The sequence below is a fragment of the Pseudomonas baetica genome, from assembly GCF_019733355.1.
Classification (GTDB): domain Bacteria; phylum Pseudomonadota; class Gammaproteobacteria; order Pseudomonadales; family Pseudomonadaceae; genus Aquipseudomonas; species Aquipseudomonas baetica_A.
On sequence record NZ_JAIHLQ010000040.1, the window covers coordinates 1 to 57,671 of the forward strand.

The 57,671-nt window shown below is 59.2% G+C and carries 51 protein-coding genes (1 of these 51 running past the window's edge); 33 read left to right on the forward strand and 18 right to left on the reverse strand.

Annotated elements, in window-relative coordinates:
• Positions 1-308: 308 nt before the first annotated feature.
• Positions 309-1,376: an ArsO family NAD(P)H-dependent flavin-containing monooxygenase gene (locus K5E40_RS27415; RefSeq protein ID WP_221733406.1), complete on the forward strand. Its 1,068-nt coding sequence runs from the start codon at positions 309-311 to the stop codon at positions 1,374-1,376.
• Between the two features lie 28 nt (positions 1,377-1,404).
• On the opposite strand, the gene K5E40_RS27420 is transcribed toward K5E40_RS27415, so the two are convergent.
• From K5E40_RS27420 to K5E40_RS27430, 3 genes are all read right to left on the reverse strand, one after another.
• On the reverse strand, positions 1,405-2,643 hold the full coding sequence (locus K5E40_RS27420; protein ID WP_221733407.1) for an MgtC/SapB family protein: 1,239 nt from the start codon (positions 2,641-2,643) through the stop codon (positions 1,405-1,407).
• A gap of 316 nt (positions 2,644-2,959) precedes the next feature.
• The gene (locus K5E40_RS27425) at positions 2,960-5,086 is read right to left on the reverse strand and encodes a TonB-dependent siderophore receptor (RefSeq protein WP_221733408.1); all 2,127 of its coding nucleotides are present in this window, start codon (positions 5,084-5,086) and stop codon (positions 2,960-2,962) included.
• Positions 5,087-5,266: 180 nt separating this feature from the next.
• A complete protein-coding gene (locus tag K5E40_RS27430; protein ID WP_221733409.1) occupies positions 5,267-5,851 on the reverse strand; it encodes a TetR/AcrR family transcriptional regulator in 585 nt (194 codons plus the stop codon).
• A gap of 209 nt (positions 5,852-6,060) precedes the next feature.
• On the opposite strand from K5E40_RS27430, the gene K5E40_RS27435 reads away from it, so the two are divergent.
• The 9 genes from K5E40_RS27435 (at position 6,061) to K5E40_RS27475 (ending at position 14,720) form a co-directional block, all read left to right on the forward strand.
• Positions 6,061-6,738, forward strand: coding sequence for a type 1 glutamine amidotransferase domain-containing protein (locus tag K5E40_RS27435; RefSeq protein ID WP_221733410.1), 678 nt, complete (start codon positions 6,061-6,063; stop codon positions 6,736-6,738).
• A gap of 115 nt (positions 6,739-6,853) precedes the next feature.
• A complete protein-coding gene (locus K5E40_RS27440; protein ID WP_221733411.1) occupies positions 6,854-7,978 on the forward strand; it encodes an alkene reductase in 1,125 nt (374 codons plus the stop codon).
• A gap of 186 nt (positions 7,979-8,164) precedes the next feature.
• A complete protein-coding gene (locus tag K5E40_RS27445; RefSeq protein WP_221733412.1) occupies positions 8,165-8,614 on the forward strand; it encodes a thiol-disulfide oxidoreductase DCC family protein in 450 nt (149 codons plus the stop codon).
• Complete coding sequence (gene folE / locus K5E40_RS27450; protein WP_221733413.1) at positions 8,611-9,165, forward strand: GTP cyclohydrolase I FolE; 555 nt, start codon at positions 8,611-8,613, stop codon at positions 9,163-9,165. Before K5E40_RS27445 ends, folE begins: the two co-directional genes overlap by 4 nt.
• A 124-nt stretch (positions 9,166-9,289) precedes the next feature.
• On the forward strand, positions 9,290-9,832 hold the full coding sequence (locus tag K5E40_RS27455; protein WP_221733414.1) for a DUF3833 domain-containing protein: 543 nt from the start codon (positions 9,290-9,292) through the stop codon (positions 9,830-9,832).
• Positions 9,829-10,539 carry an SDR family oxidoreductase gene (locus K5E40_RS27460; protein WP_221733415.1) on the forward strand — a complete coding sequence of 237 codons (711 nt, stop codon included), beginning with the start codon at positions 9,829-9,831 and terminating at the stop codon, positions 10,537-10,539. The genes K5E40_RS27455 and K5E40_RS27460 overlap by 4 nt, the downstream gene beginning before the upstream one ends.
• 14 nt (positions 10,540-10,553) lie before the next feature.
• Complete coding sequence (locus K5E40_RS27465) at positions 10,554-10,856, forward strand: DUF6482 family protein (RefSeq protein ID WP_221733416.1); 303 nt, start codon at positions 10,554-10,556, stop codon at positions 10,854-10,856.
• Between the two features lie 28 nt (positions 10,857-10,884).
• A complete protein-coding gene (locus K5E40_RS27470) occupies positions 10,885-12,423 on the forward strand; it encodes a cryptochrome/photolyase family protein (protein ID WP_221733417.1) in 1,539 nt (512 codons plus the stop codon).
• A gap of 173 nt (positions 12,424-12,596) precedes the next feature.
• Positions 12,597-14,720 (forward strand): hybrid sensor histidine kinase/response regulator, encoded by a 2,124-nt coding sequence (locus tag K5E40_RS27475; protein WP_260456086.1) that lies wholly within the window; start codon positions 12,597-12,599, stop codon positions 14,718-14,720.
• A gap of 95 nt (positions 14,721-14,815) precedes the next feature.
• On the opposite strand, the gene ycaC is transcribed toward K5E40_RS27475, so the two are convergent.
• Positions 14,816-15,448 carry an isochorismate family cysteine hydrolase YcaC gene (ycaC, locus tag K5E40_RS27480; RefSeq protein WP_221733418.1) on the reverse strand — a complete coding sequence of 211 codons (633 nt, stop codon included), beginning with the start codon at positions 15,446-15,448 and terminating at the stop codon, positions 14,816-14,818.
• Between the two features lie 393 nt (positions 15,449-15,841).
• On the opposite strand from ycaC, the gene K5E40_RS27485 reads away from it, so the two are divergent.
• The 6 genes from K5E40_RS27485 (at position 15,842) to katG (ending at position 22,588) form a co-directional block, all read left to right on the forward strand.
• Positions 15,842-16,447, forward strand: coding sequence for an SCO family protein (locus K5E40_RS27485; RefSeq protein ID WP_221733419.1), 606 nt, complete (start codon positions 15,842-15,844; stop codon positions 16,445-16,447).
• A complete protein-coding gene (locus K5E40_RS27490; RefSeq protein WP_221733420.1) occupies positions 16,447-16,926 on the forward strand; it encodes a copper chaperone PCu(A)C in 480 nt (159 codons plus the stop codon). The genes K5E40_RS27485 and K5E40_RS27490 overlap by 1 nt, the downstream gene beginning before the upstream one ends.
• Positions 16,927-17,073: 147 nt before the next feature.
• A complete protein-coding gene (locus K5E40_RS27495; RefSeq protein ID WP_221733421.1) occupies positions 17,074-17,448 on the forward strand; it encodes a hypothetical protein in 375 nt (124 codons plus the stop codon).
• Complete coding sequence (locus K5E40_RS27500; RefSeq protein ID WP_221733422.1) at positions 17,445-17,639, forward strand: helix-turn-helix transcriptional regulator; 195 nt, start codon at positions 17,445-17,447, stop codon at positions 17,637-17,639. Before K5E40_RS27495 ends, K5E40_RS27500 begins: the two co-directional genes overlap by 4 nt.
• 336 nt (positions 17,640-17,975) lie before the next feature.
• Complete coding sequence (locus K5E40_RS27505; RefSeq protein WP_221733423.1) at positions 17,976-20,186, forward strand: LTA synthase family protein; 2,211 nt, start codon at positions 17,976-17,978, stop codon at positions 20,184-20,186.
• Positions 20,187-20,317: 131 nt separating this feature from the next.
• A complete protein-coding gene (gene katG, locus K5E40_RS27510; protein ID WP_221733424.1) occupies positions 20,318-22,588 on the forward strand; it encodes a catalase/peroxidase HPI in 2,271 nt (756 codons plus the stop codon).
• An 820-nt stretch (positions 22,589-23,408) separates the two neighbouring features.
• Here the strand turns inward: katG and pepN are convergent.
• The 6 genes from pepN to K5E40_RS27540 are packed head-to-tail and all read right to left on the reverse strand — an operon-like array spanning position 23,409 to position 29,925.
• Positions 23,409-26,066 carry an aminopeptidase N gene (pepN, locus tag K5E40_RS27515; RefSeq protein ID WP_221733425.1) on the reverse strand — a complete coding sequence of 886 codons (2,658 nt, stop codon included), beginning with the start codon at positions 26,064-26,066 and terminating at the stop codon, positions 23,409-23,411.
• A 10-nt stretch (positions 26,067-26,076) separates the two neighbouring features.
• Positions 26,077-26,907: a DUF2797 domain-containing protein gene (locus K5E40_RS27520; protein WP_221733426.1), complete on the reverse strand. Its 831-nt coding sequence runs from the start codon at positions 26,905-26,907 to the stop codon at positions 26,077-26,079.
• The gene (locus tag K5E40_RS27525; RefSeq protein ID WP_093221961.1) at positions 26,904-27,164 is read right to left on the reverse strand and encodes a YeaC family protein; all 261 of its coding nucleotides are present in this window, start codon (positions 27,162-27,164) and stop codon (positions 26,904-26,906) included. Before K5E40_RS27525 ends, K5E40_RS27520 begins: the two co-directional genes overlap by 4 nt.
• Positions 27,165-27,185: 21 nt before the next feature.
• Positions 27,186-28,067 (reverse strand): rhomboid family intramembrane serine protease, encoded by an 882-nt coding sequence (locus K5E40_RS27530; RefSeq protein ID WP_221733427.1) that lies wholly within the window; start codon positions 28,065-28,067, stop codon positions 27,186-27,188.
• Positions 28,064-29,038, reverse strand: coding sequence for a metallophosphoesterase (locus K5E40_RS27535; protein WP_409339152.1), 975 nt, complete (start codon positions 29,036-29,038; stop codon positions 28,064-28,066). The genes K5E40_RS27530 and K5E40_RS27535 overlap by 4 nt, the downstream gene beginning before the upstream one ends.
• A complete protein-coding gene (locus tag K5E40_RS27540) occupies positions 29,035-29,925 on the reverse strand; it encodes an NAD(+) kinase (RefSeq protein ID WP_221733429.1) in 891 nt (296 codons plus the stop codon). Before K5E40_RS27540 ends, K5E40_RS27535 begins: the two co-directional genes overlap by 4 nt.
• A 115-nt stretch (positions 29,926-30,040) precedes the next feature.
• Here K5E40_RS27540 and K5E40_RS27545 point away from each other — a divergent pair, with 115 nt between their 5' ends.
• Positions 30,041-30,991, forward strand: a complete 951-nt coding sequence (locus K5E40_RS27545; protein WP_221733430.1) for a DUF1853 family protein — start codon at positions 30,041-30,043, stop codon at positions 30,989-30,991.
• 61 nt (positions 30,992-31,052) lie between these two features.
• Here K5E40_RS27545 and K5E40_RS27550 read toward each other — a convergent pair whose 3' ends face one another.
• On the reverse strand, positions 31,053-32,336 hold the full coding sequence (locus K5E40_RS27550) for an arsenic transporter (protein ID WP_221733431.1): 1,284 nt from the start codon (positions 32,334-32,336) through the stop codon (positions 31,053-31,055).
• 161 nt (positions 32,337-32,497) lie between these two features.
• Positions 32,498-33,055 carry an NADPH-dependent FMN reductase gene (locus K5E40_RS27555; protein ID WP_221733432.1) on the reverse strand — a complete coding sequence of 186 codons (558 nt, stop codon included), beginning with the start codon at positions 33,053-33,055 and terminating at the stop codon, positions 32,498-32,500.
• Positions 33,056-33,238: 183 nt separating this feature from the next.
• Here K5E40_RS27555 and K5E40_RS27560 point away from each other — a divergent pair, with 183 nt between their 5' ends.
• Together K5E40_RS27560 and K5E40_RS27565 are read left to right on the forward strand one after the other, a co-directional pair.
• Positions 33,239-33,475 carry a hypothetical protein gene (locus K5E40_RS27560; protein ID WP_221733433.1) on the forward strand — a complete coding sequence of 79 codons (237 nt, stop codon included), beginning with the start codon at positions 33,239-33,241 and terminating at the stop codon, positions 33,473-33,475.
• A gap of 85 nt (positions 33,476-33,560) precedes the next feature.
• The gene (locus K5E40_RS27565) at positions 33,561-34,454 is read left to right on the forward strand and encodes a LysR family transcriptional regulator (protein WP_221733434.1); all 894 of its coding nucleotides are present in this window, start codon (positions 33,561-33,563) and stop codon (positions 34,452-34,454) included.
• Here the strand turns inward: K5E40_RS27565 and K5E40_RS27570 are convergent.
• The 5 genes from K5E40_RS27570 to K5E40_RS27590 all read right to left on the reverse strand — a co-directional run bounded on the left by K5E40_RS27570 (position 34,420) and on the right by K5E40_RS27590 (position 39,584).
• Positions 34,420-35,034 (reverse strand): GNAT family N-acetyltransferase, encoded by a 615-nt coding sequence (locus tag K5E40_RS27570; RefSeq protein WP_221733435.1) that lies wholly within the window; start codon positions 35,032-35,034, stop codon positions 34,420-34,422. The genes K5E40_RS27565 and K5E40_RS27570 overlap by 35 nt on opposite strands.
• A gap of 14 nt (positions 35,035-35,048) precedes the next feature.
• Complete coding sequence (locus K5E40_RS27575) at positions 35,049-37,304, reverse strand: Orn/Lys/Arg decarboxylase N-terminal domain-containing protein (RefSeq protein WP_221733436.1); 2,256 nt, start codon at positions 37,302-37,304, stop codon at positions 35,049-35,051.
• A gap of 116 nt (positions 37,305-37,420) precedes the next feature.
• Entirely contained in the window at positions 37,421-38,179 is a 759-nt protein-coding gene (dnaQ, locus tag K5E40_RS27580; protein ID WP_108226069.1) for a DNA polymerase III subunit epsilon, read from the reverse strand.
• A gap of 90 nt (positions 38,180-38,269) precedes the next feature.
• Positions 38,270-38,731: a ribonuclease HI gene (gene rnhA, locus K5E40_RS27585; protein WP_123532078.1), complete on the reverse strand. Its 462-nt coding sequence runs from the start codon at positions 38,729-38,731 to the stop codon at positions 38,270-38,272.
• Between the two features lie 94 nt (positions 38,732-38,825).
• Positions 38,826-39,584 carry a class I SAM-dependent methyltransferase gene (locus K5E40_RS27590; protein ID WP_221733437.1) on the reverse strand — a complete coding sequence of 253 codons (759 nt, stop codon included), beginning with the start codon at positions 39,582-39,584 and terminating at the stop codon, positions 38,826-38,828.
• A 66-nt stretch (positions 39,585-39,650) separates the two neighbouring features.
• On the opposite strand from K5E40_RS27590, the gene gloB reads away from it, so the two are divergent.
• The 14 genes from gloB to K5E40_RS27660 all read left to right on the forward strand — a co-directional run bounded on the left by gloB (position 39,651) and on the right by K5E40_RS27660 (position 57,001).
• The gene (gloB, locus tag K5E40_RS27595) at positions 39,651-40,418 is read left to right on the forward strand and encodes a hydroxyacylglutathione hydrolase (RefSeq protein ID WP_221733438.1); all 768 of its coding nucleotides are present in this window, start codon (positions 39,651-39,653) and stop codon (positions 40,416-40,418) included.
• Between the two features lie 99 nt (positions 40,419-40,517).
• Positions 40,518-41,981 (forward strand): transglycosylase SLT domain-containing protein, encoded by a 1,464-nt coding sequence (locus K5E40_RS27600; RefSeq protein WP_221733439.1) that lies wholly within the window; start codon positions 40,518-40,520, stop codon positions 41,979-41,981.
• 176 nt (positions 41,982-42,157) lie between these two features.
• On the forward strand, positions 42,158-43,990 hold the full coding sequence (locus K5E40_RS27605; protein ID WP_221733440.1) for an extracellular solute-binding protein: 1,833 nt from the start codon (positions 42,158-42,160) through the stop codon (positions 43,988-43,990).
• The gene (locus tag K5E40_RS27610; protein ID WP_221733441.1) at positions 43,987-45,828 is read left to right on the forward strand and encodes an extracellular solute-binding protein; all 1,842 of its coding nucleotides are present in this window, start codon (positions 43,987-43,989) and stop codon (positions 45,826-45,828) included. The genes K5E40_RS27605 and K5E40_RS27610 overlap by 4 nt, the downstream gene beginning before the upstream one ends.
• 4 nt (positions 45,829-45,832) lie before the next feature.
• Positions 45,833-46,906 carry a microcin C ABC transporter permease YejB gene (locus tag K5E40_RS27615; protein ID WP_221733442.1) on the forward strand — a complete coding sequence of 358 codons (1,074 nt, stop codon included), beginning with the start codon at positions 45,833-45,835 and terminating at the stop codon, positions 46,904-46,906.
• A 1-nt stretch (position 46,907) separates the two neighbouring features.
• Entirely contained in the window at positions 46,908-47,927 is a 1,020-nt protein-coding gene (locus K5E40_RS27620; protein WP_221733443.1) for an ABC transporter permease, read from the forward strand.
• A gap of 1 nt (position 47,928) precedes the next feature.
• Complete coding sequence (locus K5E40_RS27625) at positions 47,929-49,539, forward strand: ABC transporter ATP-binding protein (protein ID WP_221733444.1); 1,611 nt, start codon at positions 47,929-47,931, stop codon at positions 49,537-49,539.
• Positions 49,540-49,558: 19 nt separating this feature from the next.
• Positions 49,559-50,353, forward strand: a complete 795-nt coding sequence (gene fabI / locus K5E40_RS27630) for an enoyl-ACP reductase FabI (protein WP_221733445.1) — start codon at positions 49,559-49,561, stop codon at positions 50,351-50,353.
• Positions 50,354-50,595: 242 nt separating this feature from the next.
• Positions 50,596-51,972: a pyridoxal-phosphate dependent enzyme gene (locus K5E40_RS27635; protein ID WP_221733446.1), complete on the forward strand. Its 1,377-nt coding sequence runs from the start codon at positions 50,596-50,598 to the stop codon at positions 51,970-51,972.
• Entirely contained in the window at positions 51,969-53,141 is a 1,173-nt protein-coding gene (locus tag K5E40_RS27640) for a cystathionine gamma-synthase (RefSeq protein ID WP_221733447.1), read from the forward strand. The genes K5E40_RS27635 and K5E40_RS27640 overlap by 4 nt, the downstream gene beginning before the upstream one ends.
• 528 nt (positions 53,142-53,669) lie before the next feature.
• Positions 53,670-54,434, forward strand: coding sequence for a hypothetical protein (locus tag K5E40_RS27645; protein WP_221733448.1), 765 nt, complete (start codon positions 53,670-53,672; stop codon positions 54,432-54,434).
• Positions 54,435-54,462: 28 nt separating this feature from the next.
• Positions 54,463-54,900, forward strand: a complete 438-nt coding sequence (locus tag K5E40_RS27650; RefSeq protein WP_221733449.1) for a hypothetical protein — start codon at positions 54,463-54,465, stop codon at positions 54,898-54,900.
• Positions 54,901-55,007: 107 nt separating this feature from the next.
• Positions 55,008-55,673, forward strand: a complete 666-nt coding sequence (locus K5E40_RS27655) for a response regulator transcription factor (protein ID WP_221733450.1) — start codon at positions 55,008-55,010, stop codon at positions 55,671-55,673.
• Complete coding sequence (locus K5E40_RS27660; protein ID WP_221733451.1) at positions 55,649-57,001, forward strand: ATP-binding protein; 1,353 nt, start codon at positions 55,649-55,651, stop codon at positions 56,999-57,001. Before K5E40_RS27655 ends, K5E40_RS27660 begins: the two co-directional genes overlap by 25 nt.
• 7 nt (positions 57,002-57,008) lie before the next feature.
• Here K5E40_RS27660 and K5E40_RS27665 read toward each other — a convergent pair whose 3' ends face one another.
• Positions 57,009-57,671, reverse strand: the 3' portion of a protein-coding gene (locus K5E40_RS27665) for a bile acid:sodium symporter family protein (RefSeq protein ID WP_221733452.1). The gene runs 336 nt beyond the window's last position; only the last 663 of its 999 coding nucleotides appear in the window; its start codon lies beyond the right edge, outside the window; it ends in the stop codon at positions 57,009-57,011.

Here is a 57,671-nt window from a genome sequence, read left to right on the forward strand (position 1 = left end):
GCGCAGTACTGCGCAAGAACTTGCGCAGTACTGCGCAAGAAGTTGCGCACTCGTCTGTACAGAACGGATTACGTGGGCTGTAGGGATGTGTCCACACGGTTATCCACATTTTAGTGCGCAAAAAGTTGCGCACTTCAATAATTCTGGATTTTCCGCTGAGTAGTCTCCCCCGCAGGAGTCAACACCTCCTACTTACGACCATGGGCCTCGTTCTTGTCTCCGATGTGCGCATCCCTTGAGAAACGTCAACAACACCTCGATTCGGATGGGTTAACGTAGCCAGACTCTCGCCGACTTGAGGATTGCACATGCTTGCCAACCGCCCTGAAGTGGATGTCGCGATTATCGGCGGAGGCCAGTCCGCACTTGCCGTCGCTTACTTTCTGCGCCGAACCGGACGTTCCTTTGTCATCATCGACGCTGAAGACGCGCCGGGCGGCGCCTGGCGGCATGGCTGGGACTCGTTACGACTGTTTTCACCCTCGACCTGGAGTTCCATCGCTGGCTGGATGATGCCGCCGGTCACGGACGGTTATCCGAGCCGCGGCCACGTACTGGATTATCTGCGCCAGTATGAGCAACGCTACCAATTCCCTACCGAACGCCCCTTTTGGGTAAACGCCGTTGAACGCTGGGGCGATCGCCTCCACGTAAAGGCCCAGGGCCGCACCTGGCTGGCGCGCGCGGTCGTCAGCGCAACGGGCACCTGGCGTCATCCCTACGTGCCACATTACCCCGGCAGTGAGACCTTTACCGGCCAACAACTGCATTCGGCTCACTACGTTGATGCCAAGCCATTCGCCGGAAAAAAAGTTCTGGTGGTGGGTGGTGGCAACTCCGGCGCACAGATCCTCGCGGAAGTGTCACTGGTGGCCGACGCCACATGGATCACCCCTCAGCCCCCGCAATTTCTCGCCGACGACGTCGATGGACGGGTGCTGTTCGAGCGCGCCACAGCACGCTGGAAAGCCCAACTCGCGGGCATCGTCGTGGAGCAACCGGTGGGTGGCTTGGGTGACATTGTGATGGTGCCGCCAGTCGTCGAAGCCCGGGAGCGCGGCGTACTGCAAGCAGTTCGGCCTTTCCTGGCCTTCACCGAAACCGGCGTGACGTGGGCTGATGGCTCGCAAACACCGGTCGATGCGGTGATCTGGTGCACCGGTTTCCGCCCGGCCCTCGGCTATCTGGAGTCATTGGGCGTCTGTACCGCCGACGGGCGTGTGGCCGTCGAAGGCACGCGTTCGATCCAGGAGCCGCGCTTGTGGTTGGTGGGTTACGGAGACTGGACAGGCGCCGCATCCGCGACACTGATCGGTGTAACCCGTACAGCGCGCAGTACCGTTGAGGAGATTGAGGGATTTTTAATGGAGCAGTGAATCGCCCCGCTTACGGCGCGAGGCGTTGTCATTGCAGCCAGACACCCGCCCACATCGCCAGCGTCAACCCTGCCTGGCCGGGAATCACATACGCGGCGAACCGTCGGCCGCCACTGACCCACGCCACCACACATTTGCTCACCGAGTTGCTACTGACAGCGATCAGCGCAGGGCCGGCAATGGCCTCAAGCGGCAACTGGCCGGATTCGGCCAACGCGGCGATTGATGCCGTTGAAGAGTGTGCGTCAGCGAAACCGGTAAACGTGGCCGTCAACATCACACCCACCTCACCAAAGAGGTTGAGCATGACCGACGACAACAAGGTGATGCCCGTCAGGGTCAACGTCACGACCAAGGCCAACTTGAGGTTAAACGCACCTCCTACCTTGATCGGTTGGTTGGCGCGGGCTTCAGGCCTGGGAAACATCAGGCACACGCCGTACAACGCTGTGGCGGCGAAACCGCCTAACAGCGGCGCCCACATGTGACGTAACAGAGCGGTGTCGACCGCCGCCAGGATCAAGCCAACCTGAACGACAGTGGCCAGATTGGACAAAATCGCGGCCGCCGCCAGGACTTTGATGTTTTGCGGCTCCTTGGCGACCAGGTGTCCCATGGAGGCGATGGTCACGGTGCTGGAAGCAAATCCGGAGGCGATGGCACTGACCGCGTAGCCGTAATGGGTGCCCAGGTTACGCACTGCAATATGACCCAAGGCCCCGACCGCCATCAGCATCACAGTCAAGGTGCAAATAGTGCGCAGATTGATCGCGCCGTAGGGGCCGATGAAACGGTCCGGAGCCAAAGGCAGAACCACCAGTGCGACGACCAAAAGCACCAGACCATCGCGCATTTCTGCTTCGGTCAACTGGCTGTTGGCGAAGTAATGCAGTTTCTGGCGGTACGCCAGCAGCCCCGCGATCACCACGCCTATGGCAATGGCCAGTTCCGGCGCGGTGCCACACAAGGCCCCTAAAACCAACACCGTGAGCAACGCCACTTCACTGGTCACGCCCGGGTCGTCGCTCAGGCTGCGCCAGTAAGCCACGGTGATCAGCAAGGCTAAGCAGATCGCCACGATCCCCAACAGCAGAGCACCACCGACCTGCATCGCCACATAGCCCAGCAACGCCGTAATGGCGAACGTGCGCAAGCCGGCGAAGGCTCGGCTGACCCCTTCTCCCTTGTGCCGTTCGCGCTCCAGACCGACGAGCATGCCGATCCCCAGCGCTGCCGCCGCACCGGTCATGCCAAGGGTTTCATTCATAGCGTCCCCGTCCGAGTGAGTATTGAGCCCTTTCAATCCGGTAGCACACCCCCGCGCGTCGTTTCGTTGCAGGGTGCAGCCTTTCGCAGCGAACTATCGAGGGAATATGCCCATGTGCATTCGCCTGAGTTCAGCATGGACCCAAGACTGCGCCAGTACGAAGGACGAAAGGTTGATGACGGTCAACCGTTGGAGGATGAAGGCGCAGTGGCTCACCGCGCAGTACCGCACACAGTTGTCGAGCAACTCACGTCGATCTCTGACTATCGCTGGCGACATTGCCGATCTTCAAACCGCCGGCGCCCAACAAGACGTTCTACAAGGTATAGGCGATCCCGACTTGTACCGTTCGTGGCGCCCCCGGATAGGCGTAGACGTTGCCGAACGCGCCCTCTTCGTAATCCCGGTCAAACAGGTTTTTCACGTCGAGGTTGAGCCGCACCTTGTCATTGACTTTGTAGTAGCCGAGCAAATCGACAACGGTGTAACTGTCCATCGAGAAAGCGGTGTTGGCGGTTTGTCCGGCGCGCTCATCGACGTACTTGAGCCCCGTTCCCAGCCCCAACCCTTTGAGGGCGCCGTCCTGGAATTCATAAACGTTGAGCAGGCTGAAGCTGTTTTTCGGGATGTTCACCAGCCGTGTACCGGAGCGCATCACGTTGTCCTTGGTCACCTCGGCATCAACGTAGGCATACCCACCGATCACACGCCATTCGGGGGTCAGGTTGCCGGCAACGTTCACGTCCAGGCCACGGCTACGCACTTCCCCGGCGGCCACGCTGAACGTCGAGTCCACAGGGTCAGTGGTCAACACGTTGCGTTTCTCGATCTGATAGATCGCCGCATCGACGCTCAACTGTTGCTCCAGTGCCTCCCACTTCAACCCGATCTCATAGGACTTGCCTTCCTCCGGCTCAAAGCCACCGCCCTGTCGACTGGCGCCGGTGTTGGGTTTGAACGAGCGCGCGGTGTCCGCGTAGACCGCAACGGTGTCGGTCAGGTCGTAGGTCAAGCCGATGCGCGGCGTCACCGCGTGATCACTGGCCTGCCAGCTTTTAGCGCCCGGCACGTAGGTTTCGTAGTCGTGTTCGAAACGCTCGAAACGCGCCCCGGCCAGTACTTTGAGTCGTTCGGTCAGTGCCACTTGGTCCTGCACAAACGCGGCGTAGGTCTTGAGGTTTTCTTTGTCGTGGGTCGGGGTCCGGGTCAACGCCGGGCGTGGCTGGCCGTAGACCGGATTGAAGATGTCGATCGCATAGGCACCCACCGCGCCACTGGAACGCTGGATGATCGAATTGTAGTCGTAGTCTTCGTATTCGATGCCGGTCAGCAACGTGTGCTGCAAACCACCGGTGGTGAAGTGGCCGGTCAGGTTGAGTTGGGTGTCCTTGTCCGTCCACTCCAGCTTGCGGTAGTTGAAATTTCGCCCCAGGGTTCGGCCGTCGGCGGCAATGCCATTGGCCTCGATTGCGTTGCCCTGCAACGTACCCTCGAGCCACTGGAAGCCACCGCCCAGCGTCCAGTCGTCATTGAGAATGTGTTCGAAACGCAGTTGCGCCATGTTGTTGTCGTTGTGCAACTTGCCGGCGTCTTTTTCGCCAAAGAACGTGTCGCGCGACGCTGTGCCGATTTGTTTGGCGTAGCGCGTTACGCCACGATCCAGCGGATGATTGTTGCGCATGAAATCGCCTTCGAAAATCACTCGCGTCGCATCGCTCGCCTGCCAGGTTAGAACCGGCGTCACACCATAGCGCTCCGTTTCAACGTGATCACGGAACGTATCACCACCCTCGCCCACCACATTGAGCCGATAGGCCAGACGCCCCTCTTCATCCAACGGGCCGGAAGCGTCCAGCGTGCCGCGCTTCATGCCTTGATCGTTCAACTGGCTACCCAATGTAACCGTGGGCTCGGCAAGTGGCTGCTTGGAAACGACATTGAATGTACCGCCAGGATCGCCTCGGCCATACAACATGGTTGCGGGCCCGCGAAGAACCTCCAGACGCTCGATAGTGTTGGCATCGGGCATGTTCGGATAACCGCGATTGATCGGGAAACCATTGCGATAGAACTCGCCGGTGGTAAAACCGCGCACCGTAAACGTGGTCAGCCCCTGCCCCCCAAAATTGTTCGCCCGCCCTACGCCGCCGGCGTAATCCAATGCGTCTTGCAGACGGGTGGCGCCGATGTCTTCAACGGCGTCCTTCGATACCACGCTGATGGATTGCGGTGTGTCATGAATCGAGGTGTCGGTGCGCGTGGCACTGGCAGAACGCGTTGCGCGATAACCCTGTACCGGGCCGTCCGCCCGTTCGTAATCTGCCGTGCCAACCACGTCGGTTGCCTCCAGCTCAAGAGCTGAAGCGCCGGAGTTGGCTTGCTCAGCCCAGGAAGAAGGGGACAACGCCTGCAGCACACAGATGGAAAGCAGAGTTCGACGCATGAGGGAAACCTTACGAATAGGCAAAAACGAAGGGCAAAACTGCCAGCAAACCGCGGCGCATGGTATACCGGATATTTTGCAATTGAAACGTATTCCCATTCGCTTGTGCGCTTGATTTCACCTCGCTAATGGCACTCAGCGTTCTACGGATTCGCGACAGCATCCATCAGGTTGTCGATATCAAATACTGAGCAGTTGCTTTGTGGTCGCCATCGAGGTGTTCAACGATTGCCCCGTCCGTTGCAATTTGTTCAGCAAACTGGCGCCCAACCACTGTTGATACAGCCTTTCCGCCAACTGACGCGCATCGCCCTCAGGCAGGCTCTGTTCAGCCTGGCCCTGTTCAATACAAAGGGTGATACGCGCCACCACTTGCTCGGCGCCATCACGCAACGTGAGGCGCATCGACTCGGACAGATCAGCAACCTCCGCACTGAGTTTCACCACCAGACACTCGTCGCCGTGCCCTTCCAGGGTGCAGCGATTCTGCCAGCCCTGCCAGTAATCCATCAGCCGTTCATAGGCACTCAGGCCCGGCAGTGTCAGGCGCCGCTCCATGTCGGCGAGGTAGCCGACGAAGTAGTCCTCAAGCAGCGCCTGGCCGTAGAGTTCCTTGGATTTGAAGTAGTGATAGAACGAGCCCTTGGGCACGCCTGCGGTTTGCAGGATTTCGTTGAGGCCAACGCTGGTGAAGCCCTTCTCGGCCATCATGCGGTGGCCGGTATCGAGCAAATGTTGGCGGGTGTCGTCGTAGGTCGGTTTCATGGGGCGCAAATTACCAAACAATAGACCAGTCGTATATTTCACGGAGGCGAGAGTTTGCCATACCCGAGCGATAAAAACCCATGGCAAAAAAAACACTAGACGACTGGTCTAATTGGAAACTATGCTGTGCCCCGACAAACATCAACGGGTGTCCACAACGTGCGAATCCGTCGCGCTTCGATAACACCTGATCAACGCAAGGGTGCTTTATGAAAATCCTGATGGTTCTGACTTCCCACGATCAACTCGGCAGTACTGGTAAGAAGACCGGCTTCTGGCTCGAAGAGTTCGCCGCGCCCTACTACGCCTTCAAAGATGCCGGCGCACAGATCACCGTGGTTTCACCCGCTGGCGGCCAGCCGCCACTCGATCCGAAAAGTGATGCGCCTGATGCGCAAACGGCCGAAACCGAGCGTTTTCGCAATGACCCGGCCACTCAACAGGTTCTGGCCAACACCGGGCGCCTGGCCGATGTCAGCGCTGATGATTTCGATGCCGTGTTCTACCCCGGTGGCCACGGCCCACTCTGGGATCTGGCCGAAGACAAACACTCGATCGCGTTGATCGAAGCCTTCGACCGCAGCAACAAACCCCATGGTTTTGTCTGCCACGCACCTGGCGTGCTGCGTCACGTCGTTGCAGCGGATGGCAAACCGCTGATCCAGAATCGCGAAGCGACCGGTTTCACCAATTCCGAAGAAGCCGCGGTCGGCCTGACGGATGTGGTGCCGTTTCTGATCGAAGACGAGTTTCAGCGTCTCGGCGGGCGCTACGCCAAAGCCGCCGACTGGCAGGTGCATGTGGTGGCTGATGGGCAACTGGTCACCGGGCAGAATCCGGCCAGCTCCGCCGCCGTGGCCGAGAAACTGCTGAAGATGCTCGGCTGATTCTTTTACAGATCCGAACACCGTGTGCGTGTTGCACGGTGTTTTTTTTCATCCATCCAATAGTCGACTGGTCTAATAAACGGTCGGATTGCACTCCTTTATCAAGGGCACCTCCATGCACCACAGCAGTTTCTTCAAACCCGCCACACTGGGCCTTCACACCCTGAAAAACCGCATCGTCCTGCCACCGCTCACCCGCCAGCGCAGTACCCAACCGGGCAACGTCGCCAATGAATTGATGGCCGAGTATTACCAACAGCGTGCCGGTGCTGGTTTGCTCGTCACCGAAGGCACCCAGATCGAACCCCGTGGTCAGGGTTACGCCTGGACACCGGGTATCCATACCGCCGAGCAGATCGCCGGATGGCGCAAAGTCACCGAAGCCGTGCATGCCCGCGATGGCGTGATTTTCGCCCAGCTCTGGCACGTCGGTCGCGTATCCCACACCGCGTTGCAGCCCAACGGTGACGCTCCGGTATCGGCCTCCGCCGTGGCCACTGACCGGGTCAGCGTGTTCATTGAAACCACGCCTGGCGCCGGCGAACTGGTGGCGCCGTCTACCCCGCGAGCCCTGACCACCGACGAAGTCCAGGACCTCGTGCAGCTCTACATCCAGGCGGCGCGTAATGCGATGGAGGCAGGATTCGACGGTATCGAACTGCACTGCGCCAATGGTTATCTGGTCAACCAGTTCATCTCCGCCCATAGCAACCTGCGCACCGACCAGTACGGTGGTTCGCTGCACAACCGCCTGCGTTTTCTGCGTGAGGTGGTGTCCGGCGTCGCCGAGTGCATCGGCAAGGAAAAGGTTGGCGTACGTTTCGCGCCATTGTTCACCACCACCGATGAAGCGCGGACTTACCTGGGCATGGTCGAGGAAGATCCACACACCACTTACATCGAGGCCATCAAGGTGCTGCAAGACGTGGGTATCGCTTATCTGTCCATCGCCGAAGCGGATTGGGACAATGCGCCAGCCATGCCAGAGACCTTTCGCCAGGCGGTGCGCGATACCTTCAGCGGCGCAATCATTTATGCCGGGCGTTACAACGCTGAGTCGGGTGCGAAATTGCTCGATTGCGGCCTGGCGGATTTTGTCGCCTTCGGCCGACCGTTCATGGCCAACCCGGACCTCCCTGCGCGAATCGCTAACGACTGGCCGTTGAATGCACTGAACCCGGCCACGGTGTATGGCGGCAATGCCGAAGGGTATGTGGATTACCCGGCTTACCTCGCCTGACGCACAGTTCTCGACAAAGTGCTCCCGCCCCTGCGGGAGTGCTGCTTTACGCCGCCCAATCCGTCTCCCGTTACGAGAGGCGACTGGATGTAACGTCTTCCCATCTTCACAAAAAGAACGACGCTCCATTGTCAGCTCGATTTTTTCGGCCTATCTTTGTAAAAAACCTATACAAGGCACGCCGCAATGTACAACTCAGAGCCGTGGCCATTAACGCTTTACTTTGACGGTGAATGCCCACTCTGTGCGCGAGAAATCAAGCTGTTGCGCCAACATGCGGTCGAAACACGACTGCGCTTCGTTGACCTTAGCCATGAGGACTTCGATCCAGCCGTTCTGGGCTTCACGCTTACGCAAATGCAATCCTCACTGCATGCAAGATTCGACGATGGATGCTGGGTAAAAGGCCTCGACGCCACGCTGTGGAGCTGGCGAGCCGCAGGGCTTGGTATCTGGGTTGCACCCCTGAACTGGCGTTTGACCCGTCCTTTGTTTGCCATTGCATATCGCTTGTTCTGCCACTTGCGCCCTCACTTGGCGTGGCTGCCTCACCCTGACGGCAGCCGGCGTTGTCATGACGGCCACAGCAGTTGTCGCACTCTTATCCAGCCGCAACGCCGCGAGAAATCCGAATGACTCAATCATTAGCCAATCACTACCGTGGAATTCTTCTCGGCGTCGGTGAAAACCCCGACCGCGAAGGACTTCGAGACACGCCCAAGCGCGCAGCCAAAGCCATGCAGTTCCTGTGCGACGGCTACACGATGAACCTGGAAGAAATCATCAATGGCGCGTTGTTCGAGTCACAGAACGATGAAATGGTCATCGTTCGCGACATCGAGCTTTACTCGTTGTGCGAACACCACATGCTGCCCTTCATCGGCAAGGCCCATGTGGCCTACATACCGACTGGCCGGGTGTTGGGGCTGTCGAAAGTGGCCCGAGTGGTCGACATGTTCGCGCGCCGCTTGCAGATCCAGGAAAACCTGACCAGACAGATCGCCGACGCGATCCAGCAAATTACCGGTGCTGCGGGTGTGGCCGTGGTCATTGAAGCCAGGCACATGTGCATGATGATGCGCGGTGTGGAAAAGCAGAGCTCGGTCATGACCTCATCGGTCATGCTCGGTGCGTTTCGAGAGTCCTCCAGCACACGTCAGGAGTTCCTCCAACTGATCAGCCGATGACAGTGACTTAATTGTTGGTTTGTCGATTCAAATGCGCCGACAAACCTGTACACGCATAAGTATCTGTACAAGCCTTTCAAAGGGATGTTCTCCACGTTCACCCGTGTATTCAGGGAGTAAAGCAATGGCCCGTTTTTTGGTTTTACTGGCATTGGTGCTAAGCGTCACGAGCTGCGGCAGCGTCGATGTCGGTCGCTATGCCGACCAGCAACCGGCCCTAAACCTTGAGCATTTCTTCAGCAAACCCGTCAAAGCCTGGGGGATGTTTCAAAAGCGCTCAGGCGAGGTTGTCAAACGTTTTGAGGTCAATATCCAGAGCCATCGCGAGGGTCATGACCTGATTCTCGACGAGCGCTTCCTCTACAGCGATGGCACTCGCGAGCGTCGTGTCTGGACCCTGACGCCAGAAGGTGCAGGCCATTGGCGCGGTCGCGCTGGCGATGTCGTGGGCGAGGCCAAAGGTGAAGTGGCCGGCAACGCATTACGTTGGCGCTATGTCCTGAGCCTCCCGGTCGATGGCTCCGTTTATGAAGTGAACATGGATGATTGGATGTACCAGATGGACGAGGACACGCTGATCAATCGCACCAGCATGTCCAAGTTCGGTGTCGAGATCGGCCAGGTGACATTGTTCTTCCGCCGCCAGTCCGGGGGAGAAAATCAATGAGTGATTCGCTCACCATGACCTCCCTGGGCGACGGCTACCGCGCCCTGGTGATCGGCGCCAGCGGCGCACTCGGCACAGCCTTCTGTGAGTGGCTCAAACACGACCCACGGTGTGCAAGCGTGCGGGAACTGGGGCGCAAGACCGATCCCGCACTTGACCTGGAACAGCCCGAGACAATCGCCAACGCCGCCGCCGAACTGGCCACAGAAGCGCCGTACCAGTTGATCGTGCACGCTGCGGGCCTGCTGCATCGCGACACCCTCAAACCGGAAAAAAGTTACAGCACCATGGAAGACGCCGCGCTGCAGGCCGTTTTTCAAGTGAACACGCTGGGACCTGCGATGGTCTTGCGGCACTTTCTGCCACTGCTCGATCCCCAAGGGGCGATGGCAATGCTCTCGGCCAAGGTCGGCAGCATCGGCGATAACCGTTTGGGTGGCTGGTACGCCTATCGCGCCTCCAAGGCTGCGCTGAACATGCTGATCAAAACCGCTGCCATCGAACTGGCCCGCACCCGCCCGCACAGCCGCTTGCTGAGCCTGCATCCAGGCACGGTGGTTTCGGCGCTGTCGCAACCTTTTCGCGGTGCATCGGCGGCCCGACCGGCCAGCGTCGCAACCCATGAACTATTGACCCTGATCGACCGCCTGACGCCGGCAGACAGCGGCCATTTTTTTGCCTACGACGGAGAACGCCTACCCTGGTAGGCAAGGAGTGATTCATGAATCTGCAAACCCTCACCGAGCACGCCGCCAATAGCGAAATACGGGAACTGGAACTACTGTCGCTCGAAGGTGGTTTTTATCTGGCACGCATCCGCATGGATCACGGCCAATTCACCTTGCTGGACGATGCCGCCAAACCCATGCGTCTGCGTTCAATCACTCATCTGCGTGACTTGTTGCAAACCGTTCCGGCCTTTCCCTGCGTGTTGGTGCAGCAATGTGTGCACGACGAAATGTGCGGCCGGGACACAGGCCCTGTCGAAGAACTGCGCCTGCCTTTTTCGCTGACACCTCCTTGATGAACCGCACGCTGCCGGACCGCACCGAATGAGCAAGGTCAATCGCCTGTGCCTGATCCTCGGCGATCAACTGTCGTTTGACCTGGCCTCATTGCAAGGTCTCGATCCCGAACGTGATGCGGTACTGATGGTCGAGGTGATGGAGGAAGCCAGCCATGTGCCTCATCATCCGCAGAAGATCGCGCTGATCTTCAGCGCCATGCGGCATTTCGCCCAGGCGCTGCAGGCCAGAGGCGTACGTGTCGAGTACGTCCCCCTTGATGACCCGCACAACAGCGGATCGGTGCCGGGGGAATTACGCCGCTGGCAGGACCTGCTGCAAGCGGACGAACTGCACGTCACCGAATGCGGCGACTGGCGCCTCGAACAATCTCTCAAGGAATGCGGCTCAGCCATTGACTGGCATGCCGACACGCGTTTTCTGTGCAGTCGTGCCGAATTCAGCGCGTGGGCGGCCGGCAAAAAACAGCTGCGCATGGAGTTTTTCTACCGCGAGATGCGCCGCAAGAGCGGATTACTGCTCAATGGCGACGGCACGCCGGTCGGCGGCGCGTGGAACTTTGACGCCGAAAACCGCAAAGCCTTGCCCAAAGGAGTGAAAGCGCCCTACCCGGCGCGGTTTTCCGACGACGCCATCACTCGCGACGTGCTTGCACTGGTCAAAGAGCGCTTCAGCAGCCACTACGGCTCTCTGGACAATTTCAACTATCCGGTCACACATGCCGACGCCCAAGCGTTATGGGATTACTTTCTGGACTATGGTCTGGCCGGGTTCGGCGATTACCAGGATGCCATGGCCAGCGACGAGCCCTTTGTGTTCCATGCGCGGATCAGCGCAGCGCTCAATATCGGTCTGTTGGATTTACGTCAACTGTGCAGCGACGTTGAGTCGGCTTACAGGTCTGGCCGCATCCCATTGAATGCAGCCGAGGGGTTCATTCGGCAATTGATCGGCTGGCGGGAATATGTGCGAGGGGTTTACTGGCTGAAGATGCCTGACTATGCCCAAGGTAATTCATTTGGTAACCACCGGGCCTTGCCGGCGTTCTACTGGACGGGCGAAACGCAGATGAACTGCATGCGCCATGCGATCGGTCAAAGCCTCAAACATGCCTATGCCCACCACATCCAGAGGCTCATGGTCACGGGCAATTTTGCCTTGCTCACCGGCATCGCACCGAGCCAGATCTGCGATTGGTACCTGGCGATCTACATGGACGCGTTCGACTGGGTGGAACTGCCCAATACCCTGGGCATGGTCATGCACGCTGACGGTGGTTATCTCGGCTCCAAGCCTTATTGCGCGAGCGGCCAGTACATCAATCGAATGTCTGACTACTGTCGCGGCTGTGCCTACAAAGTCAGCGAAAGCACGGCTGACAACGCCTGCCCTTTCAATGCGCTGTACTGGCATTTCCTGATGCGCCACGGCGATCTTCTACGCGGTAATCAGCGCATGAGCATGATGTACAAAAACCTCGACCGCATGCCGCAAGCCAAGCAACAAGCGCTTTGGCAGCGGGGGCAGAAACTGCTCGACACACTGGACCGTGGCGAGCCGCTATAAAACGCGGCGTCCTTCCCCGTACGGGTGCAACTTAAACACCAGGTGACGTGTCAATGTGAGAATTCCCGGTGTACGTTTGAGCCGCGTTGAATGAACTCACCCAAAAATCAAGAAGGCCCCCCGTGGTGGAAATTCTGAAGCACTTTACTCGCGAGGAGCTTGAGGCAGAGGTCATGCGTCTGCGCCTGCTTCTGGAGAGCAGCGCAGCAGCATCACCGGATATGGCCGCCCAGCTTGCCGCCAGCCGAGCGGCGCTTGCCAGTAGCGAGGCGCGTTTCAGCACCATCCTGGAAACCATTGAGGCCGCGTTCGCGATCGTCAAAGTCAAATTCGACGCTGACGATCGCCCCGTCGATTACTACTTCGTCGAGGCCAACCCTGCGTTCGAACGTCAATGCGGCGTCAACCTGCGAGGTAAGTGGGTCACCGAGTTCGCCCCCAACCTGGAGAGTTTCTGGTTCGAGACTTACGGGCACGTGGCCAAGACCGGCGAGCCGGCCAACTTCGAAAACTACGCCAATACCTTTGAACGCTGGTTCGATGTTCGCGCCGTGCGTGTCGGCGATCCTGCCGATCGACAAATCGCGATTTTCTTCAGCGACGTCACCCAACGCCGAGACGCCGAGGAGCGCCTGCGAGTCAGCGAGGCGGTAGCGCGTGAAAACGTCGAGCGCGTGCAACTGGCCCTCGCCGCCGGGGCCATTATCGGGACTTGGCATTGGGACTTGCCCACAGATTGCTTCACCATGGATGAGTCCTTTGCCAGGATTTTTGACCTTGATCCCGCGTTGGGCCGCATCGGTCTGAGCCTGGAACAAGTCGTGATGACCGTACACCCCGATGACCGGGACGGGCTTACGGCCGCGATCAACGAAGCGATTGCCCGCGGCGGCGCCTACTCCCATCAGTATCGTGTGCGCCGCGCTGACGGAACATACAACTGGATCGAGGCCAACGGACGCGTCGAGTGCGCCGATGACGGCACCCCGTTGCGTTTTCCCGGCGTACTCATCGATGTTGAGGATCGACGCAATGTCGAGGCCGAGCGCGACCGGGCCAACGCCGCGTTGCGCGCGCTCAACGACACACTGGAACAACGCGTATCGACGCGCACAGCCGAACTCATGCAAACCGAGGAAAAACTGCGCCAGTCGCAGAAGATGGAAGCGGTCGGGCAACTGACCGGGGGCTTGGCCCATGATTTCAACAACCTGCTGGCCGGCATCTCGGCGGCGTTGGAATTAATGGGAAAGCGCATCGCCCAAGGCCGTCTGAAAGACGTCGATAAGTACATGGTCACCGCCCAAGGCGCCACCAAACGTGCGGCGGCCCTGACCCATCGACTGCTGGCTTTCTCGCGACGCCAGACACTCGATCCGCGGCCGACGGATGTCAATTCCCTGATCCTCGGAATGACCGAGTTGATCCAGCGCACCGTCGGCCCCGCCATCCGCTTGAAGACCGTCGCGGCGCCCGAACTGTGGCCGACACTGGTTGATGCCAGTCAACTGGAAAACGCACTGCTGAATCTGTGCATCAACGCCCGCGACGCCATGCCTGACGGCGGGCGTATCACGGTCGAGACGGCCAATCGCACAATGGACTCTGCGTCGGCCCGCGCGCTGGACATGCCCGAAGGCGAGTACTTGTCCCTGTGTGTCACTGATACCGGCACAGGCATGACGCCCGAGGTCATTGCCAAAGCCTTCGACCCATTTTTTACCACCAAGCCTCTGGGCCAGGGCACCGGCCTGGGGCTGTCGATGATCTACGGATTCACCAAGCAATCCGGCGGTCAGGTAAGGGTGCATTCGCAAGAGGGCCAAGGCACCACGATGAGTCTCTACCTGCCAAGGTACTGCGGCGAAACGCGGGCAAATCAGGATGCCACGCACAACGCGACAACGCCGCTTGCCAAGTCAGGCGGGACAATTCTGATTGTCGACGACGAACCCTCCGTGCGCATGTTGATTTGCGACGTGCTGGGCGAACTCGGTTATAACCTGCTGGAAGCCGCCGACAGCGTCGAAGGACTCGAAGCATTACGCTCCAGCGCACACATCGATCTGCTCATCACCGATGTCGGTTTGCCCGGCGGTATGAATGGGCGACAGATGGCCGATGCAGGCAGAGAAATCCGCCCGAGACTAAAAACGCTATTCATTACCGGCTACGCAGAAAACGCCGTCATTGGCAGCGCGCAACTTGGGCCGGGGATGCAAGTGCTGACCAAGCCGTTTGCGGTTGACGCATTGATTTCGCGCGTCATTACCCTGATGTCGACTAACGTTGAGTGAAGCCGCCGTGAACATTCTTCTAGAGCGCGGCAAAAAACTGTTGCAACGTAAAAAGCCTGCTTTTCAGGGCAGGCTTTTCGTGTGACGCGGCTCGCTTACTTCTGTTGAGACGTCAGCGCCGCATAGCCATTCATCAAATTGCGGTAGTTCGGAATCCGCTGCGACAGCAAATGACCCAAACCTTCAATGTCGTTACGCCAGTCGCGGTGCAGTTCACAGGCCACCGAGAACCAGTTCATCATCTGCGCGCCGGCCTGGGTCATGCGACTCCACGCAGCTTGTTGCACGGTGGTGTTGAAAGTGCCGGACGCATCAGTCACCACGAACACATCAAACCCCTCCGCCAGCGCCGACAGGGTCGGAAACGCTACGCACACATCCGTCACCACACCGGCGATGATGATCTGTTTGCGACCGGTGGCTTTGATTGCTTTGACGAAGTCTTCGTTGTCCCAGGCGTTGATCTGCCCTGGGCGAGCGATGTAAGGCGCATCGGGGAACATCTCTTTCAATTCCGACACCAGCGGACCGTTCGGGCCTTGCTCGAAACTGGTGGTGAGGATGGTCGGCAACTGGAAGAACTTCGCCAGATCGGCCAGCGCCAGCACGTTGTTCTTGAACTCGTTCGGCGAGAAGTCCTGCACCAGAGAAATCAAACCGGTCTGGTGATCAACCAGCAGCACTACGGCGTCGTCTTTGTTGAGGCGGTTATAGGTTGGAGTGTTCATCTGTGCATTCCTTTTTAGTTGTAGGGGTTCTTGTTGCGTTCAAGATGGGCACAGATTACTGACGCACCGGGGCGAGATAAATCGGCTGAAAAGCGTTTAACTGTCAACTCAGAAAGGACAATTGGTATTGGATAAAGGGCGGTGACTTCAGAGCCAATCTATTCGAACTCCTGGCACGGACCCGTCCTCAGCGACGACCTCGGAACGTCAAATCTGCAGGAGGCTATCGCGCTATCTCTCGTCACTTTTTCTTACACCTTTTGTCACCCTGCGACACCCTGTCCGCCGATCCGCAGCCGGCGTCTGCCTTCAGTTTGGTATGATGCGCCGCTTTTACGGTTAACCCCCCCCCGCCAGTCCTGCCGACTGACGGGCTGCAAAAGGCGGTATTAGATGACGGCTTTGTTGACTCGCCGCAAGGTGCTTGCGGGAATGGGCGTGCTCGGGCTTGGCCTGCTCGCCGGCTGCGACACCCGCGGCCAACTGTCTTACAAGTACGGCAAGGATCTGAGTAACAAGATCATGGGACGCACCTTCAAGCTTAAGAACACCGAAGGCGAGACCATGACGCTGTCGAGCTTTCGCGGCATGATGCCAATGGTGTTCTTCGGCTTCACCCAGTGCCCGGCGGTCTGCCCGACGACCCTGGCCCGCGCGGCGAAAATCAAAAAACTCATGGGCAGAGACGGCGACCGCTTGCAGGTGATCTTCATCACTCTGGATCCCGAGCGCGACACGCCAGAAATTCTCGACGCCTACATGAAGGCCTTCGACCCGACCTTCGTCGCGCTGTACGGCACACTTGAGGAAACCAAGGCCACGGCCAAGGAATTCGATGTGTTCTTCGAGAAGGTGCCGGCCGGCGACACCTACACCATCTCGCACACCGCCACCAGTTACGTCTATGACTCGCGCGGCGAACTGCGCGTAGGTCTATCCACATCGCTTTCGGCAGAAGAATGCACGGAAGATTTGCTTACCGTTATGGAGGTTTGCTGATGCACCCCGTTCTGAACAACATCAAACGCACCGTTTTCGCCCTTTCGTTGATGGGCCTGGCGTTTCAGGTCTCGGCGCAGACCCAGGTCGACGACGCCTGGGTACGTGCGACCGTGCCAACCCAGTCCGCCAGCGGCGCGTTCATGACCCTCACTGCCGACAGCGACAGCAAGCTGCTCAGCGTCGCTTCGCCAGCGGCCAAAGATGTGCAAATCCATGAAATGAGCATGAAAAACGACGTCATGAGCATGGGCCCGGTGAAATCGGTCGACCTGCCGGCCGGCAAAGCCGTCCACTTTGACCCGAACGGCTACCACGTCATGCTGATGGGCCTGACGGCTCAGTTGAAAGAAGGCGAAAGCGTGCCGCTGACCTTGACCGTGGAAAACGCTAAGGGCGAGAAAGAAACCGTTGAAGTGAAAGCTCCGGTGCGCCCGCTGACCAACATGCAAGGTCATGATCACAGCAAGATGCATTGATCTGACCTTCAGCAACACCCACGGGGCGGCATGATAGACGATCATGCCGCCCCTTTTTTTGCGGATGTAAAGTTTATGGAAAGCGTGCTTTACACCAAAAAATTCATCAGCGAGGATGTAAAGGGTCTTTTACACAGGAAGTGAAGCATGAAGAGTTTCAATCGCGAAATGGCCGCTGCGATGGCGCTGTACATATTGGTATTGCTGACATCGCAATTTGCCTTGCTGTATCTCGCCGACGCCAGCTTTGGGCTGCGTACCGTCATCGCCCTGTTGCCCATTATTCCGGTCGGTCTGTTCTGCTGGACTATCGTGCGTGACATGCGCCGTCTCGACGAAATGTACCTGCGCATCCAGTTCGAAGCCCTGGGCTTTGCTTTCGCCGCCTCAGCCCTGCTGACCTTTACCTACGGCTTTCTGGAGACCGTCGGTGCACCGCACTTCCCTTGGTTGTGGGTCTGGCCGGTGATGGGCCTGATGTGGATGATCGGTTTGCGCTTCGCCAAGCGTCGCTACCAATGAAAAACCGCCTCAAGCAATTACGCGCCCAGCGCAAATGGTCCCAAGTCGATCTGGCAGAGCGCCTGAACGTATCGCGTCAGACGATCAACGCCATCGAGAATGAACGCTACGACCCGAGCCTGCCGCTGGCGTTTCAGATTGCCCGGGCGTTCGAGATGACCATTGAAAGCATCTTTGATGATGGAGCTTGAGCCGATAACTCGCAGAAAAGACAGGCACTCTGCAGGACGGCGTGGCAACCACCACGCCGAAGTGGTCGTGTGAATCGCAGCGTTTAACACATGCTGTCATGCCGGTTCTAAGGCGCACTAAATAAGATGAAACAATAAATCTGCTGCCGAGATACTGCATCAACATCGCCGATTGCCAGTCAACACCAACGTCAGCTAGAGCTTACGGCGTTTCGTCTAACCCCAAACGGCTCCGCAAACCAATCACCTGCGCGTTTAAAACAACGATCAGACCGCCCACCCTTGCTATCATCACCCACACTTTTTTTACGATTTGATGACTGGAAGGTCTTTTTTGTGAGCGCTCTTTTGAACGGGTTGCGACACCCGCATGCCCGACTCTCTTCCCTGATCTTTCTGGTGCTGATCGTGCCGGTGTGCCTACGCGCGGCACTCGGCTGGTCGACTCCGCTGGGTTATTTGTCGGATCTGGCGATCGGCAGTTCGTTGGTGATTTTGTTGCATCGCCGCGCGTGGTGGCTGGCATTGCCGCTGCTGCTGTTCTGGGGCTTGCTCGCGGTGGCGACTGCGGAACTGGTCAGTGCCGTCGGTCGCCTGCCCACCCCTTCCGATCTGCATTACCTGTTCGATCCGCAATTTGTCGAGAACTCCAGTGGCGGAGGACTCGCGCATCCGGCGGTGGGCATTACGTTGCTGCTGGCACTGTTGCTTTGGCTGCTGGCGCAGTTTGCCGCACGCGGCATTGTCCGTCCTGCCCTGCCCCGTGCGTTCTGGGGTGTGCCACTGGTGCTGTTCGCTGTGCACTGGGGCGCACAGAACCTGTGGCCGAGCGAGGCCGATCCTTGGCGTTTGTACAGCCTTTCGCACCATTTGCTAGCCACTGAGGTCGCCGATGTGCAGATCCGGGCCGAGGAATGGCTGGACGGCGATGTTGAGGAAACCACACCGGTCATGACCGGACTCACCGACGTCGATCTCAACGGGCAGAAACTGCTGAATGCACCGGGTCGGGCACGTAACGTGCTGATCATCACCCTGGAAGGCATTCCCGGCGCTTACATCCGCGCCAACCGCGAGGCCATTGGCAGCCATTATCAGGAAGACCTGATGCCCAATCTCAGTCGCTGGGCCGAGCGCGGCATGAACACACCTGACTACGTTGTGCACACACACCAGACCATTCGCGGTCTGTACGCCATGCTCTGCGGCGATTACGACAAGCTCAACAACGGCACGCCCAAAGGCGTGGAAATGCTCACCCTGAACGAGCGCAATCAGGCTTGTCTGCCGGCGCAACTGCGCGCGCACGGTTTCAGCACCCACTATCTGCAAGGCGCCGGCCTGCGCTTCATGGCCAAAGACAAGATCATGCCGCACATCGGTTTCGATGCGACCCATGGCCTGGAGTGGTTCACCAACGCCAACTATGTGGAATTTCCGTGGGGCAAGGATGACAAGGCATTCTTCGAGGGCGCGCTGAGTTATGTCGGCCAACTGGAAAAGCAAAAAAAGCCGTGGATGCTGACATTGCTGACCGTAGGCACGCACCAGCCCTACTCCGCACCGGAAGAATATCGGGAGCGCTACGAAACGCCGAAGCAGGCGGCGGTCGGCTACCTGGACGATGCACTGGACCAGTTCCTTGGCAGTCTCGAACGCCAGGGCGTGTTGAAAGACACGCTGGTGGTGATCACCTCCGATGAGTCCCACGGCATTGATGGCGTGCGTCTGGCTTCGTCATGGGGTTTCAATCTGACGTTGGCGCCCGAGCAGGAGCAACTTCCGCGCCTCAAGGCCGGGGTGTATGGCCATGTCGATTTGAGCACCTCGGTCCTCGACTACTTCGACCTGCCAGTACCTCTCTCATTGAGCGGCCGCTCGCTGTTTCGCGATTACGATTCCGGTCGTGAAATGATGTCGTTCACCAACGGCAAACTGCGCTATCACGATGGCCACGGTATGTTCTCCGAATGTGACATGCCGCGCCGCTGCCGCTACTACGAAAGCGCCGGTTTCATAGCCGACAGTGCCACGTTCAAGGGCACCTACAGTGGCCATCGCGCCCGACAGATCGCGGCCCGCGCCGATGCGCTGGACCTGTCCCTACTGCGCACTCCGCTCAATCACCGCTATCAATTCGGCAGCACCAACGTCATCCCGCTGCAGGCACAGATCAATAATGACTGGGCCGACAATCTGATCGGCGCGCAATACCTGGAAATGCCCAAGGGCTCGTACACCCGCGTACGCATGACCGTGCGTTCGCTTGATCCGCACCAGGTCGCGCACATTCAGCTCAAAGCCAAGGAATTCGAAAAAGAGGTGCAGATCGGGTTGCCGCCGGAAATGGTCGCCACGGCGGATCAGCCGCTGGAGATGGATTTCAGCTTCGATAATCCGCAAGACCGCAAGGCCTTCTCCTTCCATTTGCTGGGTTATGGATCGGGTGCTGTTGAAGTCACGGATTTCAGTGTGATCACTGAGTTGCCAGGACAAGAGGATCTGCTGGATGAAGTGCCGGAGGATCAGGCCGGGCAGTCGAGTTGACACCGCGTTAAGAGGTTCTGCCTATCAGCGTCCAATAGTCGGGCTATTAGCCGACTCGTCAAGTCGGGTCTAGCCTTACAAGTCCGAAGTCGGCACGAGCCGGCCGTAGACGACCTGATAAGGACCCGAACATGGCAACTGAATCGAAATGCCCGTTCAACCACGCCGCTGGTGGTGGTACGACGAACCGTGACTGGTGGCCGAATCAACTCAACCTGAAGATCCTGAGTCAGCACTCGCCCAAGTCCGACCCGCTGGGCAAGGACTTCGACTACGCCAAAGCCTTCAAGAGCCTGGACTTCCAGGCGCTGAAACAAGACCTCAATGCGTTGATGACCGACTCCCAGGACTGGTGGCCGGCGGACTTCGGCCACTATGGCCCGCTCTTCATCCGCATGGCCTGGCACAGCGCCGGCACCTATCGCACCGCGGATGGCCGCGGTGGTGCCGGATCGGGCCAGCAGCGTTTCGCCCCGCTCAACAGTTGGCCGGATAACGTCAGCCTCGACAAGGCCCGCCGCCTGCTGTGGCCGATCAAACAGAAATATGGCCGCAACATTTCCTGGGCCGACCTGATTGTCCTCACCGGTAACGTCGCGCTGGAATCCATGGGCTTCAAGACTTTCGGTTTCTCCGGTGGCCGCCCTGATGTGTGGGAACCGGACGAAGACGTGTACTGGGGTTCGGAAAATGAATGGCTGGGCGGTGATAGCCGTTACGGCAAGGACAAGGCCGCCATGCAGGAACCCGGTGACGGCACGCTGGTAGCAGAACCGGATCTGCACGGCAAAGAAGAGAGCCGCACCGATCAGGGCGAGCGCACTCTGGAAAACCCGCTTGCAGCGGTGCAGATGGGCCTGATCTACGTCAACCCGGAAGGTCCTGAAGGCAACCCTGACCCCGTGGCCTCGGCCCACGACATTCGCGAAACCTTCGCCCGCATGGCCATGAACGATGAAGAAACCGTGGCCCTGATTGCCGGCGGTCACGCCTTTGGCAAAACCCACGGTGCCGGCCCTGCCGATAATGTCGGCCCGGAACCGGAAGCCGCCGGACTGGAAGAACAAGGCCTCGGTTGGCGCAACGCGTTCGGCACCGGCAAGGGCGGCGACACCATCACCAGCGGCCTCGAAGTGACATGGACCACCACGCCGACCCGGTGGAGTAACAACTACCTGGAAAACCTGTTCGGTTTCGAGTGGGAACTGACCAAGAGCCCGGCCGGGGCACATCAGTGGATTCCGAAAAACGGCGCGGGTGCAGGCACCGTTCCCCATGCCCATGACCCGAGCAAAAAACTCTCGCCGACCATGCTCACCTCTGATCTGGCGTTGCGCTTCGACCCGGCTTACGAGCAGATCTCCCGGCGTTTTCTGGCCAATCCCGATCAATTGGCCGACGCCTTCGCCCGCGCCTGGTACAAACTGATTCACCGCGACATGGGTCCACTCTCACGCTATCTCGGCCCGGAACTGCCCAACGAAGAACTGCTGTGGCAAGACCCGATTCCCGATGCCACTCACCCACTGATCGATGAAAACGACGCTGCCGCATTGAAGAGTAAAGTGCTGGCATCAGGTCTGTCGGTTTCGCAACTGGTCTCGACGGCCTGGGCTGCAGCTTCGACGTTCCGTGGCTCGGACAAGCGCGGCGGCGCCAACGGTGGCCGTCTGCGCCTGGAGCCGCAGAAATCCTGGCAAGCCAACCAGCCGGAACAACTGGCCAGCGTGCTGAAAACCCTTGAGGGCATTCAGAACGAGTTCAATGGTGGCGCATCGGGCAAGAAAGTCTCGCTGGCAGACCTGATCGTGCTGGCCGGCAATGCCGGAGTCGAGCAAGCAGCGAAAAATGCCGGGCATTCGGTAACCGTGCCGTTCACGGCGGGTCGTACGGATGCCTCGCAGGAGCAAACCGATGTGGATTCGTTCGGTTTCCTCGAACCGATTGCCGATGGGTTCCGCAACTACAGCAAAGGCAAATACACGGTGTCGGCCGAGGCGCTGCTGATCGACAAGGCTCAACTGCTCACCCTCACCGCGCCGGAAATGACCGTGCTGCTGGGTGGCTTGCGGGTGTTGAACACTAACGTCGGGGGAAGCCGTCATGGCGTGTTCACCCACCAGACCGAAGCGCTGACCAACGACTTCTTCACCCACCTGCTGGATATGGGGGTGGAGTGGAAACCAACGTCAAAAGCGGCGGACGCGTTCGAGGGCCGCGACCGTAAAACCGGCAGCGTGAAATGGACCGCGACGCGGGTTGATCTGGTGTTCGGTTCCAACGCGATATTGCGGGCGCTAGCGGAGGTGTATGCCAGTTCGGATGCGAAGGAGCAGTTCGTCAAAGACTTTGTCGCCGCCTGGACAAAGGTGATGAACCTGGACCGTTTTGATCTGAAGTAACGCAAGAAAACTGTGGGAGCGGGCTTGCTCGCGAAAGCGGTGTGTCAGGCGACAGCTCTATGTCTGACATACCCTCTTCGCGAGCAAGCCCGCTCCCACATTTAGATCCGCGTTCCTACCAGGTTTCATATTCAGGCTTCGGCACAGGATCGGTCGGCCCCAGATAACTGACGGAACGCAAAAAAAACTGTGGGAGTGGGCTTGCTCGCGAAAGCGGTGTGTCGGGCGACAGCTCTGTGTCTGACATACCCTCTTCGCGAGCAAGCCCGCTCCCACATTTAGATCCGCTTTCCTACCAGGTTTCATCTGCAAGCTTCAGCATCGGATCGGTCGCCCCCGAATAACTGAAGTAACGCAAAAAAAACTGTGGGAGCGGGCTTGCTCGCGAAGGCGGTGTATCAGGTAACAACTCTGTGTCTGACATACCCTCTTCGCGAGCAAGCCCGCTCCCACAGTTAGATCCGCGTTTCTATCAGGTTTCATATTCAGGCTTCGGCACAGGATCGGCCTGCCTCGATAAAACGGACGCAACGCAAAACAACTGTGGGAGCGGGCTTGCTCGCGAAGGCGGTGTATCAGGTAACAGCTCGGTGTCTGACATAACCTCTTCGCGAGCAAGCCCGCTGCCACATTTAGATCCGCGTTTCTATCAGGTTTCATATTCAGGCTTCGGCACAGGATCGGCCTGCCTCGATAAAACGGACGCAACGCAAAACAACTGTGGGAGCGGGCTTGCTCGCGAAGGCGGTGTGTCAGGTAACAGCTCTGTGTCTGACATACCCTCTTCGCGAGCAAGCCCGCTGCCACATTTAGATCCGCGTTAAGCCAGGCTTTTGCTGACCACCTCATAGACGTCGCTGGACAACTGACCTGAAGCCAGAATCCGCTCCAGTTCGGCCTTCATCAGCGCCTGCCGCGCGCTGTCGTATTTGCGCCAGCGCGTCAGCGGCGCCAATTGCCGCGAGGCGATCTGCGGGTTGAAGCCGTTCAGTTCGATCACCAGATCCGCGAGGAAGCGATAACCCGAGCCATCCGCCGCGTGGAAGTTGATCAGGTTCTGCCCGGCAAACGCGCCGACCAGCGCACGCACCTTGTTCGGGTTTTTGATGTTGAACGCCGGGTGCTGCATCAACGCCTTCACACGCTCCAGACCGCCCGGCAAAGTGCTGCCGGCCTGTACGCTGAACCACTGATCCATGACCAACGGATTGTCCTTGAAGTGTTCGGCGAAACTCGCCAGCGCCACGGCTTTCTGCTCGTCGAACGGCGAGTTGACCAACACTGCCAGCGCCGTCAGGCGCTCGGTCATGTTGTCGCTGGTGTCGAACTGTTCCAGCGCCGCCGCCAACACTTCTGGCTTGCCGCTGAGCATCAGGTACGACAGCGCGATGTTCTGCAACGCACGACGAGCGAAGTGCTCGGCCTCGGCCATATACGGGGTTTGTTTCGACAGGTCACGGTTGGCCTGGTAACGCAGCCATAGTGCTTCGAACAGGTTGTCCGCCAGTTGCTTGCGGGCAAACTCGCGCGCGATATGGATCGCGTCGACGTCAGCCACTTCGCTGATTTCGGCAAGGTACGCCTCACCCGGCAGTGAGAGCATTTCCGCGACCATCGCCTGATCCAGCGATTCGTCCGACAGCACTGTGCGCAACGCAGTAATCAGGCGTGGGTCGAGCACCAGGCTTTCGCCCTTCTGCTGTTGAGTGATCAGCTCTTGCAGCACCTGCACCGACAGTTGCTGACCGGCATCCCAGCGGTTGAAGCCGTCGCTGTCATGCTGCATCAGGAACATCAGTTGATCGCGGTTGTACGGGAAGCTCAGTTTCACCGGCGCCGAGAAGCCACGCAGCAGTGACGGCAACGGCTGTGCGCTGATGTCGACGAAGGTGAAGGTCTGTTCGGCTTCGGTCACGGAAATGACGCGAGTGGTGCCTTGGGAAGCGGCTTCACCAGCCAGCCGCAGGGCAATCCCGTTGCCCTTGCTGTCGAGCAGGCCCAGCTCTACGGGAATCACGAACGGCAGTTTTTCCACCTTGTCCGGGGTTTCCGGGCAGCTCTGGCGGAACGTCAGGCTGTAGGTTTTCGCGGCGGCGTCGTAAGACTCGCTCACCGCCAGACGCGGTGTGCCGGCCTGGCTGTACCAGCGTTTGAATTGGGTCAGGTCGACGCCGTTGGCATCTTCCATGGCTTTGATGAAGTCGTCGCAAGTCACGGCCTGGCCGTCGTGGCGTTCGAAGTACAGATCGCTGCCCTTACGGAAGCCTTCGGCGCCGAGCAAGGTGTGGATCATGCCGACCACTTCCGAGCCCTTTTCGTACACGGTCAAGGTGTAGAAGTTGGAAATTTCGATGAAGCTGTCCGGACGAACGGCGTGAGCCATCGGGCCGGCATCTTCGGCGAACTGGTGGGTACGCAGGTAAGCCACGTCCTGAATGCGCTTGACCGTGGCGGAGTTCATGTCGGCGGAGAAACCGGAATCACGGAACACGGTGAAGCCTTCCTTGAGCGACAGTTGGAACCAGTCGCGGCAGGTCACGCGGTTGCCCGACCAGTTGTGGAAGTATTCGTGCGCGACAATCGCCTCGACCCGCTGGTGCGCGGCGTCGGTGGCGGTTTCGGCGCGGGCCAGTACGGCGCTGGAGTTGAAGATGTTGAGGCCCTTGTTCTCCATGGCGCCCATGTTGAAGTCGTTCACCGCGACGATCATGAAGATGTCCAGATCGTACTCGCGACCGTAGACCTCTTCGTCCCAGCGCATCGACTTCTTCAGGCTGTTCATCGCGTGCTGGCACTTGTCGATGTTTTCCGGCTCGACGTAAATGCGCAGCGCCACGGTGCGTTCGGTCATGGTGGTGAAGGTGTCTTCAACGCACCACAAATCACCGGCCACCAGCGCGAACAGGTACGCCGGTTTCATGAACGGGTCTTCCCAGGTCGCCCAGTGCCGGCCGTCTTCGCCGGGGCCGGAAGCGATCGGGTTGCCGTTGGACAGCAGCACCGGATAGCTGTGCTGTTCGGCCACCACGGTAGTGGTGAACTTGCTCATCACGTCCGGACGATCGAGGTAATAGGTGATCTTGCGGAAACCTTCGGCCTCGCACTGGGTGCAGAACATGGTGCCGGACTTGTACAGGCCTTCCAGCGCGGTGTTGGTTTCCGGATGGATCTTGACGCTGGTGTCGAGTGTGAAGGTTTCGCTGGTCGGTTGCAGGGTCAGTTCGTTTTCACTGAGCTGATAGTCCGCAGCGCTCAGTTCCTGATCGGCCAATGTCACCGACAGCAATTCCAGTTGCTGGCCATCGAGCACCAGCGGCGGCAGGCCCGGGCCACGCGCCGGGTTGCGGCGCATCACCAATTGCGCGTGGACCAGGCTGTGATCCTCGAACAACTCGAAGGTCAGGTGTGTTTCGTCGATCAGGTACTCGGGCGCCTGATAGTCCTTCAGGTAAATCATCTTCGGTTGTTCGGTGCGCATGCTGGAGTCCTTACTGATGCACGGCGAGCTGATAAGCCGTGTACTTACGAATGTTGATCACGCCGGTGTCGAAGATCAGGTACTGGCCCTTGATCCCCAGCAGCGTGCCTTCGGCAATCGGGTTTTTGTCCAGGTTGAAGCTGACGATTTTGGCCGGGTATTGCTCGACCGGATAGCGAATTTCCAGCGGTTCGACATCGGTAATCGTCTGAATGGCCTGTAGGCCGAATCGCTCCTGCAAGCCTTGCAGGCCCTCGGCGCAACTGTCGAACAACTGATCACGCACCTGTGCCAGATCCACGGCGACAGCATCGCCCTTGAGCAGTGCACGCCAATTGGTCTTGTCAGCCACTTGGCTACGGAACAGATCTTCGACGAAGCCCGATTGCTGCCGCGTGGCGACGCGCATGATCGGCAACGCCTGACTGGCACCCTGGTCGAGCCAGCGGGTCGGCAATTGGGTAGCACGCGTGATGCCAACCTTGATCCCCGACGAATTGGCCAGGTAAACCACATGGTCCGTCATGCAGAACTGCTCGCCCCACGCCGGATCCCGGCAGGTGCCGGCGTCATAGTGGCAGCGCTCCGGGCTCATGATGCAGATATCGCACTGCGCCAGCTTGGTCATGCACGGATAGCAGTAACCCTGACTGAAACTGGTTTTGGTCTTGCGCCCGCAATGGGTGCAGTGGATCGCTCCCAGGTATTCAAGACGCACTGTGGTGCCAATCAATGGATTGACCGGCACCTCGACGTCATCCAGACGAAACGCGTATTGCACATTCGACCCGTCCAGGCGCGCCGACATTTTGCTGATTGCACCGCGGCCAATCTCGATCAATGGATGGCATCCGACTTGAACAGAATATTCGGCACTTCGATCGACTTCGACGCACATTCCTGCGGGCCCATGTAACCGGTGCGCTGTTCTTCAGGCAGGTTCTGGATTTCCCAGGCGATCATGGCCTGCAAGGATAATTCACGCTGTTCGGCGGTGAGTTTGCCACCGTCGGACCACTTACCGATTTCCACGGCCAGTTTCAGGCTCTCGTAGATGTCCGGGGTGATGTTTTTGATCATTTCGTTAAAAGAGGACATCAGGGTCTCCGTGCTCTTTATTCACTGAAAATTTGAGGCGGCCAGTTTACGGCGGTTATACAAACCGCCCAACAAACCGGTGAAGCATCCGATGAGTAACCCGCCGACATGGGCGGCATTGGCGATTTCGCCGAAACCGATCATCGAGATCAGCCCGGACATGCACACCAGCAACCACACCAGCATCATCACCAGCACGCCACGCGGCAGGCGATAGGCCGGGTTCGGCGCTAGTAACTGGAAGATCCAGCAATGGCCAAGCAAACCGTAAAGCACACCGGACAGACCACCGAACAGGCTCGGGCCGCTCCAGGCAAACTGCGCGTAGTTCGACACCAGGCTGAACAACAGCGTCAGGCCGAGCAGATTGATGCTGCCCTGGCGCGACTCGATGCGCCGCCCCAGCTCCCAATACCACATGCCGTTCATGGCCAGGTGGAGAATGCCGAAATGAATCAGCATTGGCGTAAACAAGCGCCACCACTGCCCCGCCGCCAAGCTATCAGCCAGCGGCGTGAAATGGATGTACTCGCCGACCACCCGAAAATCGAGAAAAGTGAGCCAGCGTAAGGTCTGCAGGTTTTCGCCAAGGTAAGTCAGGCCGCCCACGATCAGACACAGCAGCAGGATAAACCCCGTGGCTTTGGCATATTTCAACTGTTCGACGAAGCTTGGGCGCTTGAGTGTCTGGGCCACGGGAATGTCCAGTTGCTGATCAGGGTCGCCGGCCGGAAAGCGTTCGTAAAGCGAGCGCACGTCTTCGCTGATTTCCGCAGGCGCCCACAGCACTTGCTCGCCCGCCTCTTCACTGACTCGATGTGGCACTTGCATCCGTTGCAACAACTGGACAAAGCCACTCAAATCCACCGCCAGTGGCAGACGCAATACCGCTATCGCACTCATTGCAGCACCTCCGGCCGCTCGACATCGACCCAGACAAATTTATGCGGATCGAGGCGGGTTTCCTGATCCAGACGATAGGCGACGAGTTTGCCGTAGAGCACCGCGCTGTAATCCAGACACGCGAGGTTGGGGCGTATCGGCGCCGGTTTGCCGCTGCGCCAGTAGTGGCCGACGAACAGCAACGGCTCGTCGACGCCATAGCGCAGCAGGGAGTTCTTTTCGGTAGAGGTCAGTGGCGTCCGTGCCACCGGTTCCGGCAGGGCATCAGGCTGGAACACGATATCGCCGTAGGTTTTCGGATCGTCTTCCCAGAACTTGGTGCGGAAGAACGAGCGCACCAGACCGTCGCCGCTGGTCATGGTCTGGCCTCCGGGCAGGCGCATGTCGGTGCCACGCAACAGGCGGTCGAACACCGTGCAGGCAAAGCTGCCGGGCACCGCCGAAGCCTGGAGGAAATGCTCATCGATACGCGCATCGGGAAACAGGCCGCGCAGCGGTTCGATCAGGCCGGCGTCCCAGCAGGCATGCACGACACGGAAACGCCCGGCATCCACCACCAGCGGCAGTTCATAGAACCACTGCTGAAAGTCATGCCAGTCGCCGGGATGATCTTCGAACTGAGTCAGGGTTTCATGAAGCAAACGCGCATGACGCGGCGTGTGCTCACGCACGAACTGCTTGCCGCTGCCCGGAGGCGCCGGGGTGCTCCAGCCCAGCGCGTTGAATTCGTGGTTGCCCATGATGCACAACGCCTGACCGGCCTCGACCATGTCATGAACGATGTGCAGCGCCTCGCGAATCCGCGGGCCACGGTCGATGATGTCGCCGACGAACACGGCCATGCGCGATGGATGCCGCCAGACCCCGCCCTGCTTGTGATAACCGAGTCGGTCAAGCAAGTGTTCCAGGGTCAGGGCGCATCCGTGCACGTCACCAATCAGGTCATAACTGCGCGCGGGATCGAGCATCAGTCGCCTCCACCACCCAGCTTGCTGCCCCAGCCGAGCTTGGTGCGGCAGACTTCGTAGTAGTTGTGGTCGAGCGGGTGGATCAGTCGCAGCTTCTGCGCTTTCTTGCTGACGGTGATGGTGTCGCCCGGCGCGCAGGTGAAGTGGTTCTGCCCATCGCAGGAGACCTGCGGGTAGATCTGCATGTTTTTCGACACGACGATTTTCAGCTCACTGTTGCCATCGACCACAATTGGCCTGCTCGACAACATATGGGGGTACATCGGCACGATCACAATGGCATCGAGCTTGGGATGCATGATCGGTCCGCCGGCAGACAGCGCATAGGCGGTAGAACCGGTGGGCGTGGCGACGATCAGGCCGTCAGCCTTCTGGCTGCAGACGAACTGGCCGTCAATGTACAGCTCGAACTCGATCATCCGCGTCGATTTGCCGGGGTGCAGCACCACATCGTTGAGCGCATCGCCCTGACCGATGGCCTCGGCATGCCGGCGGACTTCGGCTTGCAGCAAAAAGCGGTTTTCCACCAGGTAATGGCCGTCGAGCACCTTGGCGACTTCGACTTCCAGCTCATCGGGGCGAATGTCGGTGAGGAACCCGAGGCTGCCACGGTTGATCCCGAGTACCGGAATATTGTGCCGCGCCAGCGCCCGGGCAGCGCCGAGCAGGCTGCCGTCGCCGCCGACGACGATGACCATGTCGCAGACTTCGCCGAGCATCTTGCGCGACGAAGTTTGCAGGCCGTGGCCGGGCAGAACTTCAGCAATGGTGTCTTCGAGGATCACATGCAGGTGACGATCGAGCAGAAACCGTTTCAGTCGGCGGACGGTATCCAGCACCTGGGAACTGCCCAGGCGACCGATGATGCCGATATTACGAAATTGCTCCATGGGACCTCTGCGGACAATCGAAAACGCGAAAAGCACGATTATGGGCGAAAGCCTGCGATAGACAAAATCCTTTCAGCCTCAAGGGTGTGCCCGTGTTTAAGGCTATGCTCGCAAGATGATCCTATTTCCTGACTTGCTCCAGTTGCCCCACCAGTTACGCCATCCCGAAGTGCGCGATCTGGCGTGGGTGATCCTCGCCCCGCCGATGCTGGCCACAACGCCATGGCCGCAGCGTCATCCGCTGGCCGGCAGCGATTGGGTCGCCGATCCCGAGCGCCTGGAACACTGGCTGCGTCAGCTCGACCGTGACAGTTACGGATTGCTGCACTGGCTGTCCCAGGCACGCACGCGGCGGTTGGGCCTTTATTACGAGCGGTTGTGGCAGTTTGCTGTGCAACATGCACCGGGTATCGAACTGATCGCCGCCAACCTGCCGATTCGCCGGGGTGGCCATACCCTCGGCGAACTGGACATGTTGCTGCGTGACCGCGACGGCGTGCATCACCTGGAGCTGGCAATCAAGCTCTACCTCGGCCCGCAAAACGGCGACGGTCATGATCCGGCGCAATGGCTGGGGCCCGGTTGCCATGATCGACTGGATCGCAAGCTGGCGCATCTGGCCGAGCATCAACTGCCGATTTCCGCACGCCCGGAAAGTCGCGAAGTCCTGGCAGCGCTGGGTATCGAAGTGTTCAGTGCGCAACTTTGGCTCGGTGGTTATCTGTTGTATCCGTGGCCGGGGCAAGCGCAATCGCCGCGGGGTGCCCACCCACAACATTTGCGCGGCAGTTGGTTGCATCAGAAGGATTGGCCGGCGTTCGTCGCGCAACGCCCGGACGGACGCTGGCAACCCCTGCCCCGCCATGCCTGGCTGGCGCCGGCGCACTACCCGGTGGAACAGACCTGGAAGGAAGAACACTTGCAAATGTGGCTTGAGGGTTTGGAACCGCTAGCCCCGGCGCAGTTAATGGTGCGCCTGATTGAGAATGCGCGCGGGGAATGGGAGGAGGCGGAGCGGTTGTTTCTGGTGTCGGATCTTTGGCCGAATGCGCCTGGCCAAGCCTGAAAATTTGCAGTGCCTGTTCGCCACCCATCGCTGGCAAGCCAGCGATGGGTGCCGACTCGGTCTAAAGGGATAATCGCAAAGCCAAAGCCGCCAACGTCACCAACAAAACCGGCACCGTCAGCACAATTCCGACTTTGAAGTAATACCCCCAGCCAATCCTGATCCCCTTGCGTTCCAGCACATGCAGCCACAGCAACGTCGCCAGACTGCCAATCGGCGTGATCTTCGGCCCTAGGTCACTGCCGATCACGTTGGCATAGATCATCGCCTCCTTGACCATCCCGCTCGCCTGACTGGCGTCAATCGAGAGCAGCCCGATCAAAACGGTCGGCAGATTGTTCATGATCGAGGACAACAACGCCGTCAGCACACCAGTGCCCATTGCCGCACCCCATACGCCATGACCGCCAAAGACATCCAGCCAACCCGCCAGATAGCCGGTCAACCCGGCATTGCGCAGGCCGTAGACAACCAGATACATGCCTAGCGAGAAAATCACGATCTGCCACGGTGCTTCTTTCAGCACCTTGCGCGTGGAAATCTTGTGACCACGGGCGGCGATACCCAGCAACAGCGCAGCGCAGACCGCCGATATCGCGCTGATCGGGATGCCCAGTTGCTCGAGGAAGAAGCAGCCGATCAACAGGATCACCAACACCCCCCAACCGGCGTAGAACGTCGCTTTGTCGTGAATCGCAGTGTGCGGCAGTTCAAGCTGTTCGGGGGCGTACGCCTTGGGAATGTCACGACGGAAAAACCACAGCAACATCGCCAGCGTCGCGGCGACGCTGACAACGTTCACCGGCACCATGACCGCCGCATAGCGGTTGAAGCCGATATGGAAAAAGTCTGCCGAAACGATGTTGACCAGATTCGACACCACCAGCGGCAGGCTCGCGGTATCGGCAATGAACCCGGCCCCCATGACGAACGCAAGGGTGGCCGCCGGAGAAAAGCGCAGCGCCAGCAACATCGAAATCACAATCGGCGTGAGGATCAGTGCTGCACCGTCATTGGCAAACAGTGCCGACACCAGCGCACCGAGCAGCACCATAAAGGCAAACAGCTTGCGCCCGCTGCCCCGCCCCCATCGCGCCACATGCAGCGCGGCCCAGGCAAAAAAACCGGCTTCATCGAGCAACAGACTGATGATGATCAGCGCGACGAAGGTGCCGGTGGCGTTCCAGATAATTTGCCATACCAGGGGGATGTCGCTCAGATGCACCACACCGAAGATCAGCGCCAGCACGGCGCCCAACGTCGCGCTCCAGCCAACGCCAAGACCTTTGGGTTGCCAGATGACAAGGGTGATGGTCAGCAGGAAAATCAGTGACGCAGCGAACATTCGCAACAGCCTTCAACAATCAAATGGGTGGATATCCAAATGCGGGAGCGGGCTTGCTCGCGAAGGCCGCAGGTCAGACAAAAAGTTGCTATCTGGCACAACGCTTTCGCGAGCAAGCCCGCTCCCACAGTTTCCGGTGTACATCCGGAGAAACGATTAACTCATTTCTTGTGTTGTTCCACAAAGAGCCCGTACGCATCGATGAATTTCTGCAGAAACGGTTTCACCGTTTCGCTCAGTTTGCCCGCCTCGTCAAAAGCCGACCCCGCACCGCCCAGATAGGCCTCTGGCTGCTGCATGCAGGGCACATCGAGAAACACAAACGACTGACGCAGATGCTGGTTCGCCCCGAACCCGCCGATCGCACCTGGCGAAACACTGATCACCGCGCCCGGCTTGCCGCCCCAGACGCTCTTGCCGTAAGGCCGCGAGCCAACGTCGATCGCATTCTTCAACGGCGCCGGCACCGAACGGTTGTACTCCGGCGTCACAAACAGCACCGCGTCGGATGAACCCACCTTTTGTCGAAAAGTGCTGTAGGCTGCCGGCGGTGAATCTCCGTCAATGTCTTCGTTATAGAGTGGCAGATCGCCGATTTCGACAATCTCGAGCTTGAGGTTAGCCGGGGCCAGTTCCGCCAGTGCAAGGGCGACTTTACGATTGATCGACGCTTTTCTAAGGCTACCGACCACTACGGCGACGTTGTAGACATTGCTCATGGAAGACTCTCGATTGTCAGTGGAAGAAGGCAGTAGTTATAGATGATTCGGTGACAGTTTCACCAGCGGACTCGGGAAATACCCCCGTGCTGATTATTTTTTTCCTGTAGGAAAACTTACAGGCCTTGATGACGGTCTACCAAGCCGCAAATCAAGCGTTTTATCTCCAGAGGTTCTAAGCAGATGGCAGCAGTACTGGTCGGTCAGTTCCATGCAAGAGATGCGGAAGGCCGCGTTTATTCGGTGCATGAGTTCCAGGAATCCACTCCGTCGGCAGACGGTTTTACCGGCTCGGAGCCTGTCACCACATACAAACTTGCCATTGGCGATCGCGTCAACAAGGTCAGTGACAACGAGTTTTTGCTGGTTCAATCGGGTGTCACCCTGACTCGCGAACCTGAGCCAACCGTCGCTTCATAACTGACTGTTATGAGCAGAAGTCATATGCGCAGACTTGGGGTAGGATTCAGCCACTGACCCCACCTGCTGAACATGGACTTCACGCATGCGTTTACGTCATATCGAAGTGATTCAGGCGCTTTTGCAGGCCGGTCATATGGGCACTGCCGCCGAATGGTTGCAGTTGCCGCTGGCCGAGGTCGAAGAGCGTTTGCGCGAGGCCGAGAGTCATTTGGGGTTCATGCTGTTCGCCAGCGTTCGCGGGCGTCTGCAACCGACGCCCGAGGCTCGAGCCTTGCAGGTGGAAATCACTCGCGTCTATGAAGCGCTCGAACCTGTGCAACGCCTGGCCAGTAGCCTCAAACAATACCTTGCCCCGCCGGTGCGCATCATCGGCACCCCTGCGCTGGCCCAGCAATTATTGCCACAAAGCCTCGCCTCACTGCGCCGGCGCCTGCCCGATGCACCTTGCAGCCTGTTGAGTGCCCCGACCCGCGACATCGTCCGCAGCCTGTTGCTGCGTGAAAGCGATCTGGGTTTGAGCCTGCACGATCCCGACCATCCCGACATCCATTGCCAGCCACTGGCTCAAGGCAAGCTGCAATTACTCGCGCCCCATGGCTGGCTGCAACCGAAGCAGAAGTACATTTCCCTACAGGACCTGGCGGGACAGGCGATGATCGGCCTCGAATGTCAGGATCCGCTGAGCCCGGCGCTGGAAAACAAACTCCAGACCCTACGCCCGGCACCAAGCATCCAGACCCGCGTGCAAACCCATCAAATGATGCGCAGCATGGTCGAGGCCGGCGAAGGTCTGGCCATTGTCGATCCGTTCACCGCATTGGGGGCACGTCCCGCCGGGCTTGATACGTGCCCGCTATCGCCCGCCATAACGATCAGCCTCTACGCCTTGACCTTCAAACACACAGCGCCGTCATCGGCGATCCAGACCTTACTGGCCATCATCACGGAACAAGCCGAGGCGATGCTGACGAGCTAACTGAATTTTCCAGCGGATTATCGAACAGTCGATACCAGAACAGCGCCACTTCGGCGGTGTTCGGGTCGATGCCGCGATAGCGTAACTGGTCAACACCACCGATCACATACCCACAGCGCTCATAGAGCCGACAAGCACCAAGGTTGTTGTTCTGGGTTTCCAGCATGATCCCCGGCAGCTTCTTTTTACGACTCCAGAATTGCGCCACATCCAGCAACGCCTTCGCCACGCCATGGCGGCGGGCCGGCGCGTGCACCGCCAACTCATCGATATGGGCAAAGCCATTCCAGTTGGTGCTGATGACCAGATGGCCGACCGGTTCATCGTCGAGGTATGCCATGAAAATTGCGCTGTCCGCCGCATCGCGGTAACTGCTGAACTCCTCCGGATCAATGCCGTAACACTTGCGGTAAGGCACAATCGTCGTCATCGACCACTGTTCCACGGGCTTGCCGATCACCGCGGCGCCATACGCTGTGACCTCAAAGCTGAAGTCGCTGCCCCAGATATAAGCCGCAAAACCTTCATCGGCGACACGCACCGACAGCCCTGGGTATTTCGGATTCATGACCGGTTGCATACTGGGAAAAGTCCTCATTCCTTGACGCAATCGACGGTGTAGTGCCGTCCATTGCCTTGATCTTCATGTTGCAGTCCATGCACATCGGCGACAAAACCGGGAAAGCTGCTATCGAACGTGCGGGCGAATTTCAGGTAATCGATGATCGAGCGGGTCGACTCGCTAAAACGCTCGCCGGGCATGATCAAAGGAATTCCCGGTGGATACGGTACCAGCATCACCGCAGCAATCCGCCCTTCCAGCTCATCGATCGGTACGGCCTCGACTTCACCGCGTACCAGATGATCATAGGCATGGGCAGGTTTCATGGCGATTTGCGGCATTACGGTGTACATGCGTTTGAGGTGTTTGGCAGTGGCGTTGCTGCGATAGCAGGCATGCAATTGATCGCATAAATCACGCAAGCCCATGCCGCGGTAGCGTACGGTGTCCTCCTGTGCAACGCACGGCAGGCACGTTGCCAGACTGACATTAGCGTCGTAACTGCGCTTGAACTCCAGCAACTCGGTGATCAGCGTGCTCCATTTACCTTTGGTGATGCCCATGGAGAACAGCACCAGAAACGAGTACAGACCGGTCTTCTCCACCACCAGCCCGCGCTCCCAGAGGAACTTGCTGACCACGGCGGCCGGAATCCCCCTCTCGCTCAACGCGCCACCGGCATTCAACCCCGGCATCACCAACGTGACCTTGATCGGGTCGAGCAGCACATAGTCGTCGCTGACCTCGCCGAAACCGTGCCAGTCAGCCTCCGGTTGCAGCAACCAGTCTTCGGTTTGCACACGGTCGATGCCCTCGACACCCGGCGGCTGCCAGATCGAGAACCACCAGTCATCAGCAGCGATGTGCTGACGCAGATTGGCCAGCGCCCGACGGAAACTCAGCGCTTCGTCGAAGGTTTCCTGCAACAGCGAGCGCCCGGCCGGGCCTTCCATCATGGCCGACGCCACGTCGAGCGAGGCAATGATGCTGTACTGCGGCGAAGTGGAGATGTGCATCATGAACGCTTCGTTGAAGCGGTCGCGATCCAGTTGCCGCGCACCGCCGTCCTGCACATGAATCATCGAAGCCTGACTGAACGCAGCGAGCAGCTTATGGGTGGAGTGAGTGGTGAACACCAATGGGCTGTCGGCGCTACGCGAGGTGGCCATGCCGTAACGTCCGGCGAAGAATTCGTGAAACGCTGCATAGGCGTACCACGCCTCGTCGAAATGCAGCACTTCGACGCTATTGCCGAGGCTTTGCTTGATCAATTCGGCGTTATAGCAGAGGCCGTCGTAGGTCGAATTGGTCACCACCGCCAGTTTGACTTTCGGCGCACGGCCCTTGGTCAGAGGGCTGGCGTCGATCTTCGCCTGAATCGATTCGCGACTGAACTCGCTCAGCGGAATCGGACCGATAATCCCCAGTTCGTTGCGCTCCGGACACAGGTACAACGGGATCGCGCCGGTCATGATGATCGCGTGTAGCACCGACTTGTGGCAGTTGCGATCGACCAGCACCAGATCGTCGCGAGCCACCATCGAGTGCCAGACAATTTTGTTCGCCGTCGAGGTGCCATTGATCACGAAAAAGGTGTGATCAGCGCCGAAATTGCGTGCTGCACGCTCTTCCGCTTCAGCGAGCGGCCCCGTGTGATCTAGCAACGAACCGAGCTCCGGCACCGAAACCGACAAATCCGAACGCAGGGTATTTTCGCCAAAGAACTGGTGAAACGCCTGCCCTACCGGACTCTTGTGATACGCCACGCCCCCGCCATGACCGGGGGTGTGCCAGGAATAATTGGAATCGGCGGTGTGTTGCACCAGCGCCTTGAAAAACGGCGGTAGCAAACCGTCCAGATACTTGCGCGCCGCCCGTGCGACTTGTCGGGCCAGGAACGGCACCGTGTCTTCAAACAGGTAAAGGATGCCGCGCAGTTGATTGAGTTCAGCCATGGCATCGGCCGGGGCGTTTTCCAGCGTGACCTGTTCGCCCAAGGCAAAGATCGGCAGATCCGGCGCGCGCACCCGGGCCAGGCCGATCAGTTCGGCCATGTTCTGCAACAGATGTGAGTTGGTGCTGGCGTCTTCGGCGGCGATCAGCATGCATGCGAGACCATGATGGGTCGACGCCACCAGGCGCCCTTCGGCGTAGTCGGTGGCCGAAACGATATTGAAACCTTCCTGCTCCAACTCCCGGGCGATACCGCGAATACGCTCGCCGGCGACCGTATCGGTCTTGATGTCGCGATGGACGATCAACACCGGAAACTTCAAATCTTTGTACATGAGGCTCAGTGTCCTGAGGCGGCGGATTTGAATCCACCCATGCACTCAGGGTAGAGGGTTGCAGCGAAAGTGGCGAGGGTGGCCACTTGTCAGTACTTCCACGAGGCGATGATCTTTCAGGCCTGTGCGTCTGCTTCTGCGATTTGGGTCCACAGCGCCGGGCCACCAGCCGACTTGGCGATGATCTCCAGTCGTACCTGATGTGCCGCCAGTTCATCTTCCGTAGCGCGAATGATCCGCGCGGGCTGACGATCGGCCGGCAGCCGACGGATTTCTGTGGCGGAGTTGTCCGCGCCATCACCCGTACCATTACCGTCGGAAGCATTGCCGGCCAGCGACAGGCTGGTCTGGCCACCGGTCATGGTCAGGTAAACGTCGGCGAGAATCTCCGAGTCGAGCAAGGCGCCGTGCAGTTCACGGCCGGAGTTGTCGACGCCATAACGTTTGCACAACGCATCGAGGCTGTTGCGCTGCCCCGGGTGACGCTCCCGGGCCATCATCAGGGTATCGAGGATCGAACAATGCTGCGTGATGTCGGCACGATCCTGCTGACCCATCAAGGCAAATTCGTTGTTGATGAAGCCAACGTCGAACGCCGCGTTATGGATGATCAGCTGTGCGCCTTTAATGAACTCGAAGAACTCGTCGGCGACTTCGGCAAAGCGCGGCTTACCCACCAGGAATTCGTTAGTGATGCCGTGGACGCCGATGGCGCCTTCATCACTCTCGCGATCCGGTTGCAGGTAAACGTGGAAGTGCCGGCCCGTCAGGCGCCGACCGATCAGTTCGACACAACCGATTTCGATAATCCGGTGACCATCGGTCACCGGCATGCCGGTGGTTTCGGTATCGAGTACAACGGATCTGGTGGCCATCAGTGTTCAGCTCTCAACGGGGGCAATCGTGCAAAAGCGGCGATGTTAACACGCTCACCAAGGGGTTTGAGGTACACCGTTTCGGTGGAATCAGGTCTGCTTGTACCCACGCACTTCGTCTACACCACGGTTGGCCAACTGGTCAGCCCGTTCGTTGCCGTGATGACCGATGTGCCCGCGCACCCACTTCCAGGTGACCTTGTGGCGATTGACTTGTTCATCCAGCTCTTTCCACAGATCGGCGTTCTTCACCGGCTCTTTCGCAGCGGTTTTCCAGCCGCGCTTCTTCCAGTTGGCCATCCACTCGTTGATGCCCTTCATCACGTATTGCGAGTCGGTCACCAGCAGCACTTCGCACGGGCGCTTCAATGCTTCGAGGCCACGGATGGCGCCAAGCAGCTCCATGCGGTTGTTGGTGGTATTGGCTTCGCCACCCCACAGTTCCTTTTCGACGCCCTTGCATACCAGTAACGCGCCCCAGCCGCCCGGTCCGGGGTTGCCCTTACAGGCGCCGTCAGTGAAAAGTTCTACGCTATCGACGCTTTCGCTCATGCCAATCTATCCAGAAAAAAATGCGTGGCCCCACCCATCGCGGATCGATGATGGCCGCGGCCGGAGCGAGTCCGGCCACTTAGAAAAAGAAGGTTTACGGTTCGATACGGCGACGATTGACCTTGGCCATCGGCAGCGGAATCAGCTTGCCCATCGGTTCGCGACGTTGCTGACGCACTGGCCGCAGACCGACCACAATCTTGCGCGCCACCAATAAGTAGAAGCCGCCGCCCGACAGCTGCCAGTCACCGGCCTTGCGTTCCCAACCCGCCAGACGGGCCTGCCACTTGGGCGACGCGAGCGGCGGACGATAGCACCCGAAGCGGCGTTTCTCCAGCGCAAAACCGAGCAGATTGAGCCAGTCGGCAACCCGTGAGGGCGAGATGCAGCGAGCCTGGCGCAAGGCGTCATGGGCGAATACGTGACGCAAACCCCAAGAGCTCCAGGGATTGATGCCGATGATCAGCAGGTGCCCGCCGGGGCGCACGCTGCTCGCCGCCTCACGCAACAGGCCGTGGGGCGACAGGCAGAAATCCAGACCATGCTGCATCACCACCACGTCGGCGGCATGCTCGCTCAGCGGCCAGGCTTGTTCTTCGCAGACGATTTCGACACCGGGCAATGGCGCCCCAAGGCGGACGTTGCGCTGCACCTGTGGTGCCGAAGGCGGATTTTCGGCGGACGGGCCGTAATGCACCAGGTAGCCCCCAAAAAAGCGACCCAACTCGTCTTCGAGCATGCGCCGCTCTTCATCCAGCAGAAATTGCCCGATCGGGCCCGACAGCCATTCACGGGCGGCGCTGATCAACGCCAGCCAGTCCGGATCAGCCTGAGCGAACGCTTTATCGGTCATGTCATTCTCCAACGCGCCAGGAACTACTAAGATGCGCCAATGTTTTCCGCTTGGCGAATTCCGACGATGATACAGATCAGTGCCCTGCCCGCCTTCACCGACAACTACATCTGGTTGTTACAGGATCACCGTACCCAGCGCTGCGCCGTGGTCGACCCGGGCGATGCCGCGCCGGTTCAAGCGTGGCTTGCTGCCCATCCGGGCTGGGTGTTGAGCGACATTCTGATCACCCACCATCACCACGACCACGTCGGCGGCGTCGAGCGCTTGAAGCAGGCCAGCGGCGCAACCGTTTACGGCCCCGCCAGCGAAAACATTCCAGCGCGTGACGTGGCGCTCAATGACAACGACACAGTCAACGTGCTCGGCTGGGACTTCGATGTCTACGCGGTGCCCGGTCACACACTGGGACACATTGCCTATTACCACCACGGTTTGCTGTTCTGCGGCGACACCCTGTTCGCCGCTGGTTGCGGCCGGTTGTTCGAGGGCACGCCGGAGCAGATGCACCACTCGCTGAGCCGCCTCGCCGCTTTACCGGAAGATACGCTGGTCTATTGCACCCATGAATACACCCTGAGCAATCTCAAGTTTGCCGCAGCGGTTGAACCGAGCAACCCGGACATCGCCGCTCGTCTGGAAAAAGTCATTCAGCAACGGCAGAACAACGTCATGACCCTGCCTTCGACCCTGTCCCTTGAAAAGCTCACGAATCCTTTTTTGCGCACCAGCGAAAGATTGGTTACACAAAAAGTGGACGAACGGGAAGGTGCTCAAAACCGGGCCCCGAGCGAGGTTTTTGCGGCACTGCGAGCTTGGAAAGATAAGTTCTAAGCAGCTCACCGCTTGGTACAAAAATTCTGAAAGGTTGACCTCAGGGGGTGCGCTTTCTAGAATCGCCCGACATTTTTGCCCGGAACTTACTTCCAGCCAATGTCGTCATCAATACGTAAGTCCGTCAATTCAGACGCATTGACCCGCTTGGCGCAAGCCATCGCGGTGGCTGTGTCCGCCACGCTGGCGGGCTGCTCCAGCCATGCTCCGCAGACTGAAGCGACCCATACGCCGAACATCGCTGCGCGAGCCAAACAGAAGCCGATCTGGCTGACCGAAAAGGCCAGCCCTCAGGCGCCTCAGGATGTCTGGGAGCGCATGCGCGAAGGCTTCCAGCTGCAGGATGGCCTGGGCGTGAACCCCCGCATCGAGCAGCAGCGCCTGTGGTTCGCCAGCAATCCCTCCTTCCTCGAAAATGCCGGCGAACGCGGCAGCCTCTACATTCACTACATCGTCGAACGCCTCGAAGAACGCAACATGCCGCTGGAACTGGCCTTGCTGCCAGTGATCGAGAGCGCGTACAACCCAATGGCCTACTCTCGGTCCAATGCGGTGGGCCTCTGGCAATTCATCCCCTCCACCGGGCGTTACTTCAACCTGCGTCAAACCCGCTTCTACGATGGCCGTCGAGACATCACCGCCTCGACCACGGCGGCGCTGGATTATCTGACCCGCCTGCACGACATGTTCAACGGTGACTGGTTGTTGGCCCTCGCGGCCTACAACGCCGGTGAAGGCACGGTCAGCCGCGCCATCGAGCGCAACGAGAAACTCGGCCTGCCAACGGATTACTGGAACCTGCCACTGCCGGCGGAAACCCAGGCGTACGTGCCGAAACTGCTCGCACTGTCGCAAGTGGTGCTGGCGCCGGAAGCCTACGGTGTGAACCTCAATCCGATCGCCAACGAACCCTATTTCCAGGTCGTCGAAATCAACCACCGCATGGACCTGTCCAAGGTCGCTGCCGTTGCCAACATCGACGAAGACGAACTGTTCCAGCTCAACCCGGCCTTCAAGCAGCGCACCACCATCGACGGCCCTCAGCATCTGCTGGTGCCGACGTCCAAGGCGCAACTGCTGACCGCCAGCCTGCAGACCATGCGACCTGAAGAGCTGATGAGTCCTCGTTCGTTGAAGCCGGTATTCGACGGTGCCGACCCTGGCGAAGTGGCCCAACTCAAGCGCGCCTATCGCGTGAAGCGTGGAGACAACCTCGGCTCCATCGCCAAGGCCAACAAGGTCCAAGTGAAGGACCTGCAACGCTGGAACAAACTGACCGGCCATAACCTCAAGATCGGCCAGACCCTGGTCATGCGGGACACCACCAAGCGCAGCCCTTCGCGCAGCAGCGGCCGGGTCAATACCGTTGTCGCCGCCAACAGCAAGACCAAAGGCAAAAACGCCAGCAAGCAGCAGACTCAGTACAAGGTCAAGCAAGGCGACTCGCTGTACATGGTGGCCAAGCGTTTCAACGTTGAGATGCAGCACCTCAAGCGCTGGAATCCGGGCACTGGCAAGGCGTTGAAGCCTGGGCAGATGCTCACGGTTTATCAGCCGCATTGATTTGAAATCAAAAGATCGCAGCCTTCGTCAGCGCCTGCATTGACCCCGACAGGCGCTGACGAAGGCTGCGATCTTTTTTTTGCATTAACACAGCATTAAGCCGCTATCTTTTTCCTGTCCATACAAGCTGTTACTGTACGGCCCACAAAGCCCCAGCCGCCTGGATCGGATCTGACTTGAAGCGTCCCCTCCTCCTGCTCCTGATCAGCCTGGCCTTGAGCTCACCCGCAAGCGCGACGATTACCGAAAGTCACGGTTATGCGCAATTCGGCACGCTCAAGTACCCGGCCAGATTTACCCACTTCGACTGGGTCAACCCGCAAGCGCCCAAGGGCGGTACGTTGCGGGTGATGGCGTTCGGCACCTTCGATACGGTCAATCCGTACACCTTCAAAGGCACCAGCCCGGTCACTACCGCGAATTTTCTCCAATACGGCATCAACGAGCTGAATGAGCCGTTGATGGTCGGTACCGGCCAATACTCGCCCTCCGGTGATGAGCCGGCGTCCAGCTATGGACTGATCGCACAATCGGTGGAGTACAGCGAAGATCGCAGCTGGGTGGTATTCAATCTGCGCCCGCAAGCGCGTTTCCACGACGGTACGCCAATCACCGCCTACGACGTGGCTTTCTCCTATCGTTTGTTGCTCAAAGAAGGCCACCCGTTGTATCGCACGGCCCTTCAGGAAGTGTTGCGGGTCGACATCCTCAACTCGCAGCGCATTCGTTTCGTGCTCAAACGCTCCGGCAACCCGCTATTGATTTTGCGCCTCGGTGAATTACCGGTGCTGCCGCAACATTACTGGAAAGACCGCGACTTCAAGGCCACCACCTTCGAGCCACCACTGGGCAGCGGCCCCTATCGCATCACCTCGGTGACGCCGGGTCGGCAGTTGATTTTCGAGCGGTTCAAGGATTACTGGGGCAAGGATCTGGCGGTCAATCGCGGCAAATACAACTTCGATCGCATGGAAGTCGAGTTCTATCGCGACAGCGACGTTGCGTTCGAGGCGTTCAAGGCCGGTGAATTCGACATCTACATCGAGCATCAGGCGAAGAACTGGGCCAACGGCTACAACTTCCCAGCAGTACGCCGCGGCGACGTGATCAAAGCACAGATCCCGCATCAGATCCCGACCCAGAGTCAGGGCCTGTTCATGAACACCCGGCGCGCAACGTTCGCCGACGTCAAAACCCGCGAAGCCCTGGGCCTGATGTTCGACTTCGAGTGGACCAACCGTGCCTTGTTCAGCGACGCTTATAAGCGCACGGCCAGTTACTACCCCAACAGCGAATTCACCGCCAGCGGCCTGCCGATCGGGCATGAATGGCTGATGCTCAAGCCCTACAGGGATCAACTGCCGGCCAAACTGTTCACCGCGCCGTTCACGCTGCCGCAGACCGACGGGCGTGGCATCCCTCGGGAAACCATGCGCAAAGCCTTGGCACTGCTCGCCGAGGCCGGCTGGAAGCTCAACGGCCAGCGCCTGCAGAACGCCGCCGGGCAGCCTCTGAGCTTCGAGCTGTTGCTGGTTAACCCGAATCTGGAACGCATCCTCCAGCCGTACATCGAAAACCTCAACAGCATCGGCATCGACGCCCGCCTGCGCACCGTCGATCGCGCCCAATACAAACAACGTCTGGATCAGTTCGACTTCGACATGATCCTGATGACGCTCAACCAGACCCTCAGCCCGGGCCTTGAGCAATGGCAGTATTTCCACTCGAGTCAGGCCGGGGTCAAGGGCAGCAAGAATTACGCGGGCATCGCTAACCCGGTGATCGATCACCTGCTTGAACAATTACTCGCCGCGCGCACTCGCGATGAACAAATCGCCGCCGGCAAGGCACTCGACCGTGTGCTGCTGTGGCAGCACTACAGCATTCCCAACTGGTACCTCAATTATCACCGTTTGGCCTACCGTAGCCGGTTGGCCTTCGTCACCACGCCGCCCTACACCCTGGGCCTGAGCGCGTGGTGGCTGAAGTCTTCGGAGAAAGATCAATGAAACCTATCCGCGCCCTGATCGTGCAGGCCAGCGGCTTGTTGTTTGCCGGGCTGGCCTGCGCCGCCCCGCAACACGCACTGACCCTGTACAACGAGCCGCCAAAATACCCGGCCAATTTCAAGCATTTCGACTACGTGAACCCCGACGCGCCCAAGGGCGGGGTCTTCCGTCAGGCCGGCTTCGGCAGCTTCGATAGCCTCAACCCGTTCATCAGCAAAGGTGTGCCAGCCGATGACATCGGTCAGATCTACGACACCCTGACCAAGCACAGCCTCGACGAGCCCTTCACCGAGTACGGGCTGATCGCCGGCAAAATCGAAAAGGCTCCGGACAACAGTTGGGTGCGTTTCTACCTGCGCCCCGAAGCACACTTCAGTGATGGCCACCCGGTGCGCGCCGACGACGTGGTGTTCAGTTTCCAGACCTTGACCAAGGAAGGTTCACCGCTGTTTCGCGGTTACTACAAGGACGTTGCCGAAGTCATAGCCGAAGACCCGCTCAAAGTCCTGTTCAAGTTCAAGGACACCAACAACCGTGAGTTGCCGTTGATCCTTGGTCAGTTGCCAGTGCTGCCGAAACACTGGTGGGCCGGTCGCGACTTCACCAAGGGCAATCTGGAAATCCCGCTGGGCAGCGGCCCCTACAAAGTGGCCGAAGTGAACGCTGGCCGTTCCGTGCGTTACGAACGGGACAAGAATTACTGGGGCAAGGATCTGCCAGTCAATCGCGGGTTCTACAACTTCGACACGATGACCACCGACTACTACCGCGACAATACCGTCGCACTGCAAGCGTTGAAGGCTGGCCAGTTCGATTACTGGCTGGAAATGACCGCGAAGAATTGGGCCAACGCCTACAACGTCCCCGCCGTCATCGAAGGCCGGTTGATCAAAGAGCAGATCCCCAACGGCAACCCGACCGGCATGCAAGGCTTCGTCTACAACCTGCGTCGTCCGGTATTCCAGGATATACGGGTACGTCGGGCATTGAGCCTTTTGCTCGATTTCGAATGGACCAACAAGCAATTGTTCAACAGCGCCTACGTGCGCACACGCAGTTATTTCGAGAACTCGGAAATGGCCGCCACCGGCCTGCCCGACGCCGAAGAACGGGCGATTCTTGATCCATTCCGTAGCAAGCTGCCTGCCCAGGTGTTCAGCGAAGCCTTCGAAAACCCCAAGACTGACGCCAGCGGCATGATTCGCGCTCAGCAACGCGAGGCCTATCAACTGCTGCAAGAAGCGGGCTGGAAGGTTGTGGACGACAAAATGGTCGATTCCACCGGAAAACCGGTGGTGATCGAGTTTCTGCTGGCCCAGACCGAATTCGAACGGGTGCTGCTGCCGTTCAAGCGTAATCTCGCCGACCTGGGCATTGATCTGGTGATCCGTCGCGTCGACGTTTCGCAGTACATCACCCGTGTGCGGTCGCGCGACTTCGACATGATCGTCGGCAGCTTCCCACAGTCCAATTCTCCAGGTAACGAACAGCGCGAATTCTGGATGAGCGCCGCCGCCGACCGGCCCAGCAGCCGCAATACCATGGGTTTGAAGGATCCGATCGTCGATCAACTGGTCGAGAGCCTGATCAATGCCGATTCGCGCAAAAGCCTGGTCGCTCATGCCCGTGCGCTGGATCGCGTGTTGCAATGGGGCTACTACGTGATCCCCAACTGGCACATCAAGACCTGGCGCGTGGCGTACTGGAACCACATCGGTCACCCGAAAGTTTCCCCCAAGTACGACATCGGCATTAATACCTGGTGGGTCAAGCCTGAAACGAAGCCAGCCGTAGAAATCGAAACCCAACTGCAAGCCGACCCTGCGGGCACGGAGTAATCAGATGCTGGCGTATATTTTTCGGCGACTGCTGCTGATCATTCCAACCCTGTTCGGCATTTTGCTGATCAACTTCGTGATCATCCAGGCCGCGCCCGGAGGGCCGGTGGAACAAATGATCGCCAAGCTCGAAGGCTTCGAAGGCGCCACCAGCCGCATTGCCGGCGGTGGCGCCGAAGTGTCGGTGGCCGGTTCCTCCTATCGCGGCGCGCAAGGCCTGGACCCGGCGCTGATCAAGGAAATCGAGCACATGTACGGGTTCGACAAATCGGCCCCGGAACGCCTGTGGATCATGGTCAAGAACTACGCGTCGCTGGACTTCGGCGACAGCTTTTTCCGCGATGCCAAGGTCATCGACCTGATCAAGGAAAAGATGCCGGTGTCGATCTCCCTGGGGCTGTGGAGCACGTTGATCATGTACCTGGTGTCGATCCCGCTGGGGATCGCCAAAGCCACGCGACACGGCAACCATTTCGACGTCTGGACCAGTTCGGCAATCATCGTCGGCTACGCGATCCCGGCGTTCCTCTTTGCGATTCTGTTGATCGTGGTGTTTGCTGGCGGCAGTTATCTGGACTGGTTTCCACTCAGGGGGCTGACCTCGAACAACTTTGACGAACTGACGCTGGGCGGCAAAATCCTTGATTATTTCTGGCATTTGGCATTGCCGGTGACCGCGCTGGTCATCGGTAACTTCGCGACCATGACCCTGCTGACCAAAAACAGCTTCCTGGACGAGATCAACAAGCAATACGTGGTCACCGCCAAGGCCAAGGGGCTGACCCGCCATCGTGTGCTTTACGGCCATGTGTTCCGTAACGCCATGCTGCTGGTGATTGCCGGTTTCCCGTCGGCGTTCATCGGCATCTTCTTTACCGGCTCGTTGCTGGTGGAAGTGATTTTTTCCCTCGACGGCCTGGGCCTGATGAGTTTTGAAGCAGCGATCAACCGCGATTACCCGGTGGTGTTCGGCACCCTGTTCATCTTCACCCTGCTGGGGCTGGTGGTGAAACTGATCGGCGACCTCACCTACACCCTGGTCGATCCGCGCATCGACTTCGAAAGCCGGGAGCATTGAGATGAACCTGTCCCCTCTCAACCGCCGCCGCTTCGAATTGTTCAAGGCCAACAAACGTGGCTGGTGGTCGCTGTGGCTGTTTCTGATCCTGTTCGGGCTCAGCCTGGGCGCCGAGCTGATCGCCAACGACAAACCGCTGGTGGTGCATTACGACAACAATTGGTATTTCCCGGCAATCAAGCGCTATCCGGAAACCACCTTCGGCGGCGAATTTCCGCTGGAAGCCAACTACAAAAGCCCATACATCCGCAAACTGCTCGAAGCCAAAGAGGCGTGGGTGCTGTGGGCGCCGATTCCGTACAGTTATCAAAGCATCAACTACGACCTGAAAGTCCCGGCACCGGCCCCGCCGTCGGCAGATAACCTGCTGGGCACTGACGATCAGGGTCGCGATGTGCTGGCGCGGGTGATTTACGGCTTCCGTATCTCGGTGCTGTTTGCCCTGACGCTCACCGTGTTCAGCTCGATCATCGGCGTACTTGCCGGTGCCCTGCAGGGCTTCTATGGCGGCTGGGTCGATCTGGCCGGCCAGCGTTTCCTGGAGATATGGTCGGGTTTGCCGGTGCTGTATTTGCTGATCATTCTCGCCAGCTTCGTCCAGCCCAATTTCTGGTGGCTGCTGGGGATCATGCTGCTGTTTTCGTGGATGAGCCTGGTCGACGTGGTACGCGCCGAGTTCCTCCGTGGCCGCAACCTCGAATACGTGCGCGCAGCCAGGGCACTGGGCATGCAGAACGGCGCGATCATGTTCCGCCACATCCTGCCCAACGCCATGGTCTCGACCATGACTTTCATGCCGTTCATCCTCACCGGCGCCATCGGCACCCTTACCGCGCTGGACTTCCTCGGTTTCGGCTTACCGGCCGGCAGTCCGTCGCTGGGTGAACTGGTCGCCCAAGGCAAATCAAACCTGCAAGCGCCATGGCTGGGCATCAGTGCCTTTGCCGTGTTGGCGCTGATGTTGAGTTTGCTGGTGTTTATCGGCGAGTCCGCTCGCGATGCCTTCGACCCGAGGAAGTGAAATGAGTCAGGACAATCTGATCGAAGTGCGCGACCTCGCCGTCGAATTCGGTTTCGGTGAGCGCGTGCACCGGGTCGTCGAAGGTGTGAGTTTCGACATCAAGCGCGGCGAAACCCTGGCCTTGGTCGGCGAATCCGGCTCGGGTAAATCGGTGACCGCGCACTCGATCCTGCGCTTGCTGCCCTACCCGATGGCCCGGCATCCGGCCGGCAGCATCAACTATAGCGGGCAAAACCTGCTGGAACTGAACGAGAAAACCATCCGCCATATCCGCGGCAACCGCATCGCGATGATCTTTCAGGAGCCGATGACCTCGCTCAACCCGCTGCATTCGATCGAGAAGCAGATCAACGAGGTGCTGGGCATCCACAAGGGCCTGATCGGCAAAGTTGCGACCCAGCGCACGCTGGAATTGCTGGAGATGGTTGGCATCCCCGAGCCCCACAAGCGCCTCAAGGCCCTGCCCCACGAATTATCCGGTGGCCAGCGCCAGCGGGTGATGATCGCCATGGCCCTGGCCAATGAGCCGGAACTGCTGATCGCTGACGAACCGACCACCGCCCTGGACGTGACCGTTCAGCTGAAAATCCTCGATTTGCTCAAGGAACTTCAGACGCGATTGGGCATGTCGCTGCTACTGATCAGTCACGATTTGAACCTTGTGCGAAGAATTGCGCATCGCGTATGTGTCATGCAGCGCGGTTGCATCGTCGAACAGGCATCGTGCGAAGAGCTGTTCCGTTCGCCGCAGCACCCGTACACTCGGGAATTGCTCGGCGCGGAGCCCAGCGGAGGCCCGGCGACCAATGAAATCGGCGCGCCGCTGCTTGAGGTCGAGGACCTGAAAGTCTGGTTCCCGATCAAGAAAGGCCTGCTCAAGCGCACGGTGGATTACGTCAAGGCAGTGGATGGCATCCGTTTCAGCCTGCCTCAGGGTCAGACGCTGGGGATTGTTGGCGAAAGCGGATCAGGTAAATCCACGCTGGGTCTGGCGATTTTGCGACTGATCGGCAGCAAAGGCGCGATCCGCTTTGAAGGCAAGCAGCTAGACTGCCTGACGCAGAACGAGATTCGTCCGTTGCGTCGCGAGATGCAGGTGGTGTTTCAGGACCCGTTTGGCAGCCTCAGCCCGCGAATGTGCGTGAGCGACATCGTTGGCGAAGGCCTGCGGATTCACAAGATGGGCACCGCCGCCGAGCAGGAAGTGGCGATTATTGCGGCATTGAAGGAGGTAGGTCTGGATCCGGAAACCCGGGACCGCTACCCCCACGAGTTTTCCGGTGGGCAACGGCAACGTATTGCCATTGCCCGGGCTTTGGTGCTCAAACCGGCGCTGATCCTTTTGGACGAGCCGACTTCAGCGCTCGACCGGACGGTGCAGCGGCAAGTGGTGGAGCTCTTGCGCTCACTGCAAGCCAAGTACAACCTGACGTATTTGTTCATCAGCCATGACCTGGCTGTCGTCAAAGCGCTGAGCCACCAGTTGATGGTGGTCAAGCATGGCCAAGTGGTCGAACAGGGGGACGCGCAAAGTATCTTTGCCGCCCCTCAACATCCGTATACACAGCAGTTGCTGGAAGCCGCTTTTTTGGCACCAGCCACTGCGCAATAACCTGAAAGAGGAGCAACACATGGGTTTTCTCGCCGGTAAGCGCGTACTGATCGTCGGTGTCGCCAGCAAGCTGTCCATCGCATCCGGCATCGCTGCCGCCATGCATCGCGAGGGCGCTGAGCTTGCCTTCACTTATCAGAACGACAAACTCAAAGGTCGTGTTGAAGAATTCGCCCAAGGCTGGGGTTCGAGCCCTGAGCTGTGCTTCCCGTGCGATGTGGCCAGCGATGAAGAAATCGCCAAGGTCTTTGAAGAACTGAGCAAGAAGTGGGACGGCCTGGACTGCATCGTGCACTCCGTTGGTTTCGCCCCGGGCGACCAACTGGACGGCGACTTCACCGAAGCCACCACCCGTGACGGTTTCCGCATCGCTCACGACATCAGCGCCTACAGCTTCGTGGCCCTGGCCAAAGCTGGCCGCGGAATGATGAAAGGCCGCAACGGCAGCCTGCTGACCCTGTCGTACCTGGGCGCCGAGCGCACCATGCCGAACTACAACGTGATGGGCATGGCCAAGGCTTCGCTGGAAGCTGGCGTGCGTTATCTGGCCGGTTCCCTGGGCCCGGACGGCACCCGCGTCAACTGCGTATCGGCTGGCCCGATCCGCACCCTGGCCGCTTCCGGCATCAAGAACTTCCGCAAGATGCTGGCCGCCAACGAAGCGCAAACGCCACTGCGCCGCAACGTCACCATCGACGAAGTTGGCAACGCCGGCGCCTTCCTGTGCTCCGACCTGGCGTCGGGCATCAGCGGTGAAATCATGTACGTGGACGGCGGCTTCAACACCACCGCCATGGGCAACATCGAAGAGTGATCTTCGGTTAGCCGATAAAAAACGCCAATTCAGACGGCGTGAACACCTGGCAATCGGCTAAGTGCTCAAAAAAATGCTCCGTATCGAAAGATACGGAGCATTTTTCGTTATGGCCTGAGCCCGGTCAGCACTTTCCCGATGAGACTGTTCAAAGGTTGCGGGCAAGTCTGTCCGGGCCTATGTTGCAAACGAGGCTTTTCCTCGCGAACGGAACGCGATCCATCACCAACAAGAGGTGAAGAATGTCAAAGGAATCCCGCCCCGCCGTCCTTGGGCTGATAGGAAATACACCGCTGGTACAAGTCACCCGCTTCGATACCGGGCCGTGCACGCTGTTTCTCAAACTTGAATCACAAAATCCCGGCGGCTCAATCAAGGACCGCATCGGCCTGGCAATGATCGACGCCGCCGAACGTGATGGTCGCCTGCAACCCGGCGGCACGATTGTCGAAGCCACGGCCGGCAATACCGGGCTGGGCCTTGCACTGGTCGGCCGCGCCAAGGGTTATCGCGTGGTGCTGGTGGTGCCGGACAAAATGTCCACCGAGAAAGTCCTGCACTTGAAGGCCATGGGTGCCGAGGTGCACATCACCCGCTCTGATGTCGGCAAGGGCCATCCCGAGTATTACCAGGACGTCGCGGCGCGGTTGGCGAAAGACATTCCCGGCGCGTTTTTCGCCGATCAGTTCAACAACCCGGCCAACCCGCTGGCCCATGAGTGCAGCACCGCGCCGGAGATCTGGGCGCAGACCGAGCATGATCTGGATGCGATTGTGGTTGGCGTCGGTTCGGCCGGCACGCTGACCGGACTGACCCGCTTCTTCAAACGCGAGCAACCGGATCTGGAGATGGTTCTGGCCGATCCGGTCGGCTCGGTGATGGCTCAATACAGCCGCGACGGCACGCTGCCCAAGCCCGGTTCTTGGGCGGTCGAAGGCATCGGCGAAGACTTCATTCCGTCGATCACCGACCTCTCCAGCGTACGCCACGCCTACTCGATCAGCGATGAAGAAAGCTTCGATCACGCTCGTCAATTGTTGCGCGCCGAGGGCATTCTCGGCGGCTCGTCGACGGGCACCCTGCTCGCGGCGGCATTGCGTTATTGCCGCGAACAGACCGAACCGAAACGCGTGGTGAGTTTTGTCTGCGACACCGGCACGCGCTATTTGTCCAAGGTCTACAACGATCAGTGGATGACCGATCAGGGCCTGTTGCAGCGCAAGGGCTACGGCGACTTGCGCGATCTGATCGCACGGCGTTTCGAGGACGGCCGGGTGATCAGCGTCGGCCCCGGCGACACGTTGCTGACCGCGTTCCAGCGCATGCGCCTGGCGGATGTTTCGCAACTGCCGGTGCTGGTTGAAGGCAAGGAGCTGGTCGGCGTGATCGACGAATCGGACATCCTGCTGGCCGTTCACGAAGATGCCGCCCGCTTCAGCCAATCGGTCTCCAGCGTGATGACCGACAAACTGCAAACCCTTGCCCCCGGTGCGCCACTCGCAGCGCTGGAATCAGTGCTCAGCCGTGGCCTCGTCGCCATCATCGCCGATGCCTCAGGCTTCCATGGCCTGATCACCCGCACCGACATGCTCAACCAATTACGGAGATCCCTCGCATGAGTCAGCACGACAAGAACACCCAAAGCTTCGCGACCCGGGTGATCCATGCCGGGCAGGAACCGGACCCGACCACCGGCGCGCTGATGCCGCCGATCTATGCCAACTCCACCTACCTGCAAGACAGCCCTGGCGTGCACAAGGGTTTTGACTACGGGCGCTCGCACAACCCGACGCGTTTTGCGCTGGAACGCTGCGTGGCGGATCTGGAGGGTGGCACCCGCGCATTTGCGTTCGCCTCCGGGCTGGCGACGATCTCCACAGTGCTGGAGTTGCTCGACGCGGGCTCACACATCATCTCCGGCAACGACCTGTACGGCGGCACCTTCCGGCTGTTCGACAAGGTGCGTCAACGCAGCGCCGGGCATCGTTTCAGCTACGTCGACCTGACCGACCTGTCAGCGTTCGAAGCGGCGCTGCAGGAGGACACGCGCATGGTCATGGTCGAGACACCGACCAACCCATTGCTGAGCCTGTCGGATCTGGCCGCCATTGCCCGCCTCTGCCGGGCCCGCGGGATCATCACGGTTGCCGACAACACCTTCGCCAGCCCGTATATCCAACGGCCGCTGGAGCTGGGTTTCGACATCGTGCTGCACTCGACCACCAAGTACCTGAACGGTCATTCCGATGTAATCGGCGGCATCGCGGTAGTCGGGAAGAACGCCGAACTGGCCGAGCGTTTGGGCTTTTTGCAGAACGCGGTCGGCGCGATCGCTGGGCCGTTCGATGCGTTTCTCACGTTGCGCGGGGTGAAAACCCTGGCGCTGCGCATGGAGCGTCATTGCAGCAATGCGCTGGATCTGGCGCAGTGGCTGGAACATCAGCCGCAGGTCAAGCGCGTTTATTACCCGGGCCTGCCTTCCCACCCGCAGCACGAACTGGCCAAGCGACAGATGCGCGGCTTCGGCGGGATGATCGCCGTGGACTTGAACAGCGACCTGGCCGGTGCGCGGCGTTTTCTGGAAACCGTGAAGATCTTCGCCCTGGCCGAAAGCCTCGGCGGCGTCGAAAGCCTCATTGAGCATCCGGCGATCATGACCCACGCCACCATTCCGCCTGAAACCCGCGCAAAACTGGGCATTGGTGATGGGCTGGTGCGATTGTCGGTGGGCGTCGAAGACATCGAGGACTTGCGCGCCGATCTGGCGCACGCGCTGACGAAAATCTGATAAGGCAAGCACGACAAAGCCCGCACGATGCGGGCTTTGGTGTTCGAGTAGGCGGCCAGTGCTGGTCTCTGGCTTACAAGGTTTATCAGGCTTCTCACAGTACCGGACCCAATTGAAAAGGTACGGTCTCGGCTGCTTCACACGGCGTAAGGGCTGGATCTCAGCGCGGAGATCTTTCTAACCGTGTACCCTTCGGAACGCGCCCCACGTCCCCTTGCTATCCGCTTGCGCATCAGTCTGCGTCTTCGCCTACACCTTTGAGCCTAGCAAAGCGGCGCGAGCACGGATGAGTGTTTTTAGACTGATTTCAGCTTTGCGACTGGGCAGTTATTCCGCCTCGGTCAACAGTCCTCAATATGCGCCCTTCGACCCCACGGGCGATTCCGACGAGCCCTCTGTTCAGCGTCGCACCCGCACATTTGAGCCCGGCACAGCGTCGTTTCCACGGCCCTCAGTTCCAGCTAAGTCTTGTTCCGTATCGTCTCCTCCAGCGCACATTCGACGCTGCTCAGGAGAGGTTATTCACTCATGAACCCCGCTAAGGCCGGCTGGCTGAACAAAGTACCCGAGGTGATGCTGTCATTTTGGGTGATCAAGATACTTTCCACGACTGTGGGTGAAACCGGCGCCGACTTTCTCGCCGTCGATGTTGGCTTCGGCGCGGGATGGACCAGTGTTGGCATGGCAATCCTGCTCGGCATCGCGTTGTTCTGGCAATTACGCACCAAAGCCTACACCCCTTGGATTTACTGGCTGACCGTGGTGCTTGTGAGCATCGTCGGCACGCAAATCACCGATATCATGACCGATATGCTGGATATCAGCCTGTACACCAGCACCGCGGTTTTTTCCGTGCTGTTAGCCGTGAATTTTGGGGTTTGGTATCGGGTAGAGCGCAGCCTGTCGATCCGCGAAATCGTCACGCCACGGCGCGAATGGTTTTACTGGACGACCGTGCTGTGCACCTTTGCCCTGGGTACGGCGGCGGGCGACCTGGCCACTGAAGCGCTGGGCCTGGGCTTCACCCTCGGCGCCGCGATTTTCGGCACCCTGATTGCCGCGATCCTCATTGCCTGGCGTCTGGGCGCCAACGTTGTGTTGACCTTCTGGATTGCCTACATCCTGACTCGCCCGTTCGGTGCCTCTCTGGGCGACTTGCTCACCCAGGCCAAAACGTATGGCGGCCTCGGCATGGGCGCCGCCTGGACCAGTGCCATTTTCCTCTGCGTCATTGTGCTGCTGGTGGCGGTCGCGCAAATCAGCGCCGGCAGCCGTAAAGCAATCACTCAGTAATTTTTTAAAAGCCAATCAAGGAATCGTCATGGGTACTGTTCAAAACATGCTTCGCCACGTTGCCATCGTTTCATCGATTTGCCTGCTGAGCATCGCCGCAGGTTGCTCAAAGCCGGCCGATAAACTCAATGCGGGAACCCATTCGACGTCCGGCAGTGTTCAAACCCAATCAGGCTCGAAACTGGGTGATCTGTCCGAGTTCCGTACCATCGCGGCCAATGTCGCCGCACTCGTCGATAAAAATGACCTGCCGGGCGCCAAGACCCGCATCAAAGATCTGGAGACCTCCTGGGACTCCGCCGAAGCGGGCATCAAACCCCGCGCCGCCGCTGACTGGCACGTACTGGACAAAGCCATCGACCGGGCACTGGATGCCTTGCGCGCCGGCACGCCCAAGCAGAGTGACTGCAAGGCGGCAATGGATGATCTGCTCAAGGCCTTCGACTCGATGAAAGGCAAGCCATGACCTGCGGCCGCCCCGCGCGCTGATCCAGCGGCGGACAAACAACGGGGCAGATGCTTCAATACAAGCGCGGCGGTCATGACCGCCGCGCTTTTTTTTCGGAGCCGGACATGCGGATATTGTTGGTCGAAGATGACCCGATGATTGGTGATGCCATTCAGGGGGCCCTGAGCGATGCGAGCTATGCGGCCGATTGGGTAAAAAACGGGCTCACCGCGCTGACCGCGCTAGAGACTCAAACATATGACCTGGTATTGCTCGATCTCGGATTACCCGGCAAGGACGGGCTCGATGTTCTCGACAGCATCCGCGCCCGGAACAATCCAGTGCCGCTGGTGATCATCACCGCCCGGGACAGTCTCGATGACCGCTTGCGTGGCCTGGATGGCGGCGCTGACGACTACCTGCTCAAACCGTTCGACATCGCCGAAATGCTCGCCCGCATGCGCGCGGTGCTGCGTCGCAAGGGCGGCAGCGCCCAGTCAGTGCTGGAAAACGGCGCGGTGACACTGGACCTGATCTCAAAACAAGCGTCGAGTGCCGACCATTCCGACGTGCAGCTATCGAACCGAGAGTTTGCCTTGCTGCAAGCCTTGTTGATTCGGCCCGGCGCGATTCTTTCACGCAGCGAACTCGAAGACCGGCTCTATGGCTGGGGCAATGAAGTGGAAAGCAATGCCGTGGAATTTTTGATTCACGCACTGCGGCGCAAGCTCGGTAACCACATCATCAAGAACGTCAGAGGTATGGGATGGATGGTTTCAAAAGGCGCTTGAGCGAATCGGTTCAGTTACGGCTGTCGATAACGTTATCGCTGGCCATTTTGATCGTGGCATTGGCGGCCGGTGTTTTCGCTTTCGTCTCGGCACTCGACGAAGCCCACGAAATGCAGGACGAGGGCTTGCGTCAGGTGGCCATCCTGTTTGATCGACAACAGATGACCTTGCACTATCCCTCTGCCGAGCAGAGCAATGACGATGAGGATTCGCGAATCACCGTGCAATACCTGGCCGATAGCAGCAAAGCCATCACCGGCGATGACGCGGCGATACCGCTGCCCTTCCCCACCACGCTGACCGATGGCTTATCGACGGCGAATATTGCCGGCGAAGACTTTCGTGTGCTGGTGCGTACCACCGCACGCGGCGAGCGCATTGTCGTCGCCCAGGAAGCCGATGTGCGCAACAAGGAAGCCCGCGAGCGCGCCTGGCGCAGCCTTTTACCGTTTCTGATTCTGTTTCCGGTACTGCTACTGGCCGTGGGGGATCTGGTGCGCAAAATGTTCCGCCCCGTCTCAAGCCTCTCGGCCGAGATCAACCGGCGCGATGAGCAAGCACTGCACCCGATTGACGAGCAGCACGTGCCCAGCGAAATCAGGCCCTTCGTGGTTGCCATCAATCAACTGCTCGCACGCGTTGCGCAATCAATGGACACCGAGCGCCGCTTCGTCGCGGACGCGGCCCATGAACTGCGTTCACCCATGACAGCCCTGTCCCTGCAAGCTCAGCGACTCGGCGCAACCGACATGTCACTGCTGGCTCGTGAGCGGTTGCAGCCGCTGTCTGAGGGCATCGAGCGCAGCCGAAAACTGATTGATCAGTTGCTGACCCTGGCCAGTGCGCAATCGGGCTCAACCAGACGGCCGACGGCGGTTTCTGTCCATGCTGTCTACCGACAGGTCTTGGAGGATCTGCTGCCACTGGCCGAGCGCAAGCACATCGATATCGGCGTTGAAGGCGTTGAAGACGTGAAGGTCGTCATCCATGAGATGGATCTGTTCACGCTGGTGAAAAACCTCGTGGATAACGCCATCCGCTACACGCCCCCAGGAGGACGCATAGATCTATCGATAGAACGCACTGATGTAACCGTCACCGTGCAGATCAGGGACACAGGGCCTGGCATTGTCGAAGCGGAACGGCCGAAGGTCTTCGAGCCGTTCTATCGAAGTGAGATGACCGAAGAGCCGGGCTCTGGCCTGGGCCTGTCTATCGTCAAGGCAATAGCAGCCCGCGCCGGCGCGCTGGTTCGACTGGATTATTCGGACGTCTCCCGAAAAAGCGGCCTATGCGTTTCGGTCGTGTTCACAACGCCTTCGCGCTGACGCTTGCTCACGGGTCCACCTGCGCCATCAATTCCGGCACCGACTCTGGCCGTTTCGCATAGCGCTGCGCCAACACCGCGCAGACCATCAGTTGAATCTGATGGAACAGCATCAGCGGCAGGATCAGCACGCCGATGGTGCTCCCGGCAAACAACACCTGCGCCATCGGCACGCCGGTGGCCAGGCTCTTTTTCGAGCCGCAGAACAAAATGGTGATGCGGTCTTCCTGGCTGAAGCCAAACGCCTTGCCCAGCAGCGTCGACGCCACCAGTACCAGCGCCAGCAAGATGCAGCACACCACCACCAGCCCCAGCAGATCGGCGATTGGGATCTGATGCCAGATACCTTCGTTGACGGCTTCACTGAACGCGCCATAAACCACCAGCAGAATCGAGCCTTGATCGACAAATTTCAGCCAGTTTTTGTTGCGCCCCACCCACGCACCAATCCAGCGCCGTGCGACCTGCCCGGCAATGAAGGGCAGCAGCAGTTGCACACTGATTTTCAGGATCGCATCGAGGGTCGAACCGCCGTCGCCCTGCACGTCAAGCAACAACGTCACCAGCAACGGCGTGAGGAAAATCCCGAACAGACTGGACGCCGCCGCGCTGCAAATCGCCGCTGGAATATTGCCCCGCGCCAGCGAAGTGAAGGCAATGGCCGACTGCAC

Bases quoted from the DNA above. Each gene is read 5' to 3' on its own strand.
- K5E40_RS27600 (WP_221733439.1), top strand. From the start codon at position 40,518: ATGTCGTCATCAATACGTAAGTCCGTCAATTCAGACGCATTGACCCGC.
- rnhA (WP_123532078.1), bottom strand. From the start codon at position 38,731: ATGAGCGAAAGCGTCGATAGCGTAGAACTTTTCACTGACGGCGCCTGT.
- K5E40_RS27560 (WP_221733433.1), top strand. From the start codon at position 33,239: ATGGCAGCAGTACTGGTCGGTCAGTTCCATGCAAGAGATGCGGAAGGC.
- K5E40_RS27590 (WP_221733437.1), bottom strand. From the start codon at position 39,584: ATGACCGATAAAGCGTTCGCTCAGGCTGATCCGGACTGGCTGGCGTTG.
- K5E40_RS27465 (WP_221733416.1), top strand. From the start codon at position 10,554: ATGAATCTGCAAACCCTCACCGAGCACGCCGCCAATAGCGAAATACGG.
- K5E40_RS27625 (WP_221733444.1), top strand. From the start codon at position 47,929: ATGAGTCAGGACAATCTGATCGAAGTGCGCGACCTCGCCGTCGAATTC.
- K5E40_RS27530 (WP_221733427.1), bottom strand. From the start codon at position 28,067: ATGAGTGCGATAGCGGTATTGCGTCTGCCACTGGCGGTGGATTTGAGT.
- K5E40_RS27575 (WP_221733436.1), bottom strand. From the start codon at position 37,304: ATGTACAAAGATTTGAAGTTTCCGGTGTTGATCGTCCATCGCGACATC.
- K5E40_RS27415 (WP_221733406.1), top strand. From the start codon at position 309: ATGCTTGCCAACCGCCCTGAAGTGGATGTCGCGATTATCGGCGGAGGC.
- K5E40_RS27645 (WP_221733448.1), top strand. From the start codon at position 53,670: ATGAACCCCGCTAAGGCCGGCTGGCTGAACAAAGTACCCGAGGTGATG.
- K5E40_RS27615 (WP_221733442.1), top strand. From the start codon at position 45,833: ATGCTGGCGTATATTTTTCGGCGACTGCTGCTGATCATTCCAACCCTG.
- K5E40_RS27495 (WP_221733421.1), top strand. From the start codon at position 17,074: ATGAAGAGTTTCAATCGCGAAATGGCCGCTGCGATGGCGCTGTACATA.
- K5E40_RS27555 (WP_221733432.1), bottom strand. From the start codon at position 33,055: ATGAGCAATGTCTACAACGTCGCCGTAGTGGTCGGTAGCCTTAGAAAA.
- K5E40_RS27435 (WP_221733410.1), top strand. From the start codon at position 6,061: ATGAAAATCCTGATGGTTCTGACTTCCCACGATCAACTCGGCAGTACT.
- K5E40_RS27455 (WP_221733414.1), top strand. From the start codon at position 9,290: ATGGCCCGTTTTTTGGTTTTACTGGCATTGGTGCTAAGCGTCACGAGC.
- K5E40_RS27540 (WP_221733429.1), bottom strand. From the start codon at position 29,925: ATGGAGCAATTTCGTAATATCGGCATCATCGGTCGCCTGGGCAGTTCC.
- K5E40_RS27500 (WP_221733422.1), top strand. From the start codon at position 17,445: ATGAAAAACCGCCTCAAGCAATTACGCGCCCAGCGCAAATGGTCCCAA.
- dnaQ (WP_108226069.1), bottom strand. From the start codon at position 38,179: ATGGCCACCAGATCCGTTGTACTCGATACCGAAACCACCGGCATGCCG.
- K5E40_RS27620 (WP_221733443.1), top strand. From the start codon at position 46,908: ATGAACCTGTCCCCTCTCAACCGCCGCCGCTTCGAATTGTTCAAGGCC.
- K5E40_RS27545 (WP_221733430.1), top strand. From the start codon at position 30,041: ATGATCCTATTTCCTGACTTGCTCCAGTTGCCCCACCAGTTACGCCAT.
- K5E40_RS27475 (WP_260456086.1), top strand. From the start codon at position 12,597: ATGCGTCTGCGCCTGCTTCTGGAGAGCAGCGCAGCAGCATCACCGGAT.
- folE (WP_221733413.1), top strand. From the start codon at position 8,611: ATGACTCAATCATTAGCCAATCACTACCGTGGAATTCTTCTCGGCGTC.
- K5E40_RS27655 (WP_221733450.1), top strand. From the start codon at position 55,008: ATGCGGATATTGTTGGTCGAAGATGACCCGATGATTGGTGATGCCATT.
- K5E40_RS27570 (WP_221733435.1), bottom strand. From the start codon at position 35,034: ATGCAACCGGTCATGAATCCGAAATACCCAGGGCTGTCGGTGCGTGTC.
- K5E40_RS27550 (WP_221733431.1), bottom strand. From the start codon at position 32,336: ATGTTCGCTGCGTCACTGATTTTCCTGCTGACCATCACCCTTGTCATC.
- ycaC (WP_221733418.1), bottom strand. From the start codon at position 15,448: ATGAACACTCCAACCTATAACCGCCTCAACAAAGACGACGCCGTAGTG.
- gloB (WP_221733438.1), top strand. From the start codon at position 39,651: ATGATACAGATCAGTGCCCTGCCCGCCTTCACCGACAACTACATCTGG.
- K5E40_RS27525 (WP_093221961.1), bottom strand. From the start codon at position 27,164: ATGTCCTCTTTTAACGAAATGATCAAAAACATCACCCCGGACATCTAC.
- K5E40_RS27485 (WP_221733419.1), top strand. From the start codon at position 15,842: ATGACGGCTTTGTTGACTCGCCGCAAGGTGCTTGCGGGAATGGGCGTG.
- K5E40_RS27640 (WP_221733447.1), top strand. From the start codon at position 51,969: ATGAGTCAGCACGACAAGAACACCCAAAGCTTCGCGACCCGGGTGATC.
- K5E40_RS27660 (WP_221733451.1), top strand. From the start codon at position 55,649: ATGGATGGTTTCAAAAGGCGCTTGAGCGAATCGGTTCAGTTACGGCTG.
- K5E40_RS27460 (WP_221733415.1), top strand. From the start codon at position 9,829: ATGAGTGATTCGCTCACCATGACCTCCCTGGGCGACGGCTACCGCGCC.
- K5E40_RS27565 (WP_221733434.1), top strand. From the start codon at position 33,561: ATGCGTTTACGTCATATCGAAGTGATTCAGGCGCTTTTGCAGGCCGGT.
- K5E40_RS27635 (WP_221733446.1), top strand. From the start codon at position 50,596: ATGTCAAAGGAATCCCGCCCCGCCGTCCTTGGGCTGATAGGAAATACA.
- K5E40_RS27440 (WP_221733411.1), top strand. From the start codon at position 6,854: ATGCACCACAGCAGTTTCTTCAAACCCGCCACACTGGGCCTTCACACC.
- katG (WP_221733424.1), top strand. From the start codon at position 20,318: ATGGCAACTGAATCGAAATGCCCGTTCAACCACGCCGCTGGTGGTGGT.
- K5E40_RS27470 (WP_221733417.1), top strand. From the start codon at position 10,885: ATGAGCAAGGTCAATCGCCTGTGCCTGATCCTCGGCGATCAACTGTCG.
- K5E40_RS27610 (WP_221733441.1), top strand. From the start codon at position 43,987: ATGAAACCTATCCGCGCCCTGATCGTGCAGGCCAGCGGCTTGTTGTTT.
- K5E40_RS27650 (WP_221733449.1), top strand. From the start codon at position 54,463: ATGGGTACTGTTCAAAACATGCTTCGCCACGTTGCCATCGTTTCATCG.
- K5E40_RS27445 (WP_221733412.1), top strand. From the start codon at position 8,165: ATGTACAACTCAGAGCCGTGGCCATTAACGCTTTACTTTGACGGTGAA.
- K5E40_RS27425 (WP_221733408.1), bottom strand. From the start codon at position 5,086: ATGCGTCGAACTCTGCTTTCCATCTGTGTGCTGCAGGCGTTGTCCCCT.
- K5E40_RS27490 (WP_221733420.1), top strand. From the start codon at position 16,447: ATGCACCCCGTTCTGAACAACATCAAACGCACCGTTTTCGCCCTTTCG.
- fabI (WP_221733445.1), top strand. From the start codon at position 49,559: ATGGGTTTTCTCGCCGGTAAGCGCGTACTGATCGTCGGTGTCGCCAGC.
- K5E40_RS27420 (WP_221733407.1), bottom strand. From the start codon at position 2,643: ATGAATGAAACCCTTGGCATGACCGGTGCGGCGGCAGCGCTGGGGATC.
- K5E40_RS27430 (WP_221733409.1), bottom strand. From the start codon at position 5,851: ATGAAACCGACCTACGACGACACCCGCCAACATTTGCTCGATACCGGC.
- pepN (WP_221733425.1), bottom strand. From the start codon at position 26,066: ATGCGCACCGAACAACCGAAGATGATTTACCTGAAGGACTATCAGGCG.